A 55136-nucleotide genomic window follows, 5' to 3' on the forward strand; every position below is an offset into this window, starting at 1 on the left:
GTACAGCCAGGACGGCGATCCGCGCTACGCCGGAATCGATGTGCCGCTGACGGAATGCCTCAAGGACGTCGTCGCCCGCATGGTGCCGTACTGGGAGGACACCATCGCCCAGGACGTGCGCGGTGGTAAGACGGTTCTTGTTGCGGCGCACGGTAATTCGCTGCGAGCGCTGGTGAAGCACCTGGAGGGGATCTCCGACGAGGACATTGCCGGGCTGAACATTCCCACCGGAATTCCGCTCAAGTACGAGCTGGACGAGAACCTGTTGCCGCTCGGCCCGGGTGTCTACCTCGACCCGGAGGCGGCGGCCGCCGGCGCTGCCGCGGTGGCGAATCAGGGCGCCAAGTAAGTCCGCGAACCAGTAATACGCGCAACGCGCTGTAGCCGAATTACTCGGCTACAGCGCGTTTTTCATTTATCGTATTCGTAGCGACTGTGATCCACCTCTCACTACGGGACCGTAGGGTATTCCACGCCAACGCAATTCGAATTTGCCGAAGCTTTGCCCATTAAAAGCGGTAACTGTAACCGGTGTTTGCAACTTACTCCCGAGTAGATATGCTCTGGGCGTTCGACCAAATGCGAGAGGTAGATCACGTTCGATGAAGCACGCGCTACGGGCCACAATTGTCGCTTCTGCGGCCGCTCTGCTCCTTCCCCTGATGGCCATATCGGCCGATGCAGCTCCCGTTCCGGCCGGTCCCGACGGCGGCGCCGCTGGTGCGGCCTGGACCGGCACCGAGGACGGGCAGCAGCAATACCCCAATGTCTTCGTCGAATGGGACGTGCCGATCACCATGAGTGACGGCACCGTGCTGAAGGGCAACGTCTACCACCCGGCCGATGCCGCCGGCCGCCCGATCGACACCCCGACGCCGACCGTGCTGAACATGACGCCGTACACCAAATTGGTGTCCAACGTCGCCGACAGCGCCTTCGCCATTCCGGGACTGGGCGACGCACTGCTCAATGTGTTCCGCAATATCCACCTCGACGGCACCCCGATCTCCGGATTCGGCGAACTGCTGAATGCCGCTGGTAATGGCGAACTTCGAAACTTCAGCGTCGATCGCCAGCTCATCAAGTCCGGCTACACGCAGGTCGTCGTCGACGTGCGTGGCACCGGTTTCTCGCAGGGCGAATGGGACATCCTGCGCCAGCGCGAGCAGCAGGACACCGTCGAGACCATCGACTGGGCGTCCAAGCAGAGCTGGTCCAACGGCCGCATCGGTATGAGCGGTCTGTCGTACTCGGCCATCAATCAGGTGCAGGCCGCGGAGAAGCATCCGCCCGCCCTGAAGGCCATCTTCCCGATCGTCCCGGGCAGCGACCTCGTCGACGATGTGCTCGCGCCCGGCGGCGGCTTCGGCTTCAACTTCATTCCGCTGTGGCTCAGCGCCGTCAACGGTCTCAAGTGGGTGCCGGACCTGGCCTCGATTGCCCAGGGCAAGTTCGACTTCCAGTGGCTGAAGGATCGTCAGGCCGACCCGTTCGGCTACCTGGACGTGCTGATGTCCGCGTACACCAGCCCGAATCTCGACAGCCTCGACCCGCGGGTGAAGTCGATGCTCAACGATATGTCGTCCGACCGGGCGGGCTGGATCGGCGATCCCAGCCAGATCACCATCCCGACCTTCGTCACCGGTGGCTGGCACGATCTGTTCACCTACTCCGAATCCAAGATCTACAACGCGATTTCGGTGCCGCCGGGGCAGAAGCAGCTGCTGATGGGCAATACCTATCACGTCACCTCGGGCTCCGAAGCCGGCTTCCCCGGCCTGCCGCCGCGCCTGGACGTGCTGCAGCGCGCCTGGTTCGACAAGTGGCTCAAGGGCATCGACAACGGGATCGACTCGTACGGTCCGGTGACCCTGCGGCAGCAGGGCGGCGGCTGGATCACCCAGGGCGGTTTCGGTGACACCGCTCCCGCCGAAGAGGCCTCGCGCTACCAGCGCATGTACCTGTCGTCGCAGCGCAGCGGCACCGCCAACAGCCTCTACGACGGCTCGCTGACCAGTGGCGCCAATGGTGACACCGACCGGCTCAGTGTGTCGATGGGCCTGACCACCCTGTGCTCCAACGATGCCGCGCAGGGCAGCGCCGGTGTGCTGTCGATCATCGACGGCTGCGCCAAGGACTCCCGGATCGCGGAGACCAACGGCCTGACCTTCACCAGCGCTCCCGTCGCCGAGGCCACCACCATCTCCGGTCCCGTTGCGGTGCACCTCAATACGGTTCAGGACGCGTCCGACGGGTACTGGACCGTCACGGTCAACGATGTCGCGCCGGACGGGCAGTCGACCGTGCTGACCTCCGGCCAGATCATGGCCTCGCTGCGGCAGATCGACGATGCGAACAGCACGCGGTCAGCCAATGGCGATTACACCGACCCGCGCGCCTTCACCTCGCTCGACCGGCAGCAGCCGACGGTGCCGGGTGAGGCCACCACCCTCGATATCGCACTGAGCGGCACCGAAGGCATTCTGCAGCCGGGACACCGACTGCGGGTGGATGTGTTCGCGGGCAATTTCCCCAAGGGCCTGCCGATTCTGCCGATGCTCCTGGATACCGGTCTCAAGCCGCAGCACGTGCAGCTGGATCCGAACCGTCCGAGCTTCGTGAATATCCCGGTTCGCGGTAACACCGGCTGGTGATTCCGCCCCACCGGGCCTGAGCGCCCCGGACGTGTACAACGGCGTACACCTCCGGGGCTTTTCTTTGTGCACTTTCACGATTCTTCGGGAAAAACTGTCCCGGACAGTTGCCTTCGCTCTAGCTTGGGGCGAGTTTCCATGCGGGCGGAGAGTGGTTGGGGCACTATGGGATTCCTGGTCAAGACGGTCGTAGCACTGACCGCCGTCGTCGCGGCAACACAGTTCCTGGCACCGGCGGCGACCGCCGATCCGGCCGGCCCGGACGGCGGTGCGAGCGGTGCGGAATGGGCTGCGACGGAAGACGGTCCACAGCTCTATCCCAATGTGTACATCGACTGGGACGTGCCCATCACGATGAGTGACGGCACCGTGCTGAAGGCGAATGTCTACCACCCCGCCGATGCCGCGGGCCATCCCGTCAGCGACCCGACGCCGAGCATTCTGAATTTCACGCCCTATACGAAACTCGGCTCGATGATCGCCGATTCGGCGCTGTCGGTCCCCGGGCTGTCCGATCTGCTCGTGCAGCTGTTCCGCACTGTCGACCTGTCCGGCACCCCGTTCTCCGGGCTCACCGACCTCACCAGGGCGCTCGGCGGCGGACTGCTGCGCAATTTCAGCGTCGACCGGCAGCTCATCAGATCCGGCTACACGCAGATCGTGGTCGATGTGCGCGGAACCGGCTTCTCCCAGGGTGATTGGAATCTGCTGGGCGCGCGGGAGCAGCAGGACACCGTGGAGACCATCGACTGGGCCTCGAAACAGCCCTGGTCCACCGGCGATATCGGCATGAGCGGCGTCTCCTATTCCGGACTCAACGAGCTGCAGGCGGCGGCCAAGAATCCGCCCGCGCTCAAGGCCATCTTCCCGGTTGTGCCCAGCCGCAATCCCTTCCGTGATCTCGTCGCACCCGGCGGGGCCATCGGCGCGGGCTTCATGCCGCTGTGGCTGGCGGCCGTCAACGGCGGCAAGCTCGTCCCCGACCTCACCGCGCTCGTACAGGGACGCTTCGATATGAAGTGGCTCGCAGACAGATTGGCCGATCCGTTCACCTTCGTGGACGCGCTGCTGGAAGTCTTCGCGCAGCCGAATATCGACGACCTCAGCCCCAAGGTGCGAGCCCTGCTCGACGAGGGCAGTCCCATGCGGCAGGCCTGGGAGACCGATCCGACCCGAATCACCGTCCCCACCTTCATTTCCGGCGGCTGGCACGATGTGTTCGTGGCCTCGCAGGCCGATGTGTACCGCCGAATTCCCTTGCCGCCCGGGCAGAAACAACTGCTCGTCGGCGACGGGTACCACATCTCCAATGGCAATGAATCCGGCCGTCCGGGTCTGCCGCCGCGCATGGATGTGCTGCAGCGCGCGTGGTTCGACAAGTGGCTCAAGGGAATCGACAACGGCATCGATCAGTTCGGGCCGATCACCATGAAGCAGCAGGGCGGCGGCTGGGTGACCGCCCCGTCGTTCCCGGAGCCGGGGATGGAGTACCGGCGCATGTACCTGTCCGGCGTGGCCAGCGGCACCGGCGGGCACAGCGTGCACGACGGATCGCTGTTCACCACGCCCGATGGCCCCGACACCCTCACGGTGGCGCCCGGCCTGACCGGGTTGTGCTCCCGCGACGCCTCGCAGGAGCTCGTCGGCATCGTCTCCATCATCGACGCCTGCGGTAAGGACTCCCGCATCGAGGAATCGAACGGGCTGACCTTCACCAGTGCGCCGGTCGCGGACGCCACCACCGTCTCCGGGCCGATCGCCGTACACCTGAACACCGTGCAGGACGGCACCGACGGTTACTGGGTCGCCACCGTCAACGATGTTGCCCCCGATGGCAATTCGACCACCCTGTCCTCCGGCCAGCTCGTCGCCTCGCTGCGCGCCATCGACGAGTCCCGCAGCACCCGCCTGCCGAACGGCGACTACACCGACCCGGTGCCGGACCTGTCCCTCGACACCCGTCAGCCGACCGTCCCGGGCCGGCCGGTGGCACTGGATATTTCGGTCCCCGGCATCGACGCCGTGCTGCAACCCGGCCACCGGCTGCGCGTAGACGTCTACGCGGGCAACTTCCCCAAGGGCCTGCCCATCACCGCCATGATGGTCGACAGCGGCCTGCGCCGCCAGCACCTGCTGCTGGATCCGGCCGCGCCCAGCTTCGTCAATATCCCGGCGCGCGGTAACTCCGGCTGGTGATTGTCGACACCTCCGGCTCGTCAACCCGGGCCGGCGGTGTGATCCCGGCATTTCACCGCGTTTGCCGGAAAACTGCCAGCGACCTGCCCCGCGCTGTCCGAACATTGCGTAAACGCCGGGCTAACGCTCGTGGAAGCCGCTGTGACCTGCGTGAAACTTCCTGCACCCGGGGCCGGACCCGGCTCGGGCGACCGTACGATTCAAAGTGTGAGCGTTCCACAGGCCGTGCTGTTGGCAGTCCTGGCGGCCGTCGTTGGACTGGCAGTCGGTGGATTGCTCATTCCGTATGTGAACGCCCGGCAGGAGCGGCTGCGTGCCGCAACCGATTCGGGCCTGACCATGTCGCAGGTGCTCGATCTCATTGTGCTCGCCTCCGAGAGCGGTATCGCGGTGGTCGATCAGTACCGGGATGTGGTGCTGGTCAATCCGCGGGCCGAGGAGCTGGGCATAGTCCACGATCGGCTGCTCGACGAGCGTGCCTGGTCCGCGGTGCAGCAGGTGCTCGGTGGTGGCAAGGACATCGAATTCGAGCTCACCGCGAAGATCCCGCTGCCCGGCCGCGCCCGGCTCGCGGTCCGCGGTGTCGCCCGGCCGCTGTCGCAGGAGAATCCGAACTTCGTGGTGCTCTTCGCGGACGACGATTCCGAGCAGGCCCGCATGGAGGCCACCCGCCGCGATTTCGTCGCGAACGTCAGCCATGAACTCAAGACCCCGGTCAGTGCCATGAGCCTGTTGGCTGAGGCATTGCTGGAATCGGCCGACGATCCGGATTCGGTGCGGCACTTCGGCGAACGCCTGCACGGCGAGGCCCGCCGCATGGGCAAGATGGTCACCGAGCTGATCGCGCTCTCCCGCCTGCAGGGCGCGGAGAAGCTGCCGGAACTCGAGGCCGTCGATGTGGACAGCGTGGTCACCCAGGCCATCGAGCGCTCCCGGACCGCCGCGGAAGCCGCCGGCATCACGGTGAGCACCGATACCAGCAGTGGACTCGAGGTGATCGGCGATCAGACGCTGCTGGTCACCGCGCTGTCGAATCTGGTGGAGAATGCCATCGCGTACTCGCCGCGGGGTTCGCAGGTCTCGGTGAGCCGGGCGCTGCGCGGCGGGCATGTGAATATCGCGGTCACCGATCGCGGTATCGGCATCGGGAAGGAAGACCAGGAACGCGTCTTCGAACGATTCTTCCGGGCCGACAAGGCGCGCTCGCGCGCCACCGGCGGTACCGGGCTGGGGCTGGCTATCGTCAAGCACGTAGCCGCCAACCACAGCGGTGAAGTCACCCTGTGGAGCAAGCTGGGCACCGGATCCACATTCACGCTGCGGATCCCGTCCCACCCCGCCGATTCCAACGGCATCGACAAGAGGCTTTCCGCCCATCTCGGGCGGGCCAGAACCAACGGTGTGGAGGCAACCCGATGACGAGTGTGCTGATCGTCGAGGACGAGGAGTCGCTGGCCGATCCGCTCGCATTCCTCCTGCGCAAGGAGGGGTTCGAGGTCACCGTGGTGGGCGACGGACCCTCGGCCTTGGCAGAGTACGACCGGTCGGGTGCGGACATCGTCCTGCTCGATCTGATGCTGCCCGGTATGAGCGGTACCGACGTGTGCAAGCAGCTGCGGGCCCGCGGCAGTGTCCCGGTGATCATGGTGACCGCTCGCGACAGCGAGATCGACAAGGTGGTCGGCCTGGAACTGGGCGCCGACGACTACGTCACCAAGCCCTACTCCTCCCGTGAGCTGATCGCCCGTATCCGCGCCGTGCTGCGCCGCGGCGTCGGCGAGGAGGCCGACAGCGGCAGCGAGACCAGCGTCCTGGAGGCGGGCCCGGTCCGCATGGATGTGGACCGCCACACCGTGCAGGTGAACGGCAAGCCGGTCACTCTGCCGCTCAAGGAGTTCGACCTGCTCGAGTACCTGCTCCGCAACTCCGGCCGCGTCCTCACCCGCGGCCAGCTCATCGACCGCGTCTGGGGCGCCGACTACGTAGGCGACACAAAGACTCTCGACGTCCACGTCAAGCGCCTGCGCTCCAAGATCGAAGGCGACCCGGCCAAGCCGGAACACCTCGTCACCGTGCGTGGCCTCGGCTACAAGCTCGAAGCGTAGAGACTCCACGCAAAAGCCTGCGCCCGCCTCCGAATCAGGAAGCGGGCGCAGGCTTTTCGATGTCCGTCGGTATTACGGCAGTTCTGCCCAGGCGGTGCCGAGGGGGGTGTCGAGCTGCTTCAGGACGATCCAGCCGTAGGCGTCCTGCTGCTGGCAGTCGTACCAGGCCACGTCCGCGCCGTTGCCGCGGCAGGCGATGGTGTTGTTGGTGCCGTACGGGGTCATGATCAGCAGTTTGCCGTCGGCCTTGGCGTTCAGGGCGGCGGGATCGGTGTAGGAGACGAAATTGGCGGTGACGTCGGCGTATTTGGTGGGATCGACGCTATCGGCACCGGCGTGCGGCGCAAGGCTGAGAACAACACCGGCGGCCAGCGCGGCGACGGTGAGCGATTTCTTGATCATGGCCTGGATGTCTAACACGTTCCGGTGAACCCGCAGTGGCGAAACGATGTCACGCACACTTCCCGCAACTCACACCCCGAGGTCACCGACCAGGTGGCACTCCGAAACAGACTTCCGCGCAGGCTGATTGGAATGTCGCTCCGGTCGAGGTGAATTCACCTGCCGTACACCCGGTGGATGAAACCGGCCGGGCTGATACGGAAAGAGACGCGCTCACCTCGATCCGAGGTGAGCGCGTCTCCCGATGTCCGGGCCGGAGGGACGGTGCGGCCCAGCACCGGCCGCTGGGTGGGCGGCCGGCGGGACAGGTCTGGTTAGCTTCCGGCGCTTCCGGTCAACCCGCCGAGTAGGCCGCCGAGCAGCCCGCTCGCACTGCCGGTGCCCGCGCTGCCGCCGGTGCCGCCGGTCGGGGGAGTGGTGCCGCCGCCCGGGTGGGCCGGGTCGACCACGTTCACCACGATCGTCTTCACATTGCCGCCCTGCGAGGCGGTGATCAGATGCTGCCCCGCGGTGGTCGGCGTCCAGTTCAGCGTCGAGGAGCCGACCGGCCACGGGACCTTGCCGGCCGGGGTGAGGGTGTTGCCGTTGTCGGTCCAGTACACGAGCAGGCCGATGCCCGCGCCGCTCAGCGCGGCGGTGAGCGTGTACTGGGTATTGATGGTGTACGGGTCGCTGCCGGAGACGGTCACGGAGTCGACGGTCGCGCCGGCCTGGGGCGCTGCGAAGACGGCGACGGCGGCGGCGATGGCGCCACCGGCGACACCCGCGCCGATGCGGCGGGAAAGGGAGTTCATACCGGGTGTTCCTGTCAGTTCGAAGTGTTGCCGCTGCTGCCGCTGCCGAGCGGTCCGGCCGGGCCGAAGCCGCTGCCGGAGCTGGAGCTGCCCGAGCCGATCGGCGCATCGCTGACGTTCACGATCGTGGACTGCGTGCTGTTGCCCTGCGAGACGGTGAGGATGTGCTGGCCCTTGTCCGACGGGGTCCAGCTGATGCTGGAGTGTCCGGGCGGCGACGGAATCTTCGGGCTGCCGATGAAATTGCCGTTGTCGCTGAAGTACACGAGCAGTCCGACCGAGGCGCCGCTGAGATCGGCCGAGATCGTGTACTGGGTACCGACCTGGTAGTTCGAGCCGCTGACGGACACGGTGTCGACGGCAGCGCACGCGGTGGGGGCCGTGAGTACGGCGACCGCGGCGAGGGCTGCGAAACCGGTGATCCCCGCACCGGCCGTGCGGGCGGTGATCCTCGGTGGTGCGTTGCGCATGTGTTCTCCTGTGCTGCTGCCCACGGGGACGGGTGTGGGCATCCGCACACTAGGTGACCCGGTGAGTGAAATGTAGTTATTTCGAAAAAATTATCAAGCAAGCGTCCGCTTGGTTTCGGTGGGTGCGCGAAATCCCGGGGAATTTCCCGCACCCACCTGTCCGGCCCGCACTGCCCGCGAACCGCTTTCGGGCCTACGAGCTGCCGAAGAGCCCGCCGAGCAGCTTGCCGGCGCTGCCGGTGCCACTGCCGCTACTGCCACTGCCGCTGCCACTGCTGGGTGACGTGGTGGGCGGCGTTGTGGTCGGAGGAGTCGTAGGCGGGGTCGTGGGCGGAGTGGTCGGAGGAGTCGTGGGCGGGGTGGTCGGGGGAGTGGTCGTCCCGCCGCCCACGTTCAACACCACGGACTTACTGCTGCTGCCCTGTGACACGGTCAGGATGTGCTGGCCGGGAGTGGTCGGGGTCCAGTCGAGCGAGGCGTGCCCCGGAGGCCACGGCACCTTGCCGACCGACGTGAGGCTGGTGCCGTTATCGCTCCAGTACACGAGCAGGCCGACCGAGGCGCCGCTCAGATCGGCGGTGGCGGTGTAGGTGCTGCCGACCTGGAAATCCGATCCCGAGAGGGTGATCGTGTCGACCGTGGCCTGCGCCGTCGGCGACATGGCGATCACGATGCCCGTTCCGGCGGCGATCGCCAGTCCCGCCGCCCCCGCGCCGATGCGGCGGCGAGTGTTGTTGTTGCGCATGGGTTCTCCTGTGCACTCCAGGGAAAGAGATTGCGCCCCTGGAGAATCGATAGTCGAGAGTTTTCCGGCCGTCCGTCAGAGGCCGAAGGGCAGGCCGTTGGCGCTGCCGGTACCGCCGCCACTCGGGGTCGTGGTCACCGGCGGCGTGGTGGTCACCGGAGGTGTGGTGGTCGGCGGGACGGTCGTCGGCGGCACCGTGGTGACGGGCGGGTCGGTGGTGGTGACGGGCGGGACCGTGGTGGTGACGGGCGGGTCGGTGGTGGTCACCGGCGGGACCGTGGTGGTCGGCGGCACCGTCGTGGTGGGCGGCACCGTGGTCGTCGGCGGGGCCGTCGTGGTCGGCGGGGTGGTGGTGGTCGGCGGGGTGGACCCGTCGGTCACATTCACGACCAGCGATTTGGTGCTGCTGCCCTGCGAGACCGTGAGCACGTGCTGCCCGGTGGTGCTCGGGGTCCAGCCGAAGCTGGCGTGGCCGACCGGCCACGGCACCTTGCCGACGGGAGTGAGGCTGCTGCCGTTGTCACTCCAGTAGACGAGCAGGCCGATGGACGCGCCGCTGAGGTTGGCGTCGAGGGTGTAGCTGTGGCCGACGACGACATTCGAATCGGAAATGCTGATCGAGTCGACGCTCGCATGCGCCGGGGACGCCGCGAGGACGGCGACGACGCCCGTCGCGACGGCGAGCCCGGCGATGCCCGCGCCGAGGTAGCGCCGGCTGGGCGGGGTGTTGCTCATGAGTTCTCCTGTGCTGCGACCCACGAGGGGGGAGTGGGTTCGTCGCACAGTAGGGGAGCGGGGATGTGAAATTAGGTATTTTCAGAAAGTTACCGGCGGGTTACTACTTCTTTGCGGGCTTCTTTGCGCCACCGGCCGGCTTGGCCACGGCGCTCGCCCGCTTCTCCTCGGCAGCCTTCTCCTGGGCGATGACCGTCGCCGGATGCACCGCCACGATGCCCAGTCCCTGCCGCCGCCGGCAGTGCTGCGCCAGCTCGTCATAGGCGGGTTTGCCGAGCAGTTCGATCAGTTCCGGCGCGTACGCCTCCCAGACCGGCCGGGTGCCGACATGCGCGTCCGGCGAGCCGGTGCAGTACCAGTTCAGGTCCAAACCGCCGGGCCCCCAGCCGCGGCGGTCGTACTCGCCGACGACGGTCCGCAGAATCTCCACCCCGTCCGGCCGGTCCACCCAGTCCTGGGTGCGGCGAATGGGCAGCTGCCAGCACACCTCCGGCTTCACGGTCAGCGGTTCCAGGCCCTTGCGCAGCGCCATCGTGTGCAGCGAGCAGCCGATGCCGCCCGCGAAGCCGGGCCGATTGAGGAAGATGCACGCGCCGTCGAACCGCCGGGTGCGCAGCGCGGGCTCGTCGTCGAGGTCGTCCTCTTCCAGATACAGCTTCTTGCGGACCTTGCCGTTCTCGTCCTGGGCCTCCGGCATGAGCTGCCAGTCCTCGGGTGTGAGCATTTTCACAGCCTTGGCCAGCTTCTTGCCGTCCTCCTCGTCGGAGAGGAACGCGCCGTGCGAGCAGCAGCCGTCGTCCTCACGCCCGGCGATGATGCCCTGGCATGCGGGAGTGCCGAAAACGCACGTCCACCGCGACAACAGCCAGGTCATATCGGCAGCAATCAGGTGCTCATCATTTGCTGGATCAATAAATTCGATCCACTCCCGGGGGAAGTCCAGTTCGACTTCGGGGGCCGGGTCGATCTTCGCCGCTGGTCGCAGCCCGGTAGGACCACTCGCGGATGCACCTGATGTCACAGTGCGGAACGCTAACAGCTCGGTCGCCTGGCCTGAAGTCGTGACGCACCCAGTACCGTGTTCATGTGCGGCTCGGTGTACTCGATGTGGGAAGCAATACCGTCCATCTGCTGGTGGTGGACGCGCATCGCGGTGGCCACCCGATGCCCATGAGCTCTACGAAGGCGACGTTGCGCCTCTCGGAAAGCATGGATGACCAGGGGCGCATCACGCCCGCGGGCGCGGCTCGGCTGACCACGACGGTCGCCGAATTCGCAAGCATCGCAAAAACTTCCGGATGTGTGGAGTTGATGGCGTTTGCTACTTCCGCGGTGCGCGAGGCGACCAATTCCGAACAGGTGCTGGCGCGGGTGCGCTCCCAGACCGGAGTGAATCTCCAGGTCTTGACAGGAGCCGAAGAAGCCCGGCACACCTTCCTCGCGGTGCGGCGCTGGTACGGCTGGAGCGCGGGGCGAATTCTCAATCTCGATATCGGCGGCGGCTCGCTGGAGATGAGCAACGGCGCCGACGAACAGCCGGATGTGGCGCTGTCGCTGCAATTGGGCGCGGGCCGGCTCACCCGGGATTGGCTGCATCACGATCCGCCGGGCAAGCGCCGAGTGGCGGTGCTGCGCGATTGGCTGGATGCTGAGTTGGTGGTGCCGTCCAAGCAGCTGCTCGAGGTCGGCCGCCCCGATCTCGCGGTGGGTACCTCGAAGACTTTCCGATCGCTCGCCCGCCTGACGGGCGCGGCCCCCTCTGTTGCGGGAGTGCGTGTGCGGCGTACCCTCACCAGTTCCGGCCTGCGGCAGTTGATTGCGTTCATCTCGAGAATGACGGCCGCGGACCGGGCAGAATTGGAAGGCGTAAGTTCCGATCGGTCACAGCAATTGGTGGCCGGCGCGCTGGTCGCGGAGGCGAGTATGCGGGCATTGTCACTGGATACGCTGGAAATCTGTCCCTGGGCACTGCGTGAGGGATTGATCCTGCGAAAACTTGATACCGACCTGGATAGCGAACCGATAACTGGCGGACCGAACGGTGGCCAGCCGGGCACGATCGAAACGGTGTCTCGATGACCGAGGATGTAAGTCAACTGTCCGTCGCCGAACTACTGGCGCGAAACGGGCAGCAGGGCGCGCCCTCCGCCGGTGGCGGCGGGCGCAGGCGCCGGAGTGGGCGCGGCCTGTCGGTCGCGGATCTGACCGGCGATATACCGGTGGTGCGCAACGGCTCGTCCTCGCACGCGGCCTCCGACGAGGCGGCGCCGGACGAGACGGCATATGGCGCCCCCACCGCAGCGCCCCAGCCTAATTCGGGCGAAACGGACTATTCAAACTTTTCGAACTATTCGAATTACCCTGACTATTCAGGTGTTTCGCCCGAACCGCAGCCGGGTTACTCGCCCTACTCGGTACCCGATCCGGAGCCCGCCTACTCCCCGCTCTCCGGGCCGATCTCCTTCTACGACCCGCTGGCGCCCACGGAGCGCCCCGCCGGAGCGCCCTCGCTACCCGAGCCGTCCGGCTACCAGTGGTCGGACGGCTCCGGCCAATCCAGCGGCCACAGCGCCCCCGGTGTCGAGCCGCCCCGCAGCGGGCGCCGCCGCAAACCCGACCCGCTGGACGCGGACGTCTCGCTGTCCGAGCTGGAGGACCCGTCCGCCCCGCCGCCGCTGCGCGGGGAGAGCGGCCGCCGCCGGCGCCGCTTCGATCCGGACGACGAGACCACCGAGGTGCGGCCCTTCCGCGGCAGCCGGGCTCCCGAGCCGGGCAACGGCTACGCCGGTCTCGACAGTGCGATGGGCGGCCTGGAGAACGGCGCCCGCACCCGGCATCTCGACAACGGCCCGACCTGGTCGCCGGAACCGCTACCCCGGAATCCGAGCGCGGAGCGCGCCCCCGGATTCGACCCCCTGCAGGCGGCCGCGCCCGCCGCCCCGCCCATGTCCCGTTCGGCCCGCCGGCACGCGGAGGCCCAGCGTGAGGCGGAGGCCGAGCGCCAGCCCGCCGCCCCCTCCTGGCCGCAGCAGCCGGAACCCCAGTGGCAGAACGAGGCGCCGCGGCAGCCGCAGGCCTGGCAGCAGGACGCGCAGCGGCAGCCCGAACCCCAGTGGCAACTCGACGGCCAGCGCCCGCCCGCCGCGCTGCGGCAGGACGATCCGCGCCGCGACACTCGCCGCGGGCCGGAGCCGGATGCCGGTCGCGGCGCCCCGGTCGGCGGTCTGCCCGCATGGTCGGCGCGAAGACGTCCGGCCGCCGAGCCCGCCCCGCAGCCGGACCGGCGCGATCAGGGTTCGATCCCGACGGCCGCCTGGACTTCACCGGACCAGGATCAGCAGCTGGTCTCCGGCGGCACGGTTGCCGGTGATCTGCTGCACAATGCGCTCGAGCGCGAAGATCAACACGCGGAACAGGACTCGCGACGTGGTGGCAAACGCCGCGCCGGTGGTTCGCGCCGTCGCGGTGCGGTCGAGGAGCATGATCCGGACGAGCACCTCACCGAGGTCTTCCAGCCGCTCGACGACGACTACGACGACGAGTACGACGAGGACGACGACTACGACGACGAGCCGCGAATGTCGCTGGCCGAACGCTTTTCGGCGCTCACGTCGAAATTCCCCCGGCCTGCCGCGCGCGCGGTGTCCGCACCCTCGCGGTCGCGCGGGAATCAGTTGTCGGAGCAGGAGGACAATCGCCGCCAGTGGTTGATTCTGGCCGGGCAGAGTGTGGGCGCGGCAGTCGCGGGAATGTTGCTGTTCAAGGGTTTCGAACGCATGTGGGAAATGCTCCCGTGGGTTGCCCTGGCGCTGGCGATGATCGTGATTCTCGGTTTGGTGGCACTTGTCCGGGTCCTGCGCCGGACCGACGATATTTTCAGCACTGTGATTGCCGTCGTCGTAGGCGTCTTTGTGACGCTCGGACCGCTAGCCTTTCTACTCAGTACGAACTGAGCAGGGAGCGGCAGTGGGGAATATCGCGCAGGGGGCGAACATCGAAAATCGAGTCGGGCGAAGGGAAGTCCGAGTCGGGCTTTCCACCGCGTCCGTGTATCCGGAGAACACCGAGGCCGCTTTCCGCTATGCGGCCGAGTTGGGTTACGACGGTGTGGAATTGATGGTGTGGGCCGAACCGGCCAGCCAGAGCATCTCCATCGTGCAATCCTTCATGCACAAATACGACATACCGGTGCTGGCCATTCATGCGCCGTGTCTGCTGATCTCGCAACGGGTCTGGGGGTCGGACCCCGTCGCGAAGCTCACCCGCAGCGTGCACACCGCCGAGGCGCTCGGCGCGGCCACCGTGGTGGTGCATCCGCCGTTCCGGTGGCAGCGCCGCTATGCCGACGGTTTCGCCGAGCAGGTGGCCGAATTGGAAAACGACAGTCCGGTTTCGGTGGCGGTGGAGAATATGTTCCCCATGCGGGTGGACACGCTCTTCGGCCGCAGCGGCAATTCCATTCGCCGATTGGAGCGCCGCGGCGGTCCCGGACCGTCCATCACCACCTTCAGCCCGTCCTTCGATCCGACCGATACGGGCTACCGGCACTACACGCTCGACACCTCGCACACCGCGACGGCGGGCACGGATGCGCTGATGCTGGCCCGCCGCATGGGATCCGGGCTCACCCACCTGCATCTCGCCGACGGCCGCGGCGCCGCCACCGATGAGCACCTCATCCCCGGCGAGGGCACCCAGCCGGTCGCCGAACTGTGTGAAATGTTGGTCGGCAACGGTTTTCAGGGTCAGGCGGTGATCGAGGTCAATACCCAGACGGCCCGCACCACCATGGACCGCGCCGCCATGCTCGACCGCGCCCTCACCTTCGCCCGCACCCACCTCAACGGCGTCACCCCGCCGGTTCCGGAACCCGCGCCGACCGGCGTCAGCACGCGCTGACCCGCCCCAGAGGCGTCTGCACCCGCCGGGGGTGATCCATGCCACCGGGCATTTTTTCGCCGGTCGGTCGCTTGTACGCTATACAAAATCTAGCGACCAGCAGCGTCTCGGAAGTCGGCAACTGATTTCGTGAGGTTCGGGGTAACTCCCGGGGTACGTCCGAAATAGGTTCGGCACCCAACCGCCGGTACGCGTGCAGAACGGCGCACGGCACTCGGTCGGGCGCTGAAGTTCGGGGAGGCGGATCGGATGACAACGGAGTTGACCGTCGAACGTGAGTGGGCGAGCAGCCCCGCAGACGCGCCCTTCAGCCGCGTCTGCGCGCTGACCGAACTGCCCTCGGGCGATCCGGGCATCGGCCGCTACCACGGTGTCATCGACCGCATCTGGACCATCGGCACCAAGCTGCACGGCGGCACCATGGTCGCCGGCAGCGCCGCGGCCGCTCTCGAATGGCTGCGCCGGACCGCCCCCGAGCGCGCGGATATGTTCCCGATCGCCGCCAGTTCCGACTTCCTCGGCGCCCCGGATCCGGGCGAGGTCGAGTACGAGGTCCGCACCCGCAAGATCGGCCGTCAGATCTGTCTGATCGACGCCAGTCTGATCCAGGGCGGTCGCGTTCTGGTGCACACCGCTTTCACGTTCGGGCACCTCGACGACACCGCACCGGCCTATGCCGCCGACCACGCGCAGGACATGTCCGCCGAGCCGTCGGCCGACGCGCTCGCCTACGACGAGCGGAACCCGATGGGCAAGATGGTCCATGTGGCACAGGGCTCTTCGGTCGCCATCGACCCGAAGTGGGCCCGCTTCCTCGCCGGTGAAACCGCGGAACCCCGTCTGCGCCTGTGGATTCGCCCCCTCGACGGTGATGAGCAGGATCCGGACGTCGCCACCTTCTTCGCCATGATGGCCGCCGACATGTCCCCGCCCGTCCCGATGAACCTCGGCCAATTCGGCTGGGCCCCAACGGTTCAGCTCACCACCTACCTGCGCCGCCGCCCGGCCCCGGGCTGGCTGCGCGTCATCGCGCACAGCCGCGAAGTTGGCGGCCGCATGTTCGACGAAGATCAAATGGTCATCGACTCCACCGGAGCCGTCGTCGCCCAGAGTCGCCAGCTCGCGCTGATCCCGCAGCCGCGGTAGTCGTCGCATTTGCCGCATATGCGGCGGCGGCGTTGTGTCCTTCAACCATTAACCTTGGAATCCATGACGAGGATTGCGGTGATCGGTGGAGGCCGGATCGGGGAGGCGCTGATCGCCGGGCTCCTCGAATCCGGACGGGCGAGCAAGGATCTGGTGGTGGTCGAGCCGGTGCCGGCTCGCGGAGAGTTGCTGGCGCAGCGTTTCGGGGTCCGGGTTACCGAGGTGGTGGCCGAGGCCGCCGCGGGCGCCGATCTGATCGTGATCGCCGTGAAGCCGCAGGATGTCGACGGTGTGGTCCTGGAGCTGGCCAAGGCCGAGCTCGGTGAGCAGGAGCAGGAGGCCGTAGTGGTCTCGCTGGCCGCGGGCGTGCCGACCGGCCGCATCGAGGTGAAGCTGCCCGCGGGTTTCCCGGTGGTGCGGGTCATGTCGAACACCCCGATGCTGGTGGGCCAGGGCATGAGCGCCATCGCCCCCGGCCGCTACGCCCGCAAGGAGCAGCTGGCCCTGGTCTCGGAGATGCTGGAGTCGGTCGGCAAGGTGGTGACCGTCCCCGAATCGCAGATGGACGCGGTGACCGCCGTATCCGGTTCGGGCCCGGCGTATTTCTTCCTCGTGGTCGAGGCCATGGTCGACGCGGCCGTCGGCCTGGGCCTGACCCGCGATGTGGCCACCACCCTGGTGGTGCAGACCATGCTCGGTTCGGCCGCGCTGCTGGAGGAGTCGGGCCAGAGTGCCGCGGAGTTGCGCGGGGGCGTCACCTCGCCCGCCGGGACCACGGCGGCGGCATTGCGGGAACTGGAGCGGGGTGCGGTGCGCTCGGCTTTCCACGAGGCGCTGAACGCCGCTAAACGTCGTTCTGTCGAGCTGGCCGGGACCGCCGAATAGGCTGACTCGCCAGTAGCTTGTTTGCTGCTGGGCTACGACTCGCCACAGCAAAGGCTGATTTCTCACACCCGTCGCAGCAACACCACTGGTCCCGCTAAGCTTCAAGGAGCACGTGCGTGTCTGTTCCGCCGGTGGGGAAGCCGGCGGCGCGGGCGTGCCGGAGGTCAGTGGCGCAATGATGTCTGGAAACAGTCAAGCGAGGTCCGCAAACACCCCAGTCAGCGCAGTCGGAAATGTTCTCGGCGGTGGAACTCAGTTCCTTACCGTCGCCGAGGTGGCGAATCTGATGCGGGTATCCAAAATGACGGTGTACCGGTTGGTGCATTCCGGAGAGCTGCCCGCAGTGCGGGTGGGTCGTTCGTTCCGGGTGCACGCTAAAGCCGTGCACGACTACCTGGAGACGTCCTACTTCGACGCGGGGTGACGCCCGCAGCGGCCGCCGAGATGGCCGCGCTTCACGAGGGTTCGACGCAGCGTGCGAGCGGGGCAGCCCGATTCAGGGCGCACCCGTTTCGTTCGCTCGCCGGTGGCCCGGTAGCATGAACCGGCATCCTGTACGGGCCGGTGGTGCAGCCGGGCCCACGTCGGCCCGAACCGGGTAGGACTGTGCAGGGTTGAAAGTGTGCTCCCCGCGAAGGCGGGGATGACCCGAGAGAACGCGAGGAACAACCCTATGGGTTCTGTGATCAAGAAGCGCCGCAAGCGCATGTCGAAGAAGAAGCACCGCAAGCTGCTTCGCCGTACGCGCGTTCAGCGCAGGAAACTCGGCAAGTGATCGCTGGCTAGAGGCCCTCCCAATACTGTTGGGGCAAGCCTGGCCGCTGCGTCGTAGCTGGAAGCCCGTCACCTTCGGTGGCGGGCTTTCTGTTTGTCACGGGTGACAGAACTCATCGTTAGATCCTGGTTAATACCCTTCGGGGAGCACTGGTCCGCCGGTTACCCTGGGACGCGGGAATAACAGAAATGGGGGCTTGCGAGTGGGATCCGGAGCGGCAGGTTCAGGCGCCCGGGACGGTTCGGCGCCCAAGATCGTGATGGTGACCGGCGCGAGCCGTTTCTTCGGCGGCAATGTAGTGGCCAGGCTGGCAGCCGATCCTGCCATCGAACGGATCATCGCGGTGGATGCCAAGCAACCGAGTCCGGAGTTGCTGCGCCGTATGGGCCGAGCCGAATTCGTGCGCGCCGATATTCGAAATCCGTTGATACGCAAAGTTATCGACGGCAATGAAGTGGACACCGTAGTTCATCCCGCGGCATTGTCGCGCCCGCCGGCCGGTGGGGGCCGGGCGGCGATGAAGGATATGAACGTGCTGGGCGCCATGCAGTTGTTCGCGGTGTGCCGCAAGGCTTCCAGCGTGCGCCGCGTGGTGGTGCGTTCCTCCTCCGCCGTATACGGGTGCAGCGCCAAGGATCCGGTGAAATTCACCGAGGAAATGTCCGCGCGTACGCCGCCGCGTGGCTGGTTCGCCCGCGACATGATCGAGGTGGAGGGATTCGTGCGCGGCCTGGCCCGGCGCCGTCCCGATATCTGCACCGCGATATTGCGTTTTCCGCCGATTGTGGGACCGCAGTTGGCGAATCGCGGTGTGCAGTATTTCCGTTCGCCGGTCACCCCGACGATCTTGGGGCGTGATCCGCGAATGCAACTGCTGCACGAGGAAGATGCGATTGCCTCCCTCACACACGCCGCGATCGCGGCGCCAGGGGGTACCTTCAACGTAGCGGGTGACGGCGCGATGGCATTGTCGCAGGCGATCCGCCGGGCAGGCCGGATCGAAATGCCGGTGCCGTACAACGTGTTCCGCACTGTCGGCCGCACCCTGATGGGTCCGGTGATGCGGGAGTTCACCGCCGAACAAATCGACTATTTCCATTTCGGTTGCGGTCTGGACACCACCAGGATGCGCACCGAACTGGGTTTTCAGCCGCGCTGGACCACGGTGCAGGCATTCGACGACTTCATAGGGGGCGCAGCGTTGCGGCCCGTCATCGATCCTCGCTGGATCGACGCCGCAGAGAACAAACTTCTCGGCCTGCTCGGGGCTGGGACGGGAGCACACCAATGAGTGATGTAGCGAAGGTGATTCGTCTTCACGACGTGGATATCGAGGCACGGCATCGGCCGTCGCGGGTCTGGCCGGGGGAGCCGGCGCTGAAGCCGGTGACCTCGTTGACCGATCGCCTCGCCGAAGTAGAGTCCCGGCAGCCGAAGTCGCTGAGCGAGATGATCCGGGGGGCGGTGGTCGAGGGGGTCGGCCGCACCGCGGATTTCGCCAGGCGCCGCCTGACCGGCGACTATCAGGTCGACGAATTCGGCCTGGACGAACATCTGCTGGAATCGGTGATCCTGCCGATGCTGCGCCCGCTCTCGGACCTGTGGTTCCGGGTGGAGGTCAGCGGTATCGAGAACATTCCGGAGGCGGGCGGCGCACTGCTCGTGGCCAATCACGCGGGCACGGTGCCGATCGATGGGCTGATGCTGCAGCTGGCCGTGCACGATCGCCATCCCAAGCAGCGGATGCTGCGCCTGCTGGCCGCGGACCTCATTTTCGAGACGCCGGTGGTGGGCGGTCTCGCCCGCAAGGCCGGCCATACCCTGGCCTGCCCCGCCGACGCCGAAAGGCTGTTGCGCGCAGGGGAAGTCGCGGGCGTGTTCCCGGAGGGCTACAAGGGCATCGGCAAGCCGTTCGGTGACCGCTACAAGCTGCAGCGTTTCGGCCGTGGCGGTTTCGTGGCGGCGGCGGTGCGCACCGGGGTGCCGATCATTCCGGTCTCGATCGTCGGTTCGGAGGAGATCTACCCGAAGATCGGCAATCTCGAGCCGCTCGCGCGCCTGCTCGGCATGCCGTATTTCCCGGTGACGCCGACGTTCCCGCATCTGGGCCCGCTGGGCGCTATTCCGTTCCCGTCGAAGTGGTACATCGAATTCGGAGAGCCGATTCCGACGGGCGAATACGAGCCCGAGGCCGCCGACGATCCGATGACCATGTTCGAGATCACCGACCAGGTCCGCGAAACCATTCAGGGCACGCTCTACAAGCTGCTGACAAAGCGCCGGAATCCTTTTACCGGCTAGAGCTGTACTGTCTCCCGGCGACCGACGGCCTGGTGAAGCAGGCAGTCGTTCGCCGGGGCGACAACTGATTTCGTGTCGATCGGGGTAACTCGCCGGGTACGAGCTGACTTGCCCCCCACCTCACCGCCGGCGGCCGACGCAACCGTTGCCCGCCTGAGTTGGGCTTGAATTCGCGGAGAGGCGGGTCAGCTCGCTTTGGCTTCTCGTTTGCGGCTCAGCACCGCGGCCGCAGCGCCGCCGGCCGCGCCTAGCGCAAGTGCCGTCGGCACACCGACTTTCGCGGCTTTGCGGCCGGTGCGGAAGTCCCGGATCTCCCAGCCGCGGTTCTTGGCGACCTCGCGCAGGTCCGCATCGGGATTGATGGCCACCGCCGTGCCGACCAGCGAGAGCATGGGCACGTCATTGTGGCTGTCGGAGTAGGCGGTACAGCGTTTGAGGTTCAGCCCCTCACGAATGGCGAGGGTGCGGACCGCATGCGCCTTGCCCAGCCCGTGCAGGATGTCGCCGACCAGGCGGCCGGTGAATACGCCGTCATGGCTTTCCGCGACGGTGCCCAGCGCGCCGGTGAGGCCCAGCCGCTTGGCGATGACCTGCGCCAGTTCCACCGGTGTCGCGGTGACCAGCCAAACCTGTTGTCCGGCATCGAGATGCATCTGTGCGAGCGCCCGGGTGCCCGGCCAGATCTTGTCGGCGATGATCTCGTCGTAGATCTCCTCGCCGAGCGCCGCCAATTCGGCGGTGGGGCGGCCGGCGATGAACTCGAGGGCGCGCTCCTTACCGCTGCTCATATCGGCGCTGTTCTCTTTGCCGGTGACCCGGAATTTCACCTGTTTCCAGGCGATATCGACCAGATCGGAGGTCTTGAAGTATTTGCGCGCTGCCAGTCCGCGCGCGAAATGCACGATGGACGCACCCTGCACCATGGTGTTGTCCACATCGAAGAACGCGGCGGCGGTGAGATCACGCGGAATCGCGGGTCTCGGCTCGTCGTACAGTGCGAGTTCGGCGTCGTGCAGGGCGAGCGCGGCATCGGCGCTGGCCTCGCCCGCCAGATTGGCGCGCACCTCTTCATCGCTGGGACCGAACGGGCTGCGCGTGATTCGGGTGAACTGGTCCTGCAGACCCTGTCCCCAGCGGGGCGCGAATTCACCGAATCTGCCCGCGATCAAGCCCGACCGCGAGTCCTTCGAACCCTGTCCGGCCTCTTTCGATCGTTCCGGCACCAGTACCTCCGCCTGTTAGCGCGAACACGTCCACAGTAACGCCCAGGGGTGACGGTGACGTAGACGCTGACTGACATGACGGGGGTGTTGAATGAGTTTCATGAACGATTCCACCCCCTCGGTGACCCTGCTGACCCGCAATGGCTGCGGACTCTGCACGGTCGCGCTGGAGCAATTGCGGCCGATCTGCGCCGATTTCGGCATCGAGGTCGAGACCGTGGATGTGGACGAGGCCGCGGCCACCGATCCGGCCCTGCGCGCCGAATACGGTGATCGGCTGCCGGTGGTGCTGCTCAACGGTCGTGAGCACAGCTATTTCGATGTGGACGAGGCGCGCTTACGCGCCGACCTGAGCCGGTGAAACAGCGGGTCGTCCGGTTCGGCCCCCCACCGGCCCGACGCCACCCCGTAACCGGGTGTTCGACTGTTCGATTCCCGGCGCGTTGCGTAGCGGGTTCCCCGTGCGCAGGGTTGAATGATCCCGGGGCAGGAGGCCCCCCGCAAAGTGACTGAATTCACCGACTTTGTGCAGGGCTTCACAAGCGGTTACGGTGGTGGCACGCAACCCGCTCTTCAGCGGAAGCGACCCCGAACCTATGACTCGACCTTGCCTGCTCGGCCGCCACGTGACGGTCCCCGGCGTCGGGTCGACAAAAGCACCCGGACACTCACCCCCGGCCGGACGAGGAGCGCAAGCGACGTGACGGAGCAGCATGAGACGCCGCAGAGTGGTGTCTCCGGCAAGGCTCTGCAGAAGGACATCCCGCAGGCCACAGTGGCGCGTCTGGCCACTTATCTCCGGGTGCTCGCCGTTCTCGCCGACGATGCTGTTGCCATCGTATCGAGTGAGGAACTGGCTGTCGCGGCGGGTGTCGGTTCCGCCAAGTTGCGCAAGGATCTTTCCTTCCTCGGACCCAACGGTGTCCGCGGTGTCGGATATGACGTGATCAAGCTTCGCGACCGCATCGAGGATGTGCTCGGACTCTCCGAGGGGCATCGGGTGGTGCTGGTGGGCGCGGGCAATCTGGGCCGGGCCCTGGTCGGCTACGGCGGATTCCGCCGCCGCGGGTTCGCCATGGTCGGCCTCTTCGACAATGATCCGGCGCTGATCGGTACGCCGGTCTGCGGTCTGCCGGTGCGCGATGTGGCCGAATTGACCGGTGCGGTGGCCGAACTGGCGCCGACCATCGCGGTCATCACCACGCCCGATGCTCATGCCCAGGCAGTCTGCGATCTGCTGGTCGCCGCCGGGGTGCTGTGCATTCTCAGCTTTTCGCCCGTCGCGCTGGACGCGCCGCCGCACGTAGAGGTGCGGCGCGTGGATCTCGCGGTGGAGATGCAGTTGCTGTCCTTCGAGCTGGCCCGCAATGCGGAGGCCGCCGGGGAGACGGTGCGCGCGGCCGCCGCGGGTCCGGTGGGTGTGCGCTCGGCGCCCCGGAATACGGCCGCGGCGATGAACTGCACGCCGATAACGACTTCACATGCGGCAGCGCGGCCGTCGGGCGGCACTGAGACAGCCAGCAAGGGAGCGGTGGTCCAGCCATGAGTGTGCTTCTCGTCGGGATCTCGCATCGCAGCGCTCCAGTTGCGGTGCTCGAGAAGATCGCGATCACCGAGCACGATCGGCCCAAGCTGACCGAGAAGATGCTGGCCTCCAGCCATGTCTCCGAAGCGATGATCGTCTCCACCTGCAATCGCGTCGAGATCTACGCCGTGGTCGACGCCTTCCACCCCGCACTGGGCGAGATCAGCGAACTGCTGACCAAGCACTCCGGGCTGCCGCTGCCCGAGCTCACCAAATACGCGTACGTGCGCTACGCCGAAGCCGCGGCCGAGCATCTGTTCGCCGTGGCCTCCGGCCTGGATTCGATGGTGATCGGCGAGCAGCAGGTGCTCAGCCAGATCCGCGCCGCCTATGCGGCCTCCGATTCGCAGCAGGCCTCCGGGCGCACCCTGCACGAGCTGGCGCAGCATTCGCTGCGTGTGGGCAAGCGGGTGCACTCCGAGACCGGGATCGACCGGGCGGGCGCCTCCGTGGTGTCGGTGGCGCTGGATCGGGCCCGGCTGGTGCTGGGTCCGCTGACCGGGCGCACGGCGCTGGTGCTGGGCGCGGGCGCCATGGGCGGGCTCGCGGTGGCGCAGCTGGCGCGGGCCGGGGTCGCGCGCATCATCGTGGTGAACCGGACGCTGGAACGTGCGCAGCGGCTTGCCAATACGGCCACCACCATGCACGGCGTCGCCGCCACGGCGATGGATATCGAGCAGCTGGTCGAGGCCATGGCCGTGGCCGAAGTGGTGGTCACCTGTACCGGCGCGGTGGGCACCGTGGTGAGCATCGCCGATGTGCACAATGCGCTCTCCGCCGCCGATTCGACCGCGCAGCTGGTCATCTGCGATCTGGGCCTGCCGCGCGATGTGGATCATGCGGTGGCCGGACTGCCCGGTGTGACGGTCATCGATATGGAGACCCTGCAGCGGGATCCGTCGGCAGGCGCGGCCGCCGACGACACCGCCGCGGCGCGCACCATCGTCGCCGAGGAACTCACCAAATACCTTGCCGGACAGCGCATGGCCGAGGTCACCCCGACCGTCGCCGCGCTGCGGCAGATGGCCGCCGATGTGGTCGAGGGCGAGCTGCTGCGCCTGGATTCGCGACTACCCGAGCTGGACGCCGCGCACCGCGAAGAGGTCGCTCGCACCGTGCGCCGCGTGGTGGACAAGCTGCTGCACGCGCCGACGGTGCGGGTCAAGCAGTTGGCGTCCACGCCCGGCGGTGACAGTTATGCGGAGGCGCTCCGGGAGCTGTTCGAACTGAAACCCGGTGCGGCGCAGGCGGTTGCGGCGCCGATGGAGATCTCCGCGCCGGCCGGTCAGCTGGCCGACGATTTCACCGCCGCCCATTCGGGGGACGAACAGGGGCTGACCGCATGACCGGAGCGATGGTGCAGGACACACAGACAGGGCGGGAAGCCGTGCCCGAAACAGGTACCGCTGCAGTGCACGAAGCAGTGCGCAGCACAGCACGTGGAACAGTCGACGCCCCGTGGCGGATCGGTACCCGCGGCAGTCTGCTGGCCCTGACCCAGGCCGGGCATGTGCGCGACGCACTGATCGGCGCCGGGCAGCAGGCCGAACTGGTGATCGTGAAGACCGCCGGTGACAAGTCCTCCGCGCCGGTGCAGACCATCGGCGTCGGTGTTTTCACCGCCGCGCTGCGTGACGAATTGGCCGCGGGCACAGTCGATATCGCGGTGCACTCGTACAAGGATCTGCCGACCGCGCAGGATCCGCGCTTCGATATCGCGGCCATTCCGCCGCGTGCAGATCCGCGCGATGCGCTGGTGGCTCGTGACGGTCTGGTGCTGGGCGAGCTGCCCGCCGGCTCCCGCATCGGAACCTCCGCGCCGCGTCGTGCCTCGCAGCTGCTGGCCCTGGGCCTCGGGGTCGAAATCGTGCCGCTGCGCGGCAATCTCGACACCCGCATCGGCAAAGTCGCCAATGGTGAACTCGATGCCGTCGTGGTGGCCCGGGCCGGGCTGGCCCGCATCGGCCGCCTGGACGCCATCACCGAATCGCTGGAGCCGGTGCAGATGCTGCCCGCTCCCGCGCAGGGTGCGCTGGCGGTCGAATGCCGCAGCGAGGACACCGAACTCGTCACCATCCTGTCCGCTCTCGACGATGCCGGCACCCGTGCCGCGATCACCGCCGAGCGGGCGCTGCTGGCCGAACTGGAGGCGGGTTGCACCGCCCCGATCGGCGCGCTGGCCGAGGTCGTCGAATCTCTCGACGATGACGGCAGAGTGATAGACGAACTGTCGCTGCGTGGTTGCGTGGCGGCGATCGACGGCTCGGACACCATCCGGGCCTCTGTGGTCGGCTCGCTCGCGGATGCCGCGGAGCTGGGCCGGGCACTGGCGCGTGAGCTCTTGGAGCTGGGGGCGCGCGACCTGCTCAGTGACCCCGGAGATGCGAACCCGGGGGCCGAGCCATCCGACAACAGCAATCCCAGCCCAATGGAGAATATTCGATGAGCCGAGCGACGAAGAAGCACCCCGGCCGGATCCTTTTCGTTGGGTCAGGACCGGGCGATCCGGCGCTGTTGACGGTGCGTGCGCGTGAGGTCATCGCGCGTGCCGAGTTGGCGTTCACAGATCCCGATGTCGACAAGGGCGTGCTCGCCCTCATCGGCAGCGCCGCCGAGCCGGGCCCCGACGGGGAGCTTCCCGTCGATGTGCGTCCCGCGCTGGGCGACCCGGCCGAGGTGGCCAAGACGCTGATCGCGGAGGCCCGCAACGGCTTCGACGTGGTGCGCCTGGTCTCCGGTGACCCGCTGACCACCGATTCGGTGATCCAGGAGGTCAACGCCGTCACCCGTTCGCACCTGATGTTCGAGGTGCTACCGGGTCTGTCGGCCGGAACCACGGTGCCCGCCTACGCCGGTATCGAACTGGGCTCGAGCCACACCGAGGTCGATGTGCGCGGTGAGGTGGACTGGGCGGCCGTCGCGGCCGCGCCGGGCCCGCTGGTGCTGCACGCCACCTCCGGTCATCTGGCCGAGACCGCCAGCGCGCTGGTGGAACACGGTATGGCGCCGCAGACTCCGGTCGCGGTGACGGTGCGCGGCACCACGCGTCAGCAGCGCACGATCGATGCCACGCTGGCGACTCTGAACAACGCGGCCTCGGAGATGGTCGGCCCGCTGGTGGTCACCGTCGGTAAGGAGGTCGAGAAGCGCGCCAAGACCTCGTGGTGGGAGTCGCGGGCCCTGTACGGCTGGACCGTCCTGGTGCCGCGGACCAAGGAGCAGGCCGGCGAGATGAGCGAGAAGCTCGTCATGCACGGCGCCATCCCCATGGAGGTCCCGACCATCGCCGTCGAGCCGCCGCGCAGCCCCGCGCAGATGGAGCGCGCGGTCAAGGGTCTGGTCGACGGCCGCTACCAGTGGGTGGTGTTCACCTCCACCAACGCGGTGCGCGCGGTGTGGGAGAAGTTCGGCGAATTCGGTTTGGACGCACGGGCTTTCTCCGGTGTGAAGATCGCCTGCGTGGGCGAGGCCACCGCGGAGAAGGTGCGCTCGTTCGGCATCAATCCGGAGCTGATCCCCAGCGGTGAGCAGTCCTCCGAGGGCCTGCTTGCCGACTTCCCGCCCTATGACGACGTTTTCGATCCGGTGAACCGGGTGCTGCTGCCGCGCGCCGATATCGCCACCGAAACGCTGGCCGAGGGTCTGCGCGACCGCGGCTGGGAGATCGACGATGTCACCGCGTACCGCACCGTGCGTGCGTCCCCGCCCCCGGCGGAGACCCGCGAAATGATCAAGACCGGCGGTTTCGACGCGGTGCTGTTCACCTCGTCCTCCACCGTCCGGAACCTGGTAGGCATCGCCGGTAAACCGCACGCCCGCACCATCGTTGCCTGCATCGGCCCGAAAACCGCCGAAACAGCCATCGAATTCGGCCTGCGCGTCGACGTGCAGCCCGAAATCGCCCAGGTCGGCCCCCTCGTCGAATCCCTCGCCGAGCACGCCGCCCACCTGCGCGCCGAGGGCCTGCTGCCCCCGCCCCGCAAGAAGAGCCGCCGCAGCCGCTGAGGCTGTCGCATTCCACCCGAACGGGCCCCGCATCCAATGATGCGGGGCCCGTTCAGTTGTGTGTGGAAGCCGCTGCCCATGGAAATGCGGTCGTTTCAAATCGCTTGCCGGTCAATAGAGTTCCCCGGGTATTCGATCTTCGAAAGGTGAACGCCCATGAAGCGCACGGCGGCTGGCTTGCTTGTGATGACCGGAATGTCCCTCGCTGTGGTGCTGTCGCCGGCGGCGGCCTCGGCGGCGGCCGGTGGGGTGGCGCCGGTGTCCGCACAGGTCGCACCGATTGCGGCCGGCACCGACTCGGGCAGCACCAGCGGCAGCGGGATTTCGAACCCCCTGGCCTTCCTGCTGAAGTGCCTGACCACCGGTTCGGGTACGCCGGGCACCACCGGCAACGGCTGCCTGCAGTAACTGCTTCACCGAACCCACGAACGGCGTTCGATAACGAAGGCCCCTCGCACTCGGCGAGGGGCCTTCGTCATCGGTGCGGGGGATACCTCAGCGCTGGGCCTGCATCATGCGGCGGACCATGCGGCACGTCGCATCCGAGGGCCAGTGCAGGCCGACGAATTCGGCTGTGTCCCTGATTCTTTCGTTCGTGGCCTCATCGGGGCTGAAGGAGCCGGAGTCCAGCAGTGCGATGGCCAGGCGCATGGCCTTGAGCCGCCGATTGTGCGAGATGTACCACGAGCGCGGACGGCCCGCGGGAAGTGGCTGCTTGGCCAAAGGCGTCCAAGCGTGATCGATGATGTCCCCCCTCTTGGGCACACCGGTCTTGTCGGACATGTTTTTCTTACCGGCCATATTTGGTACGGCTGCGAGCACGACCAATCCTCCCGTCGCGATCAGGGTTCGGGGCGAACGAATCTCGCCGCGAACTCTTCGAACACATCTTCGATTCTACTCGGGGACACCGACATATACAGGCCCCCGCGAGGCCTCCGCGACGCGGGCATATCATGCGACTATGACCGGAATGGACCGCCCGCGGCGGTTGCGCCGTACCCCTGCGCTACGCCGTCTGGTGGCCGAAACCACCCTGCAGCCACGGCAATTGATCCTCCCCATGTTCGTCGCCGACGGGCTCGACGAACCGCGCGAAATCTCTTCCATGCCAGGCGTTTACCAGCATTCGATGGATTCGCTGCGCAAGGCGGCCGTCGAAGCCGTCACCGCCGGCGTCGGCGGGCTCATGCTGTTCGGGGTGCCGCGCAGTGCGGACAAGGACGCGACCGGCAGTCAGGCCAGTGATCCGGACGGCATTCTCAATCGCGGGCTGCGGGCTCTCGTGCAGGAGGTCGGCGGCTCCACGGTCGTCATGGCCGACACCTGCCTCGACGAATTCACCGACCACGGGCACTGCGGAGTCCTCGACGAGCACGGCGCCGTCGACAATGACGCGACGCTGCGCCGCTACGTCGACATGGCGCTCGCACAGGCCGACACCGGCGCCGACCTGCTCGGCACCAGCGGCATGATGGACGGCCAAGTCGGCGCCATCCGCGCCGGACTGGACGCGGCCGGGCGGACCGATACCGGCATCCTCGCCTACGCCGCCAAGTACGCCTCCGCCTTCTACGGCCCGTTCCGGGAGGCGGTGGGTTCCTCGCTCGAGGGCGATCGCCGTACCTACCAGCAGGATCCGGCCAATCGCCGCGAGGCCATCCGCGAGCTGGAACTGGATCTGACCGAGGGCGCGGACATCGTCATGGTGAAGCCCGCCATGTCGTATCTCGATATCCTGCGCGATGTGGCGGACCGCTCGACCGTTCCGGTCGCGGCCTATCAGATCTCCGGCGAGTACGCGATGATCACCGCGGCCGCGCAGAACGGCTGGATCGACCGCCGCGGCGCCATTCTGGAATCACTGCTCGGCATCCGGCGGGCGGGCGCCGATATGGTGCTCACCTACTGGGCTACCGAAGCGTCGCACTGGCTTGCGTGACCAACTGCTCGCCGTGAATCCGATGCCGCCCCCGGTGATTCCGCGTCCGGTCCCCGAAGATGTGCGCACCGCGGGCCTGCTCTGGTACCTGGCCCTGGCGGTCGGTGTGGTGCAGGCGGTCGCCTCGCTGATCGCCTCGATCGGGCAGCGGCGGGATCTGGCGCAGCAGATGTTCGACCAGGTGCAGGGGCAGCAGCCGGTCACCCTGGCCCAGGTACAGGTGTGGGTCATGGTGCTGCTTGTGCTCGTCGCGGTGTTCTGGCTGGTACTGAGCGGGATCGCGGTCGCGTTCGTGTACCAGCTGGCGCGCGGAAAGAGCTGGGCGCGCAGCATACTCACCGGATTCGCGGTATTCCTGCTACTCGGGGCGGCCGGCACGCTCATCGGATCGGGTGCGAAACCCGGTGCCGCGGCGGTGGTCGCCGGATGCGCCGGAATCGTGCAGGCGGTGCTGGCGGGTGGGGCCGTATTCCTGTGTTACCGAAAGGAATCCGAGCTCTTCTTTCGGCCGGGGCCGCGGTGAGGACCGTGAAGTTTGTTACGAGCGTACTAACGGGTAGGGTGAGGGCAGTCACAGAGAGTTCGGGAACCGGAAGCCGCTCGTTATGCGTTCAGCTCCGGAGAATCGGAGGCAACGATGCGAGTGGTGATCCAGCAGCCGCACAGCCTTCGGCGCGATGTGCTGGGGTTGAGTCTGCTGTTCCTGTTCGGATTGCTCACCCTCGCAGTGCTGTTGATTCCGGGTCTTTTCGGCTGAGCGCTGTGCATCTCGCGCGCGGATCCTCGCGCACCTATTGCGCGCTTGCTCCCGATCGCGGTCCCGCTAGATTCTCACTATGAGTGAGTCCGCTGCGAACGTTCTGTTCTCCGAGCCCGGTGCGCGCTATCGCACCATTGCCTACGGTCCCGTGCTGTGTGGGCTGATCCTGGTGGTGGAGGTCATTCGCGGCGGTGCGGTGCACTGGTTCGGACTCGTCTTCTGCGGAGTGCTGCTGGGCGGTTTCGTCTGGTTGCAGGTGATCGCGGGCAAGCGCCACATCAGCATCGAACTCACCCCCGACACGCTGCGCGAAGGTACCGAAACACTGCCGCTGAGCGGCATCGCCGCGGTGTTGCCGGAAACTGACGACGAGTCCTGGGATTATGAGGACTGGGAGTCGGCGCGGGCGCTCGGCGAACTCACCGGAGTACCGCGGCGGCGCAAGGGCATCGGGCTGAAATTGCGGGACGGCAGTCTGGTGCAGGCGTGGGCGCGCGATCACTACACGCTGCGGGCCGAACTGACCGCGGCGGTGGAACAGCTGTCCGGCGCCGCGACCGAGAAGAAGACCGAGCAGGCCGAGAGCGACGAGGAGGAGGCGCGATAATGCGATGGCTCGCTGTGCTCGTCGAATTCGTGCTCACGCCGGTGCTCGTCATTACGGCAGTGTGGTTCTGGCACAAGGGAATTCACACCGGCTGGTTCGCGGCGTCGGGAGATGCGCCTGGGTACACGGCCTCCCGGTATTCGGGGCCGTGGCTGGCCGGCGCGGCCGTGGTGATGACGGCGGCCGGGCTGGTACTGCTCGATCTGGTCGCGCGGGTTTTCCGGCTCGCGCGCTGAGGTTGTATCGCGCCACGCCGTTGGGGGTGCGCGAGGATCCGCATTCGGTGGCTCGCGCTGGTGGGTACGCGGACAATCGAATCCATGACGCTCACATCCTGGCAGGACCTGCTACCGGCGCCCCTGAATTGCCTGGTCTCCACCGGCTGGGCGGCGTTCTGCCTGGGAGTGCCGCTGTCCTAGTGGCACTCCCGTCGGTCAGCCCCAGTTCTGGTAGATGTCCATAACGCGACCGCCGTGGGTGCCGGGCGCATTGAAGTACATGACAACGGACCCGTCCGGATGGTCGGCGGCCTCCGCCACCACCTGCCGCAGCGAGGCGTGCACACCGCCGTTCTCGTCCTTGCGGATGGAGGTGTCCGGCTGCAGCCCCGCACCCATCCGGCTCAGTGGCACGAACATGCTCACCACCGCCGGAACCGGCCCGTCCGCCACGGCCGCCGTCTCATCATGCGACAGCGACACCCCGATCCGCCCCTGATCGAACTGAGCGAACGGCGCTCCCGCCGCCGCCTGCCCCGCCCCCGCGACCAATGCCACCCCAACTCCGGAAACCGCAACCAATCCCGCACCGAACCGCGCAATCCGCATACCGTCCCGCTCTCTCTAGACGACGCCCCTACCTCGAAAGATTACGCAACAGCAACTATCTAGCAATCAAAGTCGCACTCAAACGACCCTGCGTGTTGCCGCCCCCGGCCACCCCGCTCCCGTATCCCGGGAGTCGGATTCGGCGGCCGGTGCCAACTAGCGCTCAGCGCCAAGTGGCGACGAATGCGGGACCGCACCGAGATCCGAACCGACGACTACGGCTGGGTAGCAATGAGATCCGAACCTGCGGTGACGGCAGGGTCGCAGTGCGAGCCGGGCCGGTGAAGAGGGCGAAGTAGCAGCGTGAGCCGGCGCGGCGGCGAAGGCAGGGCCGCAGTGCGAGCCGGGCCAGTGAGAAGGCCGGGTCGAGGCGGGAGCCGGAGTGGGGGCGGGGGCGAGGTCGCACTGCGAGCCGGAGTTGGGGTGGGGGAGGGTTCGGTGGATGTTCGCTGGTCTCCGGCGGGGAGTGGCCAGCGGATGCGGGAGGGGCGGCGGGGTGCGAGGATGGCGGGTTCGGGGTGGGGTGGCGCACATCCACTACACCCTGTCGTCGATGAGGTTGCGCGGGCTGAGACACTGGGTGCCGTGAGTTCTTCTCCGCGTGTGAGCCAGGCGTCGGTGCCGGTCTCAGCCCAGCTTTTCGAACGCGCCGCGGCGGTCATTCCGGGTGGCGTGAATTCGCCGGTGCGGGCCTTCAATTCGGTGGGCGGGACGCCGCGGTTCATGGCTTCCGCGCGCGGGTGCACGCTGACCGATGCCGATGGCAACGAGTACGTGGACCTGGTGTGTTCGTGGGGTCCGATGATTCTCGGGCATGCGCATCCGGAGGTTGTCGAGGCGGTGCAGCGCGCTGCCACCGGTGGCCTGTCCTTCGGCGCGCCGACGGAGGCCGAGATTCTGCTCGCGGAAGCCATTGCGGCCCGGGTCGAACCCGTCGAGCGGGTGCGCCTGGTGAACTCGGGCACCGAGGCCACCATGAGCGCGGTCCGGCTGGCCCGCGGATTCACCGGGCGCTCCAAGATCGTCAAATTCAGCGGTTGCTATCACGGGCATGTGGATGCGCTGCTCGCCGACGCCGGTTCCGGCCTCGCGACGCTGGGCCTGCCCACCTCGCCCGGTGTCACCGGCGCGCAGGCGGCCGACACCATCGTGCTGCCCTACAACAATCTCGAAGCCGTGGCCGCCGCCTTTGCCGCTCATCCGGGCGAGATCGCCTGCGTGATCACCGAGGCCGCGGCAGGCAATATGGGCGCGGTCGCGCCGCTGCCCGGATTCAACGCCGGGCTGCGCAAGCTCACCGAAGACCATGGCGCACTGCTCATCATGGATGAGGTCATGACCGGATTCCGGGTCAGCGCCTCCGGCTGGTACGGCCTCGAAGGCGTGGCCGGCGACCTCTACACCTTCGGCAAGGTGATGAGCGGCGGCCTGCCCGCGGCGGCCTTCGGCGGCCGCGCCGACATCATGAATCGCCTGGCTCCGCTGGGCCCGGTCTATCAGGCGGGCACGCTCTCCGGGAACCCGGTGGCAGTCGCGGCGGGCCTGGCCACGCTGCGCGCCGCTGATGATCAGGTCTACGCGGCCCTGGATCGGAACTCGAAGCGGCTCGGCACGCTACTCACCGACGCGCTCGCGGCCGAAGGCGTCCGGCATCAGGTGCAATTCGCGGGCAATATGGTGAGCGTGTTCTTCGCTGACGCCCCGGTCACCGACTATGCCGCCGCCAAGGCCGCCGAGACCTGGCGTTTTCCGGCCTTCTTCCACGCCCTGCTCGAGGCCGGCGTGTACGCGCCGCCGAGCGCCTTCGAGGCCTGGTTCGTTTCCGCGGCACTCGACGAGGACGCATTCGATCGCATCGCCGCCGCCCTCCCTGCCGCCGCGCGCGCCGCGGCCGCCGCCACCCCCGAAGGATCCGCCGCGTGAGCTCCAATCCCGAGACCGGCCTACCCGCCCCCGCGCCCGCCCCCCTCTCACCCGCCGAGGCCGCCCGCCTCCTCGACTCCATCCGCCGGGCGGAAGAGGAACTGGCCGAGACCGGCGAGCACATCGCCGTCTCCCTCCCGGCCGAAACCCCTACCCCCGCAGCAACTTCCGCCGCCGCGCCGCGTGCGCGCAAGCGCAAGACCGCCGCCGCCGCTGAAACCGGCTCCGCCGCAACGAAGCCCGCGCGGGCCAAGGCCTCCGGGGCATCGCGCTCCGGCGTCGCCGCGAAGCAAGCCGCCGAGGTGGCTCCGCCGTCCGAGCCGGTTGTCGCGGTCGCCGCCGACGCTGTAGCCGTGCCGGTCGTGGCCGAGCAGGCCGCCGTCGATGCCGTGGAAACCGAGGCGTCTGCCGCGCCGGTTGTCGCGGTCGCCGCCGACGCTGTAGCCGTGCCGGTCGTGGGCGAGCAGGTCGCCGTGGATGCCGTGGAAAACGAGGCGTCTGCCGCCGAGCTGGCGGCTGTTGTTGCCCAGTGGGCTGCGGCGACGGTTGTGGACGGCTCGACCGAGGCCGGACCCGCTGAGGCTGTGGCAGGTGTAGTCGATCAACCTACGGTCGCTGCGTCTTCGGCCTCCGAGGCCGCCGATACCGATGAGTTTGCCGCCGTTGTCGCAGAATCCGAGGGCGGCGACTCGGATGCGGGTGCGACCGAATCCGGTGCGGCCGAGTCGGGCGAGGTCGCTGCGGAGTCGGTCGCGGTCGCTGCGGAGTCGGTCGAATCCGGTGTCGACGCATCGGGCACAGCTGCCGCACCGCAGGTGAGCGGGGTGCTGCTGCCGGGGGATGTGGCTTCCGATGTCGAGACGATCGTGCATGTCATGCGGCATGGTGAGGTGCACAATCCGAAGGGGATTCTGTACGGGCGGTTGCCCGGGTTCCAGTTGTCGGTGACGGGGCGGGCGCAGGCGCAGGCCGTGGCGCGGTCGCTGGCCGATCACGATATCGCGCTGGTGGTGGCCTCGCCGCTGCAGCGGGCGCAGGAGACCGCGGAACCGATTGCGGCGCATCACGGGCTGATCATTCGGACCGATGACAATCTCATCGAGGCGGGGAACACCTTCGAGGGCCTGCGGGTGTCCATGAGTGACGGCGCGCTGTTCAAGCCGCGGCACTGGTGGAAGATGCGGGATCCGTTCACCCCGTCGTGGGGTGAGCCGTACCTGCAGATCGCGCACCGGATGCTGGCTGCCGCGAACAAGGCCCGGGTCGAGGCCGCCGGTCGCGAGGCCGTGCTGGTATCGCATCAACTGCCGGTCTGGACGCTGCGCCGTTTCCTGCAGGGGCAGCGGCTCTGGCACGATCCGCGCAATCGCCAGTGCTCGCTCGCATCCATCACTTCCCTTGTGTACCAAGGTGATACGTTGATCGACATCGTGTACAGCGAACCCGCGGGGGCTTCGGATCCCAAGGTGACGGGGGCATGAGCGGGTCCGCGTCCCTGCCTGGATCGCTGCGGCGTACGGCGTCGATCCTGCTGGCGAGCCTGTCCCTGGTGGCGGTGCTCGCCGGTTGCTCCGCAGGTAAGGACGCGGTAGCGCAGGGCGGCACCTTCGAATTCATCTCGCCCGGCGGTAAGACCGACATCAGCTACGATCCGCCGTCCGCGCGCGGCACCATCGGCAAGCTGTCGGGCCCGGATCTCATGACCGCCGGCAAGACCACGTCGGTGGACGACTTCCCCGGCAAGGTCGTCGTCATCAATATCTGGGGTCAGTGGTGTGGCCCGTGCCGCGCGGAAGCGCCTGCGCTGGAACAGGTTTACACCGCGACCAAGGACAAGGGCGTCGCCTTCCTCGGTATCAATGTCCGCGACAACCAGCAGGACAAGGCCCAGGATTTCGTCACCGACAACAAGATCGGCTACCCGTCGATCTACGACCCGTCGATGCGCAGCCTGCTCGCCCTCGGCGGCAAATTCCCGACCAGCGTCATCCCCACCACCATCGTGCTCGACCGTAATCACCGTGTCGCCGCGGTCTTCCTGCGCTCACTGCTCGCGGATGACCTGCAGCCCACCGTGACCCGCCTCGCCGCGGAGACCGCCCAGTGAACGTGACTGTGCTTGCGAGCGTGGGGGATTCGTTCCAGCAGACCGCCGCGACCGGACCACTGCTGCTCGCGCTCGGTGCATGCGTGCTGGCGGGTCTGGTGTCGTTCGCCTCCCCGTGTGTGGTGCCGCTGGTGCCGGGGTATCTGTCGTATCTGGCCGGAGTCGTCGGTGCGGAAGCGCCGCCGGTGACGGTCGAATCGGCGCAGCGCACCGCGGTCGCCGAACGCCATCGCGGCCGCATGCGGGTCGCGGGCGCGGCGGGCCTGTTCGTGCTCGGTTTCACCGTGGTGTTCGTGCTCGCCTCGGCCACGGTATTCGGCACCATCCAGGCCTTGAACGTGAATCGTGAACTGCTGCAGTGCATCGGCGGCGGCGTCACCATTCTGATGGGCCTGGCGTTCATCGGACTCATTCCGGCCCTGCAGCGCGATACCCGCATGGAGCCGCGGCGTCTGAGCGGTCTCATCGGCGCACCCCTGCTCGGCGCGGTCTTCGCGCTCGGCTGGACGCCGTGCCTGGGCCCCACCCTGTCCGGGGTGATGGCCGTATCGGCGGGCACCGAGGGCACCACCGCCATCCGCGGTGTCGCCCTCATCGTGGCCTACTGCCTGGGGCTCGGCCTGCCCTTCGTAATCCTGGCGTTCGGCTCGGCGACCGCACTGCGCGGCGTCGGCTGGTTGCGCCGCAATTCCCGCACCATTCAGGTGATCGGCGGCATCCTGCTGGTTGCCGTCGGCATCGCCCTGGTGACCGGAGCGTGGGACCAGTTCATCTCCTGGGTCCGCGACGCCTTCGTCTCGAATGTGACCCTGCCGATCTGATGACCACAACCATCGAAACTCCCGCCGCCCCCGCCCGCCCGCCGCGCCAGTCGCTGCCCGGTCGCGCATTCGCGCTGCTGCGCAATACCTGGCGCGGGCTCACCAGTATGCGCACCGCGCTCATGCTGCTGTTCCTGCTGGCACTGGCCGCCATCCCGGGTGCGCTACTGCCGCAACGCAGTCTGAACAAGCAGAAGGTCGACACCTATATCGGGAACCGGCCGACGCTGGGTCACTGGATGGACCGGGTGCAGCTGTTCGACGTGTTCTCCAGTTTCTGGTTCACGGCGATCTATGTGCTGCTGTTCGTTTCGCTGGTGGGCTGCATCCTGCCGCGCGTGCTCGATCACTATCGGGCGCTGCGCACACCGCCGGTGAAGGCGCCGCGCAATCTCGCGCGACTGCCGCACCACTTCAGCGGTAGCGACGCGGGTACGCCGGACGAGGTCATCGCGCGCGCCCGGAAAGAGTTGCGCGGCTGGCGAACCGTGGTGCTCCCGGGCACTCGCGAAGGCGAGATCACGCTCTCGGCGGAGAAGGGCTACACCCGCGAGGCCGGCAATCTGGTCTTCCACCTGGCGCTGGTCTGCCTGCTGGCGTGCATCGCCATCGGCAAGCTGTTCGGCTACGAGGGCAATGTTGTTGTCATCGCGAACGACGGCCCGGGTTTCTGCACCACCTCGCCCGCGGTGTTCGACTCCTTCCGTGCGGGCAATGTGAACGATGGCACCGGATTGGCGCCGATGTGTATACGGGTCAAGGATTTCAAGGCCGATTACCTGCCCACGGGCGAGGCCTCCATGTTCACCTCGAACATCCAGTATCAGACCGGTAAGGATCTGGACTCCGGCACCTGGCGCGACACCACCATTCAGGTGAATCATCCGCTGCGCGTCGCCGGAGACCGGGTTTACCTGCAGGGCCACGGTTTTGCGCCGACCTTCACGGTGACCTTCCCGAACGGGCAGACGCGTACCGAGACGATCCAGTGGAAGCCCGACGACGGGACCACCTTCCTGTCCTCGGGTGTGCTGCGCATCGATCCGCCGGGCGGCATGTATCCGAACGAGGAGGAGCGGCGCAAGCATCAGGTCGCCATCCAGGGCCTGTTCGCGCCGACCGCACTGCTGCACGGTTCGCTGCTGACCTCCATGTATCCGGGCATGCGGGATCCGATGGTCGCGGTGGATATCTACAAGGGTGATACCGGGCTGGATACCGGTCGCGCACAGTCGTTGTTCTCGCTGGATCCGGAGATGATCAAGCAGGGCCGCTTGGTCAAGGAGCAGCGGGTGAATCTCAAGCCCGGTGAGTCCTCGAACCTGTCCGACGGCACCAAGGTGACCTTCGACGGCGCGCAGGAATTCGTGAACCTGCAGGTCTCGCATGATCCGGCGCAGCAGTGGGTGCTGGTGAGCGCGGTGACCATGATGGCGGGTCTGCTCGTTTCGCTGCTGGTGAAGCGGCGGCGCATCTGGCTCCGGGTGTACCCGGGCACCGAGAACGACGGAAAACGACGTACCGTAGTAGAAATGGGCGGATTGGCCCGCACCGACCAGGCCGGTTGGGGCGGCGAATTCGACCGATTACGTGAGCGGTTGCTGACCGAGAACACGGGAGAGAAGTAAATGCCGATCAACGAGACCATCGCCTCCTATAGCGATCTCGCGTTCAAATCGGCCATCGTGATCTATACGCTGGTCTTCATCATGCTGGTGTGGCAGTTCGCCATCACCCGTACGGTGCCCACCGCGGCCCGGGAGCTGGTGACCGTCGGCGGCGGCACACCGGATCCGGTGCCCGTGGCTTCGGGGCAGGTGCCCGGCAAGGTCGTTCCCGCCGACCGCGCGCAGCGCGCTTTCCCGGAACGCCTGGGCAACATGGCTTTTGCCGTGCTGTTCGTCGGCTTCGGCGCGCATGTGGTGTCGATCATCCTGCGCGGCTTCGCGACTCACCGTTTCCCGCTCGGCAATATGTTCGAGTTCATCACCATGGCGTGCGCCGCCGCGCTGCTGGTCGGCCTGGTGCTGCTGCGTGATCAGCGCTACCGCGCCATGTGGTCGTTCCTGCTGCTGCCGGTGCTCATCCTGCTGTTCCTGGCCGGCACCAAACTGCATGTCGACGCCGCACCCGTTGTCCCCGCGCTGAAGTCGTACTGGCTGCCCGTGCACGTGACCGTCGTATCCATCGGCAGCGGTGTCTTCCTGGTCTCCGGCGTCGCGAGTCTGCTGTTCCTGTACCGCCTCTGGCAGCCGGCGGGCCACGAGTCCGACAATATCTTCGGCCAGTTCGCCAGCCGTCTCCCCGACGCCCAGATGCTGGACCGCCTCGCCTACCGCACCACCATCATCGGTTTCCCCATCTTCGGCACCGGCGTCATCCTCGGCGCCATCTGGGCCGAGGCCGCCTGGGGCCGCTTCTGGGGCTGGGACCCCAAGGAAACCTGCTCCTTCATAGCCTGGGTCCTCTACGCCGCCTACCTGCACGCCCGAGCCACCTCCGGCTGGCGCGACACCAAGGCCGCCTGGATCAATATCGCCGGCTTCACCGCCATGCTCTTCAACCTGTTCATCATCAATATCGTGGTGAGCGGTTTGCACAGCTACGCAGGGCTCAACTAACCCGTCTGCTTTCTGCGGATCCGATTCGGCGCGTTCGCCATTGGTGGATCAGACATGTCCCGGGGCGAATGAGTGTGACATCACGTCTCGGTAAGCTTCCTTCGCGGGTCGGGGTGCTTGTACTGTCCAGTTGTCTGTGACTGTGCGTATCGGAAACCCGAGGGAGACATCGTGATCGACCCCACTGTGGCCGTGCTGCCGGTTGGCATCTGGCTCACCCTGCGTGTCGCTTCGCATTTCGGCGGCGGCACCGACCTCGACTATCGGCGGCGTGAAGTGCATGCCGCTTACACCGTCGGTCAGTCGACTCCAGCTCCGGTCCGTTCGGAAAGTGTGCCCGTCGAGGTGTAGGTAGTTGCGGGGACTGGTCGAAGTGGCACCTTGGGACCTGGCGATATATCTAAAGTGAGATATCGTTGTAGGTATGAGTGAGAAGGTGACCGAGTCGCCGGGCGAGGAACCTCTCCCGGTGCTGCCCGGGTTCCGGGAGATGGCATTGCGCAGGATGTCGGAGGATCGCGCGCGGCTGATTGCCGAGCTGGCGGAGCGGCGGCGGGCGGCGGGGTTGTCGCAGACCGAAGTCGCTGCCCGGATGGGTACTTCGCAGTCGGCGGTGGCGCGGTTGGAGACGGAGAACGTCGATGTGCGGACCTCGACACTGCAGCGGTACGCCGCCGCGGTCGACAGCCGCATCGCCTTGCATGTGACAAGTGCGACGGCTGAATCGAATCGGATCGGAGAACAGTCTTGAGAATCGAGACGAGCACACCTACCTCCCAGTGGCAGCCTTGGCCGTCGGAGTTTCCGAACTTCTATCCGGCGAAACGTGAAGAACCGCAGTCTGTTCCGATATCGCATCCCTCGACGCACGTGTGGATCGATCCTCGACCCGACGGATCGGCGGAGGCATTGCTCGCGCAGCGGACGGTTATCGCGCACGGGCGTTTGGACGCCGCGGCTGCCACCGAGTTGTGTGCCCGGTTGCTGACGCTGGACGCGGAGAGCGCGCGGCCGATCCGGCTCGAAATGTATGGGCTGGAAGCGGATCTGCTGGATGCCAGCACTGTCACCGATGTGCTGGACGTGCTTCGGGCGCCCGTGAGCGCCTACGTGAGCGGCACACTCGGTGGTGCGGCGCTGGGAGTGCTGGCCTCGTGCGAGCATCGCTACGCCTACCGAAGCGCCCAGTTCGTCTTGCGGGAGCCGTCGGTGCGTCTGGACGGCGGGCTCAGTCGTGTCGAACCGCGACTCGAGCACGCGCGAGCCATGTTCGGCGAATTGCTCACGCGGCTGGCGGAACTCACCGGCCGCGATCTCGACGAGATCCGTCACGACCTCGAACAGCAACGGATACTCAGCACCTCGGGCGCGATCGAGTACGGGTTGATCGAGGGTCCCGCAACCCGCGAATAGTCCACGCTGAACGTACATTCCGAGGAGCCCGGGCCGATCGATGCCCGGACTCTCCTCTTCCGCAACTGAAACGCGCTGACCGCCTGGGCAGTTCACCGTGCTATACATTGGCCGGTTGTAATGCATGCTCAGAAGGGGAATCTATGACTCGGCGCCGATCCGTTGGCCGCATTATCGGTATGGCGACCGTGGGAGTCCTTCCCGCCGTTCTCATTTCGGCTGTCATCAGCGGTGGCACCGCCGCTGCCGAACCGAATCTGCCGGCCGTCTGGTGCTCGCTGAATCTCGGTGACGCCAAGGACGCGGTGCTGGCCGAGATGGGCGCACCGAACGGAAATCAGTCCGACTCATGGGTTTCCGGACTGGGCGACACCGGAATGACCTTCGCCGAATGGGACGTGGACACCACGATCTTCCTCGCGACCTTCGATACGAACGATCGTGTCATCACCCTGCAGGCCTACGACGGTCAAATCGGCCCGAAGGGCGCGACGAACATCGGCTGCCCTGCCTTCCGCGCCGCGAACTGAGCCGGTATCCATCGCTGGAGGTCCCGAAATCGGCTGTGCCAGATAGGGACTCGGCATAGCAGTGGGGTACGGTGTTTCGGCCCGGCCAGTCGGTCATACCTGAGACCGTCGCCCGGGTTCGTTTGTGAAAAGGACTCCGGAAGAATATGAAGAAGCTCGTCACCACCGCTCTGATCACCCTCGGTGTGGTCGCCGCCATGGGCACCGCGCACGCCGGCAAAGACACCGAATGGCAGGTCGACGGCAGCTACGCGACCGAAGCCGCCTGTGACGCCGACGGCGAGGGCGGCACCTTCACCCGCCCCGACGGCAGCAAGCTCGACCCCAGCGATGACGAATACGAGTGCAACCAGCACAACGACGGCCTGTGGTACCTGTCCATCTGGACCGACTGACAGCACGCGCACGCCGCTGAACCGCTGAACCAGTCGGCCTGAGCGGTCGAAGATCGCGCCGGGGCAGCATATTTCGCCGCCCGGGAGCGTTTTGTGACCGCTCAGGCCGGACCTTTGCCGGCGCGAAGAATCGTCAATATCGCGGCGAGGCAGTGGGTGCGCGGGGGCGTTATGCCGCGGCACCGCGCTGACGGTGCGCCGCGTTGGGTTTGGTTGTCGGCAGGCGTGATTCCGCTTCCGATTGTGGTGGCCGGCGTGGTCTGGCTGGTGACCGATCGGGTCGGGTGGGCAAGCCTCGTACTCGGAGTTCTGCTGGGGATATCGACCTGGTGGCGCCTTTCCTCTTGGCGGCCTGGAGGAGGCGGGTTATGTGCGAATTCGCAAAGGCCACGTGGGCCGTCGGCCACGGACGTGGCTGTCGCTCACGCCGGTGGGCCTGAAGTTCTTCGAATCCCATCTGGCCGCGCTGACCGAGCTGACCAACGAGGGCCGAGCGCACACGGCACGAGAGGGCGCGGGGGATGAATCACCCAGCCAGACAGGCTGATTCATCCCGTCCGCTCAGTGTGGCGTCTTGCGGACGCGGGTGGTTGCCGCGGTGACGGGGTTGCCCTTACGGTTTTCGGGGCGTAGCGGTGAGAGGGCGTTGCCGTCGTGGTCGACGAGGGTCGAGTGGGATTCGCCGTCCGCGAAGGCATGGCGTTCTCCCCACTGGCGCAGTGCCACGATGACGGTGAAGAGATCCTGGCCGGCTGCGGTGAGTTCGTAGCTGTGCCGCTTGCCGCCGGGGAGGGTGCTGGTGGTGAGGACGCCCTGGTCGACGAGTTTGCGGAGGCGATCGGTGAGGATGTTCCGGGCTATGCCGAGTCGCTGCTGAAAGTCGGTGAAGGTAGACGCGCCGTCCATGGCATCGCGCACTATGAGCAGGCTCCAGCGGTCGCCTACGAGGTCGGCGGTGCGGGCGACCGGGCAGGAGGGATCGGTCCATTCGCGGCCGGAACCGAGCGGCGTGGTCATATGCCTCCTCCCGATTGGTTGCAATTGAAGACCATTATGCCCTACCGGGCGAGGTGATCAGGGCGCGATGCGGCGGGGGAGCGGGGCTGCGGGAATCTGGGCTGAGAGAGCGAAAAGTGTTGCGTAGGTGAAGGTGTGGGCGGAGGCGGCGGAGGCGGGGCAGGTGCACACGCGAAACCTACTGAGCCCTGATGGAAAACGGGACAGCCATATGAGAGTTCCCCGCGACCCGGGATGGGTGCGGGGAACTCGGTCTCAGCTGGGGTCGAGCTCGATGGAGTCGGCGTTGGCGAGTTTGACGGCTTCGCCGGTGGCTTCCTTGGCGCGGGCGCGGTCCCATTTGGGGTTGTCGGTGTGATTGTTCTCGGCTACCCGGGCCTGCATGGGTTCGATCAGCGGGTCGGGCGGTGGACCGGTGCCGGAGGCCAGGCGGGCCGCATCTGTTTCGCGGCGTTGGTCGCGGCGTTCGGCGGAGTGCGTATCTCCCTGCTTGCGGCGTGCATCCTGTGAGAGGTTCTCGTCCTTTTCCATCGGGCACCTTCCGGTCGCATACGGATGTCAACCAGTATGCGCTCGGGGTAGTGCCCGACAGGAGCGGTCTCGCTGGAAAATAACCAGGACGGTCGGTTTGCTAGAGAATCGCCGACCTGGGAGAAGGGCTCAGTGATCGGGGGAGCCGGGTTCGCCGTCTCGGTGCTGGCGAGAGAGCCGCCAGAGAAAATCCGGGTCGTCATCGGGTCCGATAACGCGCTTGCGTGGTGCCGATGCTGCACCGGTGCGGGCCGGTCGCTGGGGGCCGAAAGCTTTCCAGCACAACATCGCGACGGCCACTACTGCGATGAGTGCCAACAGGTACGTCACGTCGCTCACCTCCTGCCAACGAGGGTAATCCGTGTCCGTACCCGCAGCACCGCGGAACGGTAAATATGGGATTTAGACGCGGGTCGCCTCGGTGGTGAGAGACCGGAGAAGCGTCAATACTTCGCTTTCGCGGAACCGGCGGTGACCGCCCGGAGTCCGCAGTGAGCCGAGCCGTCCCGCATGAGCCCATCGCGTCACGGTCTTCGGATCGACATGGAACAGGGCTGCCACCTGGCCTGGGGTAAGCAGGGTGTCCTGGCCGTTGACGGAACCCATTACGCGGCTCGCCGCGGTGAACGCAGTCATTCGCAAACCTTTCCGTTTCGTCAGATCCCTCATCAGTAGCGACATCGTTGCACTGCACCCCCTGTGTGTTCGAACAGTCTCGATTTGGTAAAGGGGAAGTAATAGACAAAACGGATATCCGTACTGTGTTCGCGGTCACGGATTCGGCGATTACAGCGAATATCCAGCGACATTCGGGCAGAGGGCACCGCGTCTGCCCGAATCGCCGTCACCTAGGCTGTTCCGCGTGAGTGACGCAACCCCGCCCGCGAGTGCGGGCCGCCGCATGGGCAAGACCCTGGCCATCTACACCCTGGCCCGGCTCGCCCTGGTCGCCGTCCTCGCCGCCATCATTCTGGGCGTCGCAGCGATCGTGAACGTCGACATCCCCATCATTGTGGCGCTGCTGTTCGCGCTGCTCATCGCCCTGCCGATGTCGCTGCTGCTGTTCAAAAAGCTTCGGACACAGCTCAATCGGGACATCGCCGCCTTCGATGCGAAGCGGCGCTCGGACAAGGAGCAGTTGATGTCGCGTCTTCGAGGCGACGAGAAGTGAAACGCTGCGATCATTCCGCGCCGCGCGACTGGGTCGACAATGCGGTGCGACTGATCGACGCGGATGCGCAACGCAGTGCCGACACGCATCTGCTGCGCTATCCGCTGCCCGCCGACTGGGGTGTGCAGCTGTACCTGAAAGACGAATCCACCCACATCACAGGCAGTCTCAAGCACCGCCTGGCGCGCTCGCTGTTTCTTTACGCGATCTGCAACGGCTGGGTCACCGAGGGCACCACCGTGGTGGAGGCCTCGTCGGGTTCGACGGCCATCAGCGAGGCCTATTTCGCCAAACTGCTCGGCCTGGAATTCGTGGCAGTCATGCCCGCTACCACCTCGCCGGAGAAGATCGCGCTCATCGAGGCGCAGGGCGGGCGCTCACACCTGGTCGCCAAGTCGCCGGACATCTATACCGAGGCAGCGCGACTCGCAGCTGAATGCAACGGCCACTATATGGACCAGTTCACCCATGCCGAGCGCGCCACCGACTGGCGGGGCAACAACAATATTGCCGAATCGATCTTCCACCAGCTGACTTTGGAGTCGCACCCGATTCCGGAGTGGATCGTCGTGGGCGCCGGCACCGGCGGTACCAGCGCGACCATCGGCCGCTATATCCGCTACCGCCGCCATGCCACCCGGCTGGCCGTGGTGGATCCGGAGAATTCGGCCTTCTACGGCGGATACGAGCTTTCGGACGCCGGATATCAGACCGGAATGTCCTCACGCATCGAGGGCATCGGCCGGCCACGGGTGGAGCCCTCGTTTGTCGGCCAGGTGGTCGACACCATGATCGAAGTGCCCGATGCGGGTTCCATTGCGGCCGCCCGGCATGCGAGCGCAATGCTGGGCCGCCGGGTCGGCGGGTCCACCGGCACCAATCTGTGGGGCGCATTTGCCCTGATTGCCGACATGATCGCCGCGGATCGTACCGGCAGTGTGGTGACTCTGCTGTGTGACGGTGGAGACCGTTATGCCGGAACCTATTTCAATGACGACTGGGTTGCCGGTCAGGGGCTGAGTCTGGTGGAGCCCACCGCCGTCATCGATCGATTCATCGCTACCGGTCATTGGTCCGGCTAGTTTCCCCACGGCACGGCGGTCGGATGAGAAGGGTTGATCACCCATCCAATTGATTGCTACTAGGTTGCTGTAGCGGCTGCGTTGGTGTCGGTTCGCGTAGCGAAGCTTCCATCTCTGAGCGTCGGCCCGGGGATTCGGCTGTCTCCGCGGCGTTAATAGGCCTTGACGCGCGGGGCCTTTCGCGAATTACTGGACGCGTGACCGCCATCGGATGATCGACGCCACTGCCGAGCACGAGCATCCAGGACTGCATGCTCGATTGCGTACGCCAGATGTTGATCCGCAACTCGGTGATGGCCAGCGTCCGCGGGTTCCGCACCAGCTTGGTGCGATCGGGTCGCTCATTGGAAACCGATTCGGTGCGCCAGACGGTGGCGAACTCCGGACTCTCCAGGCAGTTGTCGAGGATCCGCTGGGTGTGCTCGTCCGGGCCGCGCCGCGCCAGCAGCAACCGGAACAGGCCGGCGGCCTGCCGCATCTCGCCCGGCCAGTCGACCAGTACGGTGCGGGCCACCGGGTTGAGCATCATCCACTCGACGTAATTGCAGCCCGGGTCGAGTTCCGGAAAGGCTTCCGCGTGTGCCGAATTGATGGCCAGAATGTCCATCGTGCCCGATATGTACGCAGCGATCTTCGGGTTGAGTAGTTCCAGATACTCGAGATCGGTGGGGGTCGGGTGGTCGGCCTCGATGCGCGGGAACGGGCCTTCGGCCAGTACCAGGGCGTATTCTAACTCGGCGGCCTGTAATTCCAGGGCGGTGCCGAGGGATTCGATGACCCGGCGGGAGGGGTTGGCGCCGCCCTCGATCTTGGTCAGGTAGGGGACCGAGAGGCTGGCAAGCCAGGCGAGCTGCGGGCGGGTGAGATTTGCGGCCGTTCGGCGCTGGCGAATGTACTCGCCGAACGTGGGTACTCCATTCATTACTTAGGGTGACCTTACTTGTATTGCCGTCTGGTACACACGCGGTCGTCCGGTGATACACGCACGGGATGGTCGGCGGGGGGTGTGCGGTGTCCGGTTCTGCTCCAATAGTTTGAAACAACAACAAATCAGGAGTCGAGTTGGGGCAGCATCCGAGATCGGTGGCCGGTGGCAATGTCACGGAGGGGCCCTGGGTGTTCACCTCGGGGCAAACTGCGGTCACCTGCCGGCAGGAAGTGCGAATCGTCGAGACGGGATTCGGGGAGTTCGTGAACGCGTGGGAACCGGCGGCCTTCGGACTCTACGAGGACCGTGACGGTGATATCTGGGAGAAGGAAGTCCGCGGCTGGCGGCTGCGGTTCCAGGGTGGGGTCGAGGTCGAGCCCGATGTGGTGTGGGGCTGGGTGGACGGGCATGTGCGCGACTACGCGCCGTTCGTTCCCTGGAACTGATCGCGAGAACAAATCCGGTTGTGTCAATTTTCGTTGACGCGCCCGCGATGTCAACGTAAATTGACGTCATGAGCGAAGCAACAACTCTGGCGGCCGCCGCCGGCAGTCCCGACCCACAGGTCGGACTCCGCGCGGTGTTGGCACTACGCCGGCTGCTCGAGCGACTCGAGGCCATTCAGGTCACCAATGCCCGCAGACAGGGCTGGTCCTGGCAGGCCATCGCGGACGCGCTCGAGGTCAGCAGGCAGGCGGTCCACCAGAAGTACAACCGGAAGGGCGGTATCCGCTGATGTTCGAACGATTCGACAAGGCAGCCAAATACGCGATCGTGGTCGCGCAGGAGGAAGCGCGCGAACTGCGTTCCTCCTCCGTGGAAATGGAGCACATGCTGCTGGGGCTGCTCGCCTCGCCGGACGACGGGCTCAAGCAGATGCTCGCCGAACGCGGGTATACCGCGGAAGGCGTGCGGGAGGCGCTGGCGCGCAAGCGAACCGGCGATCCCCTCGGCGCGGAGGATGCGGAAGCCCTGCGCTCCATCGGCATCGATCTCGACGCGGTCCGCGAGAGCCTGGAAGCCACCTTCGGTGAGGATGCGCTGGAACGCGCTGTCCCCGTTGACGAACCGCGGCGTGGGCGCTTCCGCGGCCCGAAAGGCTTCCCCACGGGGCACATTCCGTTCGATCGCGATGCCAAGAAGGCCCTCGAGCTTTCCCTGCGCGAGGCGCTGACCCGGGGCGACAACCACATTGCGGCCGGGCATGTGCTGCTCGGCATACTGCGCGCACCCAATGCGGCAACGCGGCAGCTGCTCGGCGACAACGAGGCGGTGCACACGCTGCGCGCCGCGGTCACCGAATACCTCGACAACGCGGCATGAGCACCGGTCCGGAGGTGGTGGCGCGTGTGCGGACCGCCCCCGGACGCGTTCGCACCCTACGATCGGGGCATGACGCTCCTGCTACGTCTGATCATCAACGGTGTCGCGATCTGGCTCGCCTCGGTCTGGGTGACCGGAATCGAGATCAAGAGCCCCGACGACACCACCGCCAAGAAGCTGCTCGTGATCGCGGCCATCACCGTGGTGTTCGCGATTGTGAACGCCCTGATCAAGCCGATCGTGAAACTGCTGTCACTGCCCCTGGTGGTGCTGTCGCTCGGCCTGTTCCTGCTGGTGATCAACGGTTTCATGCTGTGGTTGACCGCCAAGATCACCGAGACCACCCAGTACGGCCTGCGGGTGGACGGGTTCTGGGCGGCCGTCTGGGGTGCGATCATCATCACCCTGGTGAACTGGGTGCTCGGAATCCTCGTCCCCGACGAGGACTGACCTCAGCCGAGGCCGAGCGCGAGGCCCGTGGCCACCGACCAGATCAACAGTGCCAGTCCGGTACCGGCGAGAGCGGGAATCAATCCCGGCCCGTTCTTGCCGGTGCGGACCGGCTCATTGGCCTTGAGGGCCAGCGGCAGCGCCACCAGGCCGACCAGGGCCCACGGCGTCCGGGCGGCCAGGGCCAGCGTGGCCAGGAACGGCACCGCCAGCAGCACCACATGCAGTGTGCGGGTGCGGGTATCGCCGAGGCGCACCGCGAGCGTGGTCTTGCCCGAGACCGAATCGGTCGGGATATCACGCAGATTATTGGTGACCAGCACCGCGCTGGAGAACGCGCCGACGGCGATCGCGCAGGCCAGTCCGGCCCACTCCGCCCGCCCGGCCTGGACGAACTCGGTGCCGAGCACCGCCACCAGGCCGAAGAAGACGAAGACCGCGATCTCACCGAAACCGCTGTACCCGTACGGGTTCCGGCCGCCGGTGTAGAACCACGCCCCGGCCAGGCAGCCCGCCCCGACCAGCAGCAGCCACCAGGCGCTGGTGAACACGAGGATCAGGCCCAGTACCGCGCCGAGCGCCAGGCAGCCGATAGCGGCATTGCGCACGGCGGCGGCACTGGCCAGCTTCGAGCCGACCAGGCGCAGGGGGCCGACCCGGTCGTCATCGGTGCCGCGAATACCGTCGGAGTAGTCATTGGCGTAGTTCACGCCGATGATCAGGGAGAGCGAAAGCAGCAGGCACAGTACCGCTTTCCACCACACCGCCCCGTCGATGGAGGCCGCGGCCCCCGTGCCCGCCAGGACCGGGGCGATCGCGTTCGGCAGAGTGCGCGGCCGAGCGCCCTCGATCCACTGTGCTGCTGTAGCCATGCATCGCAGCCTAATCTGAGGCCGGGGCCGACACCTCCCGGCGCCCGCCCCGACCTGGGAATGGCGGTCGCGGCCCTGTTCAGGCCGTGCGGCGGAGGTCGTTCCGGGCGTGGGGGAGGCGCCCTCAGGACTCGGCGGCGGCCTTCAGCTGGGCGAGACCCTTGTCGAAATCCTTTGCCAGCATGCGGTCCATCGGGAGAAGCTTGGCCAGGAGTGCCATCGCTCCGGTGCGCTCGCCGGTCATCCGCCAGGTGACAGCGGTGCCGTCCGGCTGCGGACGGAATTCGAAGGTGACCTGATTGGTGTTCTTGATGGGCTTCTCGAAATTCAACCGGATGCCGATGGCGTCGGTGGTGGCGGAGGTGATCTCCATATTGCCGCGACCGGCCTTGCGGTTTCCACTCCAGAAGTACCGGGCGCCGATGCCCCGATCGGCCCCGCTGTAGGTGCGCTCCATGGCCGGATCCACGTTCTCCCACGGCGACCACCGCTGCCACTGGTGGAAGTCGTCGACGAGCGCCTGGATCTGCCCGGGATCGGCCTTGATGACCGTTTCCCGGTGGATGTCGAATTCGCTCATGGACCGAGCGTAGGCGACCGCACCGACGGATCCGGCGAATCCGGCACCCCCGGTGTCGCTCACCTAGGATTGACGAGGAATGTTTTCGCAAACAGGCAGTTCTAGCAGCGCCGGGACCACCCGGCCGGTATCCGCAGGCGACACGGTTCTGGTAGCCCTGCTGGGCGAGGTCGCGCTGCGGCGCGACGGTGCCCAGGCCGCGGTGCCCGGTAGCGCGCCCAGCGCGCTCGCACCCGTACCTGGCGCACGTGCCCGGCTGCTCGTAGCTGCCCTGGCGACTCACCCCGGACGCAGCCGCAGCGCGCAGGCGCTCATCGAGGATGTCTGGGGCGAGGACCCCCCGCGTGCCCCGATGAATGCCCTGCACACCCAGGTCTCCCGGCTGCGCTCCGCACTGCCCGAAGGTGCACTGGAAATCGGCCCCGCCGGATACCGCCTGGTCCTAGCTCCCGATCGGGTCGATCTCACCCTGTCCCAGCACCTGGAAACCCAGGCGCGCCAAGCACATACGGCCGGCGACGGCCCCGCCTGTCTTGCCCTGATCGCCGAGGCTCGCAACCTCTGGCGCGGCGATCCGGCCGCCGACCTTCCCTCCGGGCCGGTCGCCGAGGAGCTGGCCGGCCTGGCGGCCGCCCGCCGCCGGTCGCTGGACGTGCTCGAACTGTCCGTACGCGAAGCGATCGGCGATCTTGCGGGTGCACTGGAACTGGCTCGCGGTGCGGCGGCCGCGGAACCCTTCGACGAACCCGCCCACGCCACCCTCATGCGACTACTCGCCGCCACCGGACGTGCCAACGAGGCACTGGACGTCTTCGCCTCACTGCGCACCCGGCTGGTGGACCAGCTCGGCGCCGATCCGGGGCCCGTGCTGGTCGCACTCAATACCGCGCTGCTGCGCGGTGAACCGCTGCCCGGCGCTCGCGCTGCGCCGAATGCCGCGGCTGGACCGAATCACCCTCCGGGGCAGGGGCGTCCGGACGCGAATTCCGCGCAGTTCGAGGGCGGGGAATCGGGCCGTCCGTGGTCTGAATCCATTGCGGGGCAGGCTGTTCCGGTCGCCGGTGGATCCGGTGGCAGAGGGGGTTCGGCGCAGGCATTGCGGATGGTGTCGGCGGCGCAGCACGCGGTGGGGACGGAGTACGAGCCCGCCGGGGCGGCGATCGGGTTGCGGGCGGCGCCGAATCCGCTGCTGGGGCGCGAGGCGGATATCGATGCGCTGGAACGGTTGTTGCGCAGTTCGCGGGTTACCACCGTGCTCGGGCCCGGGGGTACCGGGAAGACTCGGGTGGCGAACGAGCTGGGTGCGCGGCTGGCGAGTGAGCAGACTGTCGCGCTGATCGAATTGGCTTCGCTGCGGGCCGATCCGGAGGAGACCGCGGAAACGCGCGTCGAGATCGAGGCGACCATTGCCGCGACGCTCGGTGTCGGTGAATTCAGCCGGGACGCCAATGTGCTTCGGACGGCGCGGAACCGGGATCTGCGGCAGCGCCTGCGGGAAGCGCTGAGCTCGCGGCCGATGCTGCTCATCCTCGACAATTGCGAGCATCTCATCGACGCGGTCGCGGAGGTGGTAGCCGATCTCGTCGGCGCCAGCGAGCAGCTGACCGTGCTCACCACCAGCCGGGCGCCGCTGGAAATCACGGCGGAGACCGTCTATCCCTTGCCGCCCTTGCTGATCGACGCGCACGGCTCCCCGGCCACCGATCTGTTCACGGCGCGGGCGCGGGCCGTGCGGCCCACGGTGCGACTGGATCCGGAGGTGGTGGCGCGACTGTGCCGCATGCTGGACGGCTTGCCCCTGGCCATCGAACTCGCCGCCGCGCGGACCAGGACGATGAGCGTGGAGGAGATCGAATCCCGGCTCGATCACCGATTCGCCCTGCTGCGCAGCGGAGATCGCAGTTCCCCGCAGCGGCATCGCACGCTGCACGCGGTCATCGAGTGGAGCTGGAACCTGCTGGACGGCGAACAGCGCACGGCGCTGCGGCGACTGTGCCGGTTTCCGGGCGGGTTCACCCTGTCGGCCGCCGAGAGCGTGATCTCCGGCCCCGAAATCCTCGATGCCGCAACGGCTATCGATGGACTAGTGAGTCAATCCCTGCTCACCGTGCTGGAGTCGGACGACGCCGAATACGACGTCACGCGCTACCGAATGCTGGAGACCGTCCGCGAATTCGGCGAGGAGCAGCTCGTCGCGGCGGGCGAGGCCGATCTTGTCATGGCCCGGATGAGTGACTGGGCAAGGGAATTCGCGCTCGATGTGGCTCGTCGATACAGCGGCGCCGATCAGCTGTCCGTGGTGTACGGCGTTGCCGCCGAACTCGACAATCTGGTCGCGGTACTGCGCTATGCGATCGATCGGCGCGATCTCGCCACCGCGCACGCGGTATATCCGGTGCTGGCCATGATGTGGATCATGCGCGGCGCACACCTGGAATTCGTGAGCTGGGCGCCGCGCATCATGGCGACGCCGCTGCGGCGGGGTTCGCTGACTTCGGCCGAAGCCGATCTGCAGATGTTCGGCCAGCTGATGCTGGGCTTGCACGTCATGTACCTGGGCTCGGGTCCGCGCAATGCGGCGGTGGTGCGCACCGGGATTCGGCGCCTGGTGCGCGACGGCGCCGCATTGAGCCCGGTATTCCGTTTCCTCGGCGAGCTTGCCACCGCACCGTCCAACAGCTGGCAGTTGGCGCGCATGCTCGGTGACGGCGTCCGCTCCGAGGATCCGTCCACCCGCGTCGCCGCCCTGCTGGTGCGGGCGAATATTCGCGAGAACGCCGGGGACGTGTACGGATCGATGCGGGATGCGGTGCAGGCCTTGGGTTCCGGCGTCACCGAAGACCTGTGGGGGATGGCCATGGTGTGCCAGCACCTGGGCGGCATGTACGGGCAGTCCGCGCGCTACGGCGAATCGGTCGACTACTACCGGCAGGCCGCTGATCTGCTCGTAAAATTGCGGGCCCACGACGAGAGCGTGGAGATCCGGAGCCTGCTCGCCTGCTCTCTGGTGGGTATCGGCGAGATCGAGCTGGCCCGCCGCGAGCTGGATCCGCTGCTGGCCGGCGCCGGTATCGATCTCACCGCCACGCAGATTCTCCCCTCACCCAACCATCGGCGCGCCAATGTCTCCGCGGGGTTGGCCGAAGTCGAACTGGCCGAAGGCGATATCGATACCGGGCTGCGCCGCTTCCGTCAGACGCTGGTACTCATGGCGTGGCCGAACGGGGCGGTTGCGCCGGGTCCCGCCGATGTGATGGTGGCGGCCGCCGTCGTCGATGCGCACGTGCTGTACGGCCGCACGGACGAGGTGCGCGAGGTGTTCGGCCAGCTGGTGGAGCTGGCCGACGAGCGGCTGGGGCAGTTCTGGGATCTGCCGCAGATCGGTTCGGTGGCGAGCGCGGTGGGCAGCTACCTGATCGCCACCGGTGCGAATATCGAGACCGCACTCGAGCTACTGGCCCTTTCGCCGAAAGTGTTCGCCCGCCAGGACTATCCGTCCATGAACTGGCAGCGCCATGTGGATCTGCACCGCGAAGCGGTCGGGGCGGAGCGCATGGATGCGGCGCTGGCCGCCGCCTCGGTCCGGAATCGGCGGTCGGCCGCGGAGCGAATTCTGCTGCTAATCCAACGTCTTGCTGGAAATGATTGAGTCCCTGCTGATCTCACTGTCGCCGGGGTCTGTCCGCAATAGCCGCCATGCCAGCATGCCCAGTGCGGCGGCGCCGAGTATCAGCAGCACCGTCGTATCGGATACGGCCGCACCGAATCGCTGAACCGTTGTCTCCAAGTGGAATTCGGTCTCCGCGCCCAGCAGCCCCGGCAGCGCCGAGGTGCCGTCGAAGAGCAGGAACAGCGCGCCGAGCAGGATGAAGAACAGGCCGGACACCAGCGAGGTGGTGTGCAGCTCCAGTTTGCCGACGCTGAAGGTTTTGCCGCGTAACCATTTTCGCTGACCCAGGCCGAATCGATCCCACACCGAGGCCAGTACGAACAGTGGCGCCGCCATACCGAGTGCGTAGACCGCCAGCAGCAGGCCACCCTGGACGGGGGAGCCGCCGACCGCCGCCACCGCGAGGATGGAGCCGAGAATCGGCCCGGCGCAGAATCCGGCCAGGCCGTAGACCAGGCCGAGCAGATAGACGGCGCCGGATTTCTCCGGCCGCCCCTGCCGGGCGGCGGCGCGCTGCGCGAAGCCGAAGGAGAAGCCGCGGCCGAGGATCTGGAGTACGCCGAGGCCGATGATGACGGCGCCGCCGACGGTGATGAGCAGCTCCCGGTGTTCCGAGAACAGCCGTCCCGCAAACGATCCCGCGATTCCCAGCGGTACCAGGGTGGTGGCCAGGCCGAGATAGAACGCCGTGGTCCGGGCCAGCAGTCTGCCCTGTGAATCGAACGAGTACGCGAAGAAACTGGGCAGCAGCAGTGCGCTGCACGGGCTCACCAGTGCCAGCAGACCACCCAGGAAGGCCGCGAAAAAGCCTACGGTGCCGCTCATTCCGCGTGCTCCGGGGCAGCGGCGCGGGCCGCCTCGATAACCGCCTCGAACTGTTCGATCGGCTGCGCGCCGAGAATCGGGCGGCCGTTGATCAGGAAGGTCGGTGTCGAGGACGCGCCGAGCGAGTACGCCTCACCGGCATCCTGGCGCACGGCGGTGGCGGCGGCGGGGGATTGCTGGTCCGCACGGAACTTGGCGATATTCGCGACGCCCGCCTCCTGTGCCAGCTCGGCCAGGTGGTCCGGGGTCAGTGCGCCGGTGTTCTTCTTCTCGGGGGCCTTCGCCTGCAGCGTGTTGTGGAATTCCCAGAACCGGCCCTGCTGGGCGGCGGCCCAGGCGGCGCGGGCCGCGTTCTCCGATTCCTGGCCGAAGATCGGGAAGTTGCGCCATTCGATCCGCAGTACGCCCTTCTCCACGTACTTCGAGATGAGCTGGGGTTCGATGGTGCGCCCGAAGGTGCGGCAGAACGAGCATTGGAAGTCGGAGTACTCGATCAGCACCACCGGTGCGTCGGTGCGGCCCAGCGCCAGCGGATCGTGCGCATCCCGCCGGGCCAGCTTCGCGAGTTCGGCGTAGAGCGGATTGGTCTGAGCGGACTGCGCGGCTTTCGTCTCGGATTTCTTGTCAGCGCCGAGCATGTGGAAAGCGGCAATGGCAAGCAGGCAGACCGCGGCCGCAGCGGCGAGTCCGGCCAAGAATTTCCTATTGCTGTTCCGGGCGGTGTTCTGGCTGTTTTTGGGCATGCGAATACTCCTGGACGGCAACGTCCGGGTCGACGGAAAAGTGCTTCAGGACGTGGCTGTACGCCGAATGTCCTAAATGATCAGCACAGTCGTCAGATGCGGAGCCGCCACCGGCAGGGTGGGCGCTCGCGGCCGAATGTCATACGAAAGCCACTGTGTGGCAGCGAATTGCGGAATCGTCCCGAGACCGGCCGGGACCAGTTGATCTCCGGCGGAGCGGGGTGGCGCGGCGAGCTGTCCCATCGGGTCCGAGCTCGGACTGTCGTGCTTACCGCAGACGGGAACCGTATTACCTGCGACGGCGGCGGTCTGTACGGAGGCCTGCTCCGGCTGCGCTGACGCCGCGGCATATGAGACCTGTTGTCCGGAGCCCCATTCCGCTGTCGCCGCGACCATCCCGGCTATTGCGAAAAGACCCGCCAGCAGCACAGCGCAGGACAGCCGAAATGGCTTTCGGCTGTGCGGGGCGCGGCAGGAATTCACTGTCCCGACCATAACAGGCCGACTTCGGGGCAATGCGGAATGCCCGCCCACCAGGGTGGACGGGCATTCCGCGGGAATTCGGCCCAGGGCGGGAATTGAACTCAGGCGTGGCGCATGTACGCGCGCAGTGTGAGCGGGGCGAAGATGGCGATCACCACGACGGAGCCGATGAGCGACCAGCCGAGATTGGCGGTGACGCCGGTGCCGTTCATCAGATCGCGGGCCGTATTGACCATGTAGTAGACCGGATTGGCCTTGTCGATGCCCTGCAGCCAGCCCGGCATCTTCTCCACGGGGGAGAACGCGCCGGACATGAAGGTCAGCGGGAACATGATCATCATGGAGATGCCCTGCACGGCGGCGGCGCTCTTACCGGTCACACCGACCAGCGCCCAGACCCAGCTGACCGCGAAGGAGCAGAACACGACCACCAGCATGGCGCCGACGACACCGGCCAGGCCGCCGTCGGGGCGGTAACCGATGCAGATGCCCACGATGACGGTCAGCACGGAGGCCAGGCCGTACCGCACCATATCGGCGAGCAGCGCACCGGCCAGCGCCGAAATACGGGCGATGGGAAGGGATTTGAAGCGAT

The 55136-nt window shown here is 66.9% G+C and carries 63 protein-coding genes (2 of these 63 cut by a window edge); 43 read left to right on the plus strand and 20 right to left on the minus strand.

Annotated features, from left to right (window positions below; all coding sequences use genetic code 11):
* The 5 genes from ABZX86_RS32940 to ABZX86_RS32960 form a co-directional block, all read left to right on the plus strand.
* Positions 1–349, plus strand: partial view of a phosphoglyceromutase gene (locus ABZX86_RS32940; protein ID WP_355129169.1) — the 3' portion only. It extends 389 nt beyond the left edge of the window; the window shows 349 of its 738 coding nt (coding positions 390–738); its start codon lies beyond the left edge, outside the window; it ends in the stop codon at positions 347–349.
* Between the two features lie 253 nt (positions 350–602).
* The gene (locus ABZX86_RS32945; RefSeq protein WP_355129171.1) at positions 603–2654 is read left to right on the plus strand and encodes a CocE/NonD family hydrolase; all 2052 of its coding nucleotides are present in this window, start codon (positions 603–605) and stop codon (positions 2652–2654) included.
* Positions 2655–2819: 165 nt separating this feature from the next.
* Positions 2820–4850, plus strand: a complete 2031-nt coding sequence (locus ABZX86_RS32950) for a CocE/NonD family hydrolase (RefSeq protein ID WP_355129173.1) — start codon at positions 2820–2822, stop codon at positions 4848–4850.
* 207 nt (positions 4851–5057) lie between these two features.
* Complete coding sequence (locus ABZX86_RS32955; protein ID WP_355129175.1) at positions 5058–6269, plus strand: ATP-binding protein; 1212 nt, start codon at positions 5058–5060, stop codon at positions 6267–6269.
* Positions 6266–6955, plus strand: coding sequence for a response regulator transcription factor (locus ABZX86_RS32960; protein ID WP_327142462.1), 690 nt, complete (start codon positions 6266–6268; stop codon positions 6953–6955). The genes ABZX86_RS32955 and ABZX86_RS32960 overlap by 4 nt, the downstream gene beginning before the upstream one ends.
* A gap of 72 nt (positions 6956–7027) precedes the next feature.
* Here ABZX86_RS32960 and ABZX86_RS32965 read toward each other — a convergent pair whose 3' ends face one another.
* The 6 genes from ABZX86_RS32965 to ABZX86_RS32990 form a co-directional block, all read right to left on the minus strand.
* Complete coding sequence (locus ABZX86_RS32965) at positions 7028–7357, minus strand: hypothetical protein (protein ID WP_327142461.1); 330 nt, start codon at positions 7355–7357, stop codon at positions 7028–7030.
* 314 nt (positions 7358–7671) lie between these two features.
* On the minus strand, positions 7672–8151 hold the full coding sequence (locus ABZX86_RS32970) for a hypothetical protein (RefSeq protein ID WP_355129178.1): 480 nt from the start codon (positions 8149–8151) through the stop codon (positions 7672–7674).
* A gap of 14 nt (positions 8152–8165) precedes the next feature.
* On the minus strand, positions 8166–8621 hold the full coding sequence (locus ABZX86_RS32975; protein WP_355129180.1) for a hypothetical protein: 456 nt from the start codon (positions 8619–8621) through the stop codon (positions 8166–8168).
* A 193-nt stretch (positions 8622–8814) separates the two neighbouring features.
* On the minus strand, positions 8815–9366 hold the full coding sequence (locus ABZX86_RS32980; RefSeq protein WP_355129182.1) for a hypothetical protein: 552 nt from the start codon (positions 9364–9366) through the stop codon (positions 8815–8817).
* Between the two features lie 75 nt (positions 9367–9441).
* On the minus strand, positions 9442–10101 hold the full coding sequence (locus tag ABZX86_RS32985; RefSeq protein WP_355129184.1) for a hypothetical protein: 660 nt from the start codon (positions 10099–10101) through the stop codon (positions 9442–9444).
* A gap of 103 nt (positions 10102–10204) precedes the next feature.
* Positions 10205–11122: a hypothetical protein gene (locus ABZX86_RS32990; RefSeq protein ID WP_355129186.1), complete on the minus strand. Its 918-nt coding sequence runs from the start codon at positions 11120–11122 to the stop codon at positions 10205–10207.
* Between the two features lie 65 nt (positions 11123–11187).
* Here ABZX86_RS32990 and ABZX86_RS32995 point away from each other — a divergent pair, with 65 nt between their 5' ends.
* The 9 genes from ABZX86_RS32995 to ABZX86_RS33035 all read left to right on the plus strand — a co-directional run bounded on the left by ABZX86_RS32995 (position 11188) and on the right by ABZX86_RS33035 (position 20107).
* On the plus strand, positions 11188–12180 hold the full coding sequence (locus tag ABZX86_RS32995) for a Ppx/GppA phosphatase family protein (protein ID WP_327142455.1): 993 nt from the start codon (positions 11188–11190) through the stop codon (positions 12178–12180).
* Entirely contained in the window at positions 12177–14054 is a 1878-nt protein-coding gene (locus ABZX86_RS33000) for a hypothetical protein (protein ID WP_355129389.1), read from the plus strand. Before ABZX86_RS32995 ends, ABZX86_RS33000 begins: the two co-directional genes overlap by 4 nt.
* 13 nt (positions 14055–14067) lie before the next feature.
* On the plus strand, positions 14068–15000 hold the full coding sequence (locus ABZX86_RS33005; RefSeq protein WP_355129188.1) for a sugar phosphate isomerase/epimerase: 933 nt from the start codon (positions 14068–14070) through the stop codon (positions 14998–15000).
* A 249-nt stretch (positions 15001–15249) separates the two neighbouring features.
* Entirely contained in the window at positions 15250–16146 is an 897-nt protein-coding gene (locus ABZX86_RS33010) for a thioesterase family protein (RefSeq protein ID WP_355129190.1), read from the plus strand.
* 63 nt (positions 16147–16209) lie between these two features.
* Entirely contained in the window at positions 16210–17031 is an 822-nt protein-coding gene (gene proC, locus ABZX86_RS33015) for a pyrroline-5-carboxylate reductase (RefSeq protein WP_355129192.1), read from the plus strand.
* 178 nt (positions 17032–17209) lie between these two features.
* Entirely contained in the window at positions 17210–17455 is a 246-nt protein-coding gene (locus ABZX86_RS33020) for a helix-turn-helix domain-containing protein (RefSeq protein WP_297622623.1), read from the plus strand.
* 249 nt (positions 17456–17704) lie between these two features.
* Entirely contained in the window at positions 17705–17806 is a 102-nt protein-coding gene (locus tag ABZX86_RS33025) for an AURKAIP1/COX24 domain-containing protein (RefSeq protein ID WP_003402602.1), read from the plus strand.
* Positions 17807–18065: 259 nt separating this feature from the next.
* Positions 18066–19097, plus strand: a complete 1032-nt coding sequence (locus ABZX86_RS33030; protein WP_355129378.1) for an NAD-dependent epimerase/dehydratase family protein — start codon at positions 18066–18068, stop codon at positions 19095–19097.
* A complete protein-coding gene (locus ABZX86_RS33035; RefSeq protein WP_355129194.1) occupies positions 19094–20107 on the plus strand; it encodes a lysophospholipid acyltransferase family protein in 1014 nt (337 codons plus the stop codon). Before ABZX86_RS33030 ends, ABZX86_RS33035 begins: the two co-directional genes overlap by 4 nt.
* Before the next feature lie 185 nt (positions 20108–20292).
* On the opposite strand, the gene ABZX86_RS33040 is transcribed toward ABZX86_RS33035, so the two are convergent.
* On the minus strand, positions 20293–21228 hold the full coding sequence (locus tag ABZX86_RS33040) for an HAD-IB family hydrolase (protein WP_327146759.1): 936 nt from the start codon (positions 21226–21228) through the stop codon (positions 20293–20295).
* A 202-nt stretch (positions 21229–21430) separates the two neighbouring features.
* Here ABZX86_RS33040 and ABZX86_RS33045 point away from each other — a divergent pair, with 202 nt between their 5' ends.
* The 6 genes from ABZX86_RS33045 to ABZX86_RS33070 all read left to right on the plus strand — a co-directional run bounded on the left by ABZX86_RS33045 (position 21431) and on the right by ABZX86_RS33070 (position 27328).
* Entirely contained in the window at positions 21431–21691 is a 261-nt protein-coding gene (locus tag ABZX86_RS33045; RefSeq protein ID WP_355129196.1) for a glutaredoxin family protein, read from the plus strand.
* 339 nt (positions 21692–22030) lie between these two features.
* Positions 22031–22876 (plus strand): redox-sensing transcriptional repressor Rex, encoded by an 846-nt coding sequence (locus tag ABZX86_RS33050; RefSeq protein WP_355129198.1) that lies wholly within the window; start codon positions 22031–22033, stop codon positions 22874–22876.
* Positions 22873–24261, plus strand: a complete 1389-nt coding sequence (locus ABZX86_RS33055; RefSeq protein ID WP_327142447.1) for a glutamyl-tRNA reductase — start codon at positions 22873–22875, stop codon at positions 24259–24261. The genes ABZX86_RS33050 and ABZX86_RS33055 overlap by 4 nt, the downstream gene beginning before the upstream one ends.
* 65 nt (positions 24262–24326) lie before the next feature.
* A complete protein-coding gene (gene hemC / locus ABZX86_RS33060) occupies positions 24327–25361 on the plus strand; it encodes a hydroxymethylbilane synthase (protein WP_355129201.1) in 1035 nt (344 codons plus the stop codon).
* Complete coding sequence (locus ABZX86_RS33065) at positions 25358–26920, plus strand: bifunctional uroporphyrinogen-III C-methyltransferase/uroporphyrinogen-III synthase (protein ID WP_297628664.1); 1563 nt, start codon at positions 25358–25360, stop codon at positions 26918–26920. Before hemC ends, ABZX86_RS33065 begins: the two co-directional genes overlap by 4 nt.
* Positions 26921–27076: 156 nt before the next feature.
* Positions 27077–27328, plus strand: coding sequence for a hypothetical protein (locus ABZX86_RS33070; RefSeq protein WP_355129203.1), 252 nt, complete (start codon positions 27077–27079; stop codon positions 27326–27328).
* 87 nt (positions 27329–27415) lie between these two features.
* Here ABZX86_RS33070 and ABZX86_RS33075 read toward each other — a convergent pair whose 3' ends face one another.
* Positions 27416–27703 (minus strand): hypothetical protein, encoded by a 288-nt coding sequence (locus ABZX86_RS33075; protein ID WP_355129205.1) that lies wholly within the window; start codon positions 27701–27703, stop codon positions 27416–27418.
* Between the two features lie 181 nt (positions 27704–27884).
* Here ABZX86_RS33075 and hemB point away from each other — a divergent pair, with 181 nt between their 5' ends.
* From hemB to ABZX86_RS33095, 4 genes are all read left to right on the plus strand, one after another.
* Positions 27885–28862, plus strand: coding sequence for a porphobilinogen synthase (gene hemB, locus ABZX86_RS33080; protein ID WP_355129207.1), 978 nt, complete (start codon positions 27885–27887; stop codon positions 28860–28862).
* Complete coding sequence (locus tag ABZX86_RS33085; RefSeq protein ID WP_355129209.1) at positions 28855–29385, plus strand: hypothetical protein; 531 nt, start codon at positions 28855–28857, stop codon at positions 29383–29385. The genes hemB and ABZX86_RS33085 overlap by 8 nt, the downstream gene beginning before the upstream one ends.
* A 313-nt stretch (positions 29386–29698) precedes the next feature.
* Positions 29699–30229, plus strand: a complete 531-nt coding sequence (locus tag ABZX86_RS33090) for a hypothetical protein (RefSeq protein ID WP_355129211.1) — start codon at positions 29699–29701, stop codon at positions 30227–30229.
* Positions 30229–30465 (plus strand): hypothetical protein, encoded by a 237-nt coding sequence (locus tag ABZX86_RS33095; RefSeq protein ID WP_355129213.1) that lies wholly within the window; start codon positions 30229–30231, stop codon positions 30463–30465. Before ABZX86_RS33090 ends, ABZX86_RS33095 begins: the two co-directional genes overlap by 1 nt.
* A gap of 198 nt (positions 30466–30663) precedes the next feature.
* Here the strand turns inward: ABZX86_RS33095 and ABZX86_RS33100 are convergent, their stop codons facing one another.
* On the minus strand, positions 30664–31005 hold the full coding sequence (locus ABZX86_RS33100) for a hypothetical protein (protein WP_327142441.1): 342 nt from the start codon (positions 31003–31005) through the stop codon (positions 30664–30666).
* Positions 31006–31641: 636 nt separating this feature from the next.
* Here ABZX86_RS33100 and hemL point away from each other — a divergent pair.
* From hemL to ABZX86_RS33160, 12 genes are all read left to right on the plus strand, one after another.
* Positions 31642–32979 carry a glutamate-1-semialdehyde 2,1-aminomutase gene (hemL, locus tag ABZX86_RS33105; protein ID WP_355129215.1) on the plus strand — a complete coding sequence of 446 codons (1338 nt, stop codon included), beginning with the start codon at positions 31642–31644 and terminating at the stop codon, positions 32977–32979.
* Between the two features lie 875 nt (positions 32980–33854).
* Positions 33855–34460: a histidine phosphatase family protein gene (locus ABZX86_RS33110; protein WP_327146757.1), complete on the plus strand. Its 606-nt coding sequence runs from the start codon at positions 33855–33857 to the stop codon at positions 34458–34460.
* Complete coding sequence (locus tag ABZX86_RS33115) at positions 34457–35086, plus strand: TlpA disulfide reductase family protein (protein ID WP_355129217.1); 630 nt, start codon at positions 34457–34459, stop codon at positions 35084–35086. The genes ABZX86_RS33110 and ABZX86_RS33115 overlap by 4 nt, the downstream gene beginning before the upstream one ends.
* Positions 35087–35088: 2 nt before the next feature.
* Positions 35089–35907, plus strand: coding sequence for a cytochrome c biogenesis CcdA family protein (locus ABZX86_RS33120; protein WP_355129381.1), 819 nt, complete (start codon positions 35089–35091; stop codon positions 35905–35907).
* Positions 35907–37535: a cytochrome c biogenesis protein ResB gene (locus ABZX86_RS33125; protein ID WP_355129219.1), complete on the plus strand. Its 1629-nt coding sequence runs from the start codon at positions 35907–35909 to the stop codon at positions 37533–37535. The genes ABZX86_RS33120 and ABZX86_RS33125 overlap by 1 nt, the downstream gene beginning before the upstream one ends.
* Positions 37536–38528, plus strand: a complete 993-nt coding sequence (gene ccsB / locus ABZX86_RS33130) for a c-type cytochrome biogenesis protein CcsB (protein WP_355129221.1) — start codon at positions 37536–37538, stop codon at positions 38526–38528.
* A 171-nt stretch (positions 38529–38699) separates the two neighbouring features.
* Positions 38700–38879: a hypothetical protein gene (locus ABZX86_RS33135; RefSeq protein WP_355129223.1), complete on the plus strand. Its 180-nt coding sequence runs from the start codon at positions 38700–38702 to the stop codon at positions 38877–38879.
* A gap of 73 nt (positions 38880–38952) precedes the next feature.
* Positions 38953–39279, plus strand: coding sequence for a helix-turn-helix transcriptional regulator (locus ABZX86_RS33140; RefSeq protein ID WP_355129225.1), 327 nt, complete (start codon positions 38953–38955; stop codon positions 39277–39279).
* Entirely contained in the window at positions 39276–39941 is a 666-nt protein-coding gene (locus tag ABZX86_RS33145) for an ATP-dependent Clp protease proteolytic subunit (RefSeq protein WP_355129227.1), read from the plus strand. The genes ABZX86_RS33140 and ABZX86_RS33145 overlap by 4 nt, the downstream gene beginning before the upstream one ends.
* Positions 39942–40084: 143 nt before the next feature.
* Positions 40085–40471, plus strand: a complete 387-nt coding sequence (locus tag ABZX86_RS33150) for a hypothetical protein (protein ID WP_355129229.1) — start codon at positions 40085–40087, stop codon at positions 40469–40471.
* A 146-nt stretch (positions 40472–40617) separates the two neighbouring features.
* Positions 40618–40866: a hypothetical protein gene (locus ABZX86_RS33155; protein WP_355129231.1), complete on the plus strand. Its 249-nt coding sequence runs from the start codon at positions 40618–40620 to the stop codon at positions 40864–40866.
* Between the two features lie 352 nt (positions 40867–41218).
* Positions 41219–41413 carry a transcriptional regulator gene (locus ABZX86_RS33160; RefSeq protein ID WP_355129383.1) on the plus strand — a complete coding sequence of 65 codons (195 nt, stop codon included), beginning with the start codon at positions 41219–41221 and terminating at the stop codon, positions 41411–41413.
* 14 nt (positions 41414–41427) lie between these two features.
* On the opposite strand, the gene ABZX86_RS33165 is transcribed toward ABZX86_RS33160, so the two are convergent.
* The 4 genes from ABZX86_RS33165 to ABZX86_RS33180 form a co-directional block, all read right to left on the minus strand.
* Positions 41428–41883, minus strand: coding sequence for a helix-turn-helix domain-containing protein (locus ABZX86_RS33165; RefSeq protein ID WP_355129233.1), 456 nt, complete (start codon positions 41881–41883; stop codon positions 41428–41430).
* Between the two features lie 255 nt (positions 41884–42138).
* Entirely contained in the window at positions 42139–42414 is a 276-nt protein-coding gene (locus ABZX86_RS33170; protein ID WP_355129235.1) for a hypothetical protein, read from the minus strand.
* Between the two features lie 129 nt (positions 42415–42543).
* Entirely contained in the window at positions 42544–42744 is a 201-nt protein-coding gene (locus ABZX86_RS33175) for a hypothetical protein (protein WP_327142428.1), read from the minus strand.
* Between the two features lie 72 nt (positions 42745–42816).
* Positions 42817–43050: a BldC family transcriptional regulator gene (locus ABZX86_RS33180; RefSeq protein WP_297628623.1), complete on the minus strand. Its 234-nt coding sequence runs from the start codon at positions 43048–43050 to the stop codon at positions 42817–42819.
* Positions 43051–43276: 226 nt separating this feature from the next.
* Between ABZX86_RS33180 and ABZX86_RS33185 the strand changes: the two genes are divergently transcribed.
* Together ABZX86_RS33185 and ABZX86_RS33190 are read left to right on the plus strand one after the other, a co-directional pair.
* On the plus strand, positions 43277–43585 hold the full coding sequence (locus ABZX86_RS33185; RefSeq protein WP_355129238.1) for a DUF4229 domain-containing protein: 309 nt from the start codon (positions 43277–43279) through the stop codon (positions 43583–43585).
* Positions 43582–44667 (plus strand): PLP-dependent cysteine synthase family protein, encoded by a 1086-nt coding sequence (locus ABZX86_RS33190; RefSeq protein ID WP_355129240.1) that lies wholly within the window; start codon positions 43582–43584, stop codon positions 44665–44667. Before ABZX86_RS33185 ends, ABZX86_RS33190 begins: the two co-directional genes overlap by 4 nt.
* Before the next feature lie 37 nt (positions 44668–44704).
* On the opposite strand, the gene ABZX86_RS33195 is transcribed toward ABZX86_RS33190, so the two are convergent.
* Positions 44705–45589, minus strand: a complete 885-nt coding sequence (locus tag ABZX86_RS33195) for a helix-turn-helix domain-containing protein (protein ID WP_355129242.1) — start codon at positions 45587–45589, stop codon at positions 44705–44707.
* 140 nt (positions 45590–45729) lie between these two features.
* Here ABZX86_RS33195 and ABZX86_RS33200 point away from each other — a divergent pair, with 140 nt between their 5' ends.
* The 4 genes from ABZX86_RS33200 (at position 45730) to ABZX86_RS33215 (ending at position 47368) form a co-directional block, all read left to right on the plus strand.
* Positions 45730–46041, plus strand: a complete 312-nt coding sequence (locus ABZX86_RS33200; RefSeq protein WP_355129244.1) for a hypothetical protein — start codon at positions 45730–45732, stop codon at positions 46039–46041.
* Between the two features lie 68 nt (positions 46042–46109).
* The gene (locus ABZX86_RS33205) at positions 46110–46331 is read left to right on the plus strand and encodes a helix-turn-helix domain-containing protein (protein WP_067817856.1); all 222 of its coding nucleotides are present in this window, start codon (positions 46110–46112) and stop codon (positions 46329–46331) included.
* Positions 46331–46918 carry a Clp protease N-terminal domain-containing protein gene (locus tag ABZX86_RS33210; protein WP_355129247.1) on the plus strand — a complete coding sequence of 196 codons (588 nt, stop codon included), beginning with the start codon at positions 46331–46333 and terminating at the stop codon, positions 46916–46918. The genes ABZX86_RS33205 and ABZX86_RS33210 overlap by 1 nt, the downstream gene beginning before the upstream one ends.
* Before the next feature lie 69 nt (positions 46919–46987).
* Positions 46988–47368 (plus strand): phage holin family protein, encoded by a 381-nt coding sequence (locus tag ABZX86_RS33215; RefSeq protein WP_355129249.1) that lies wholly within the window; start codon positions 46988–46990, stop codon positions 47366–47368.
* A gap of 2 nt (positions 47369–47370) precedes the next feature.
* Here ABZX86_RS33215 and ABZX86_RS33220 read toward each other — a convergent pair whose 3' ends face one another.
* Positions 47371–48240, minus strand: a complete 870-nt coding sequence (locus tag ABZX86_RS33220) for a 1,4-dihydroxy-2-naphthoate polyprenyltransferase (protein ID WP_355129251.1) — start codon at positions 48238–48240, stop codon at positions 47371–47373.
* Between the two features lie 124 nt (positions 48241–48364).
* The gene (locus ABZX86_RS33225; protein ID WP_355129253.1) at positions 48365–48820 is read right to left on the minus strand and encodes an SRPBCC family protein; all 456 of its coding nucleotides are present in this window, start codon (positions 48818–48820) and stop codon (positions 48365–48367) included.
* A 79-nt stretch (positions 48821–48899) separates the two neighbouring features.
* Between ABZX86_RS33225 and ABZX86_RS33230 the strand changes: the two genes are divergently transcribed.
* A complete protein-coding gene (locus ABZX86_RS33230; protein WP_355129255.1) occupies positions 48900–52469 on the plus strand; it encodes a BTAD domain-containing putative transcriptional regulator in 3570 nt (1189 codons plus the stop codon).
* Here the strand turns inward: ABZX86_RS33230 and ABZX86_RS33235 are convergent.
* The 4 genes from ABZX86_RS33235 to ABZX86_RS33250 form a co-directional block, all read right to left on the minus strand.
* Complete coding sequence (locus ABZX86_RS33235; protein ID WP_355129257.1) at positions 52440–53315, minus strand: cytochrome c biogenesis CcdA family protein; 876 nt, start codon at positions 53313–53315, stop codon at positions 52440–52442. The genes ABZX86_RS33230 and ABZX86_RS33235 overlap by 30 nt on opposite strands.
* A complete protein-coding gene (locus tag ABZX86_RS33240; protein WP_355129259.1) occupies positions 53312–54058 on the minus strand; it encodes a DsbA family protein in 747 nt (248 codons plus the stop codon). Before ABZX86_RS33240 ends, ABZX86_RS33235 begins: the two co-directional genes overlap by 4 nt.
* A 72-nt stretch (positions 54059–54130) precedes the next feature.
* Positions 54131–54541: a hypothetical protein gene (locus ABZX86_RS33245; protein ID WP_355129261.1), complete on the minus strand. Its 411-nt coding sequence runs from the start codon at positions 54539–54541 to the stop codon at positions 54131–54133.
* Positions 54542–54642: 101 nt separating this feature from the next.
* Positions 54643–55136, minus strand: the 3' portion of a protein-coding gene (locus ABZX86_RS33250) for an ABC transporter permease (protein WP_355129263.1). The gene runs 349 nt beyond the window's last position; only the last 494 of its 843 coding nucleotides appear in the window; its start codon lies beyond the right edge, outside the window; the stop codon is at positions 54643–54645.

The sequence above is a fragment of the Nocardia sp. NPDC006630 genome, from assembly GCF_040611495.1.
Classification (GTDB): Bacteria; Actinomycetota; Actinomycetes; order Mycobacteriales; family Mycobacteriaceae; genus Nocardia.

Coding starts and splice junctions, on each gene's coding strand:
- ABZX86_RS32945 (WP_355129171.1), top strand. CDS start 603: ATGAAGCACGCGCTACGGGCCACAATTGTCGCTTCTGCGGCCGCTCTG.
- ABZX86_RS32950 (WP_355129173.1), top strand. CDS start 2,820: ATGGGATTCCTGGTCAAGACGGTCGTAGCACTGACCGCCGTCGTCGCG.
- ABZX86_RS32960 (WP_327142462.1), top strand. CDS start 6,266: ATGACGAGTGTGCTGATCGTCGAGGACGAGGAGTCGCTGGCCGATCCG.
- ABZX86_RS32965 (WP_327142461.1), bottom strand. CDS start 7,357: ATGATCAAGAAATCGCTCACCGTCGCCGCGCTGGCCGCCGGTGTTGTT.
- ABZX86_RS32970 (WP_355129178.1), bottom strand. CDS start 8,151: ATGAACTCCCTTTCCCGCCGCATCGGCGCGGGTGTCGCCGGTGGCGCC.
- ABZX86_RS32975 (WP_355129180.1), bottom strand. CDS start 8,621: ATGCGCAACGCACCACCGAGGATCACCGCCCGCACGGCCGGTGCGGGG.
- ABZX86_RS32980 (WP_355129182.1), bottom strand. CDS start 9,366: ATGCGCAACAACAACACTCGCCGCCGCATCGGCGCGGGGGCGGCGGGA.
- ABZX86_RS32985 (WP_355129184.1), bottom strand. CDS start 10,101: ATGAGCAACACCCCGCCCAGCCGGCGCTACCTCGGCGCGGGCATCGCC.
- ABZX86_RS33000 (WP_355129389.1), top strand. CDS start 12,177: ATGACCGAGGATGTAAGTCAACTGTCCGTCGCCGAACTACTGGCGCGA.
- ABZX86_RS33010 (WP_355129190.1), top strand. CDS start 15,250: ATGACAACGGAGTTGACCGTCGAACGTGAGTGGGCGAGCAGCCCCGCA.
- proC (WP_355129192.1), top strand. CDS start 16,210: ATGACGAGGATTGCGGTGATCGGTGGAGGCCGGATCGGGGAGGCGCTG.
- ABZX86_RS33020 (WP_297622623.1), top strand. CDS start 17,210: ATGTCTGGAAACAGTCAAGCGAGGTCCGCAAACACCCCAGTCAGCGCA.
- ABZX86_RS33025 (WP_003402602.1), top strand. CDS start 17,705: ATGGGTTCTGTGATCAAGAAGCGCCGCAAGCGCATGTCGAAGAAGAAG.
- ABZX86_RS33030 (WP_355129378.1), top strand. CDS start 18,066: ATGGTGACCGGCGCGAGCCGTTTCTTCGGCGGCAATGTAGTGGCCAGG.
- ABZX86_RS33035 (WP_355129194.1), top strand. CDS start 19,094: ATGAGTGATGTAGCGAAGGTGATTCGTCTTCACGACGTGGATATCGAG.
- ABZX86_RS33045 (WP_355129196.1), top strand. CDS start 21,431: ATGAACGATTCCACCCCCTCGGTGACCCTGCTGACCCGCAATGGCTGC.
- ABZX86_RS33055 (WP_327142447.1), top strand. CDS start 22,873: ATGAGTGTGCTTCTCGTCGGGATCTCGCATCGCAGCGCTCCAGTTGCG.
- ABZX86_RS33065 (WP_297628664.1), top strand. CDS start 25,358: ATGAGCCGAGCGACGAAGAAGCACCCCGGCCGGATCCTTTTCGTTGGG.
- ABZX86_RS33070 (WP_355129203.1), top strand. CDS start 27,077: ATGAAGCGCACGGCGGCTGGCTTGCTTGTGATGACCGGAATGTCCCTC.
- ABZX86_RS33075 (WP_355129205.1), bottom strand. CDS start 27,703: ATGTCCGACAAGACCGGTGTGCCCAAGAGGGGGGACATCATCGATCAC.
- hemB (WP_355129207.1), top strand. CDS start 27,885: ATGACCGGAATGGACCGCCCGCGGCGGTTGCGCCGTACCCCTGCGCTA.
- ABZX86_RS33090 (WP_355129211.1), top strand. CDS start 29,699: ATGAGTGAGTCCGCTGCGAACGTTCTGTTCTCCGAGCCCGGTGCGCGC.
- ABZX86_RS33095 (WP_355129213.1), top strand. CDS start 30,229: ATGCGATGGCTCGCTGTGCTCGTCGAATTCGTGCTCACGCCGGTGCTC.
- ABZX86_RS33110 (WP_327146757.1), top strand. CDS start 33,855: ATGCGGCATGGTGAGGTGCACAATCCGAAGGGGATTCTGTACGGGCGG.
- ABZX86_RS33115 (WP_355129217.1), top strand. CDS start 34,457: ATGAGCGGGTCCGCGTCCCTGCCTGGATCGCTGCGGCGTACGGCGTCG.
- ABZX86_RS33125 (WP_355129219.1), top strand. CDS start 35,907: ATGACCACAACCATCGAAACTCCCGCCGCCCCCGCCCGCCCGCCGCGC.
- ccsB (WP_355129221.1), top strand. CDS start 37,536: ATGCCGATCAACGAGACCATCGCCTCCTATAGCGATCTCGCGTTCAAA.
- ABZX86_RS33140 (WP_355129225.1), top strand. CDS start 38,953: ATGAGTGAGAAGGTGACCGAGTCGCCGGGCGAGGAACCTCTCCCGGTG.
- ABZX86_RS33150 (WP_355129229.1), top strand. CDS start 40,085: ATGACTCGGCGCCGATCCGTTGGCCGCATTATCGGTATGGCGACCGTG.
- ABZX86_RS33155 (WP_355129231.1), top strand. CDS start 40,618: ATGAAGAAGCTCGTCACCACCGCTCTGATCACCCTCGGTGTGGTCGCC.
- ABZX86_RS33165 (WP_355129233.1), bottom strand. CDS start 41,883: ATGACCACGCCGCTCGGTTCCGGCCGCGAATGGACCGATCCCTCCTGC.
- ABZX86_RS33170 (WP_355129235.1), bottom strand. CDS start 42,414: ATGGAAAAGGACGAGAACCTCTCACAGGATGCACGCCGCAAGCAGGGA.
- ABZX86_RS33180 (WP_297628623.1), bottom strand. CDS start 43,050: ATGACTGCGTTCACCGCGGCGAGCCGCGTAATGGGTTCCGTCAACGGC.
- ABZX86_RS33195 (WP_355129242.1), bottom strand. CDS start 45,589: ATGAATGGAGTACCCACGTTCGGCGAGTACATTCGCCAGCGCCGAACG.
- ABZX86_RS33205 (WP_067817856.1), top strand. CDS start 46,110: ATGAGCGAAGCAACAACTCTGGCGGCCGCCGCCGGCAGTCCCGACCCA.
- ABZX86_RS33210 (WP_355129247.1), top strand. CDS start 46,331: ATGTTCGAACGATTCGACAAGGCAGCCAAATACGCGATCGTGGTCGCG.
- ABZX86_RS33215 (WP_355129249.1), top strand. CDS start 46,988: ATGACGCTCCTGCTACGTCTGATCATCAACGGTGTCGCGATCTGGCTC.
- ABZX86_RS33220 (WP_355129251.1), bottom strand. CDS start 48,240: ATGGCTACAGCAGCACAGTGGATCGAGGGCGCTCGGCCGCGCACTCTG.
- ABZX86_RS33225 (WP_355129253.1), bottom strand. CDS start 48,820: ATGAGCGAATTCGACATCCACCGGGAAACGGTCATCAAGGCCGATCCC.
- ABZX86_RS33230 (WP_355129255.1), top strand. CDS start 48,900: ATGTTTTCGCAAACAGGCAGTTCTAGCAGCGCCGGGACCACCCGGCCG.
- ABZX86_RS33235 (WP_355129257.1), bottom strand. CDS start 53,315: ATGAGCGGCACCGTAGGCTTTTTCGCGGCCTTCCTGGGTGGTCTGCTG.
- ABZX86_RS33240 (WP_355129259.1), bottom strand. CDS start 54,058: ATGCCCAAAAACAGCCAGAACACCGCCCGGAACAGCAATAGGAAATTC.